The organism is Olsenella sp. An285, assembly GCF_002159625.1.
In the GTDB taxonomy this organism is placed as follows: Bacteria; Actinomycetota; Coriobacteriia; order Coriobacteriales; family Atopobiaceae; genus Thermophilibacter; species Thermophilibacter avicola.
In genome coordinates this window covers 110867-161074 of the sequence record NZ_NFIZ01000006.1, presented here as the reverse complement: position 1 = coordinate 161074, position 50208 = coordinate 110867, and the positions used below count along the sequence as shown (strand labels likewise).

Below are 50208 nucleotides of genomic sequence, written 5' to 3'. Positions count from 1 at the left end.
TTGACATGAAAAACCACCCCGTCCCCTCTGTCGGCAACTGCCCCGCCCCCTTTGTCAGCCCCCGTTGCTATGAGATCACGCGGACGCTCTTGCCGTAGTGGAAGCCGGGTCTAAGGATCACGCTCTCGGGCACCCGCGCCTCCGCCTCGGCATCGGACTCGTTGAGGCGCTTGACCAGGAGGTCGAGCGAGCGCTCGGTGAGCTGCCCGACGTCCTGCTCGACGGCGGTGAGCTTGGGGTTGAAGAGCAGGTTGGCAACGGAGTTGTCGTAGCTCACCACAGAGCGGTCGCGCGGGACCTGGTGGCCGCTGTCGTACATGCGCCTCAGAAGACCCACGGCAATGGCGTCCGAGCTGGCAAAGACGGCGGTCGCGTCGGAGTCTCGCAGCTGGCCGGCCGCACGATACGCCGTCTCGATCTCGTAGTCGCTCTCGATGACGTAGTCGCGATTGAACTCGATGCCCGCCTCGTCAAGGGCGCGGCGATATCCCGCCAGACGGAGCTGGCCGGAACGGGAGTGGACGGAGTTTACGATACAGGCGATCTTCCTGTGGCCGCTGTCGATGAGGTGCTTCGTGGCAAGGTATCCGCCCACCTCGCTGTCGTAGAGGACCTCGTCGCAGGCTATCCCCGCGAGCGTACGGTCCACGAGGACCAGCGGCACGGGAAGGCTCTTGATCTTGTCAATGAGCTCGTGGTTGCGCACGAGGTCGTCGCTCGTCACGAGGAAGATGCCGTCGACTCCCTGGTTGAGAAGAACGTCGACGAGCTTGGGGTCGTTCCCGGCGTTGTTGCTCGAGTTGGTGATGAGCAGCGAGTATCCCAGCTCGCGGCAGAGCACCTCAAAGTGCTTGGCTATGGACGCGAAGTAGGCAACCTCGAGGTCCGGGACTATGAGGCCAAGAGAGTTGGAGCGACGCTTGACGAGGCTGCGCGCGATCTGGTTGGGAATGTAGTGCATGCGTCGCGCGGTGCTCTTGATCTGCTCGCGAACCTCCGTCGAAACGCGGCAGGGCTTGTTGTTGAGCACGTTGGAGACGGCGGTCGTAGACACGCCAACCTCATCGGCAATCTGCCGAAGCGTCACCTTCGTAGCCATTGGTATCTCCCAGGACACTCGCGTATTATCTTGTCTAAAAGTATCAAAGACCAAAGGACAAATAAAGCGAGAAGAACGCCCGTACCCGTCAGCCGCGCTTGAGCCGCAAGGCAGAGGCCCCGCCCCCGGGAGCGGGGCGGGGCCGATGATGGGCCTGAGCTCTATGGTGGTTGGGAGAAATGTAGGAGGAAGGAATAAGCCATAAAGGAATGAGCGCTTAACTCCGGAGAGAGCCCAGACCATCCCAGCGCGCCCCGGCAGATGGGGCACGCTGAATCGCCAGTCTCCGCAGGCCGGCAGATGCCTTAGGAGACGCGATGGCACCTAGTTTTCAAAGTGCTCCCAAGCGGCACCGAGACCATCCACGACGGCTCGGTACGTCTCGTACTTCTTTCGGTACACCTCGGCGTACTCGGGGCGCGGCTCGACCGTCTGCGTGATGGTGACCGTTCGCTCGATTGCCGTGGGGAAGTCGGGGTAGATCCCCGCGGCAATCCCGGCCGCCATCGCCGCCCCCTGCGCGCCGAGCTCCTTGTCCTCGATGACGCTCACGGGAATCTGAAGGACGTCCGCGAACATCTGGACCCACACGCGCGAGTTCGCTGCTCCGCCGGAGAGGCGAACGGTCTTGGGCTTCTCTCGGTTGGCGAGGAGCTTTCGGACGTGAGTCCAGTGGGAGAACACGATTCCCTCGTAGACGGCCCTGAGCATGTGCGCCTTGGTGTGGAACGCGGTCAGGCCGACGAAGGTCCCCTTCGCGAGGGCATCCTCGTTCGAACCGTTGAGGAACGGCAGGAAGATGACGTTGCTGTCCTTGGGGTCGATGTCCTCGACGAGCTTGTTGGTGAGGTCGTAGATCGAGCCGCCAGCGGCCTTTGCCTCGGCCTTCTCGTACGACATGAGGTTGCGAATGAACCACTCCATGTTGCCAGCCGAGGTAGGGCTGCTCTCCTCGACCAGGTAGTAGCCAGGAATGCAGAACATGGAGTTCAGGGCGACGCTGCCATTGGTGACGGGCGTCTTGCGGATGAACTCGTTGATGCTCCAGGTGCCCGCGACCATGCACATCTGCTCCTCATCGGAGAGGCCGGAGGCGATACCGCAGGCGTTCACGTCAAACATGCCGGCCGCAACGGGGATTCCCGCGGGAAGGCCCGTCTCTCGCGAGGCCTCCTCCGTGACGTGTCCGCACACGTCGTAGGAGTGGCGCAGCTCGGGAAGCTTGACGTATGCGTCCTCGAGCCCAAAGAGCGCCATGAGCTCGCGATCGTAGGCATGGGTGGTCAGGTTGACGAGGTTGCCGCCGGAGAAGTCCGTGTAGTCCGCGTACGCCTCGCCGGTGAGGCGGAACCTGATGAAGTCCTTCACCGCGAAGATGTAGCGCGCACGCGCGTAGGCCTCAGGCTCGTTGTCGCGAAGCCACGCGAGGATGCTCACGGGCTGACAGGCAAGAATCTCCTGGAACGTCTTCTCATAGACCTTCCGGGCGGTCCCGTCCTCGTTCCACCTCTTGACGTACGCCCAGGCGCGGGCGTCGGTTGAGATGATGCCGTTGTAGGCGGGCCTTCCCTCCTCGTCCACGAGGTAGAGGCCCTTCCCGTGACCAGAGAAGGAGACGCCCGCGATGTCCTCGGGGCTCACCCCGGACTTCTCGATCGCCTGCCTCACGGCCTGGGCGTTGACGCTCCAGAGCTCGTCCATGTCCCGCTCGGTGTAACCAGAGCGCGGGGTAAGCGTCACGGTGGGCACGCTTGCGACGGAGACCTGTCGCCCGTCCTCGTCAAACAGGGCCGCCTTGGAGAAGGTCCCCCCGTTGTCAATTCCCATCAGGTACTTCATGGAGACTCCTCCCAGACGTTGCGGGCGACCGGCGCCGGGCGCACGGGGCTGACCCGGCGCCGGTCACTCTCGGGGAATTAGGACTTGAACTTGTCGACGGTGTCGACGGTGAAGACGGCCGGATCGCCGAGGATGATCTCGCCGTTCTTGACGACGTGACCCTCGGACGGGTAGGTGGAGACGCCCTCGACCTGGTCGGTGCCGGAGAGGTTGGAGACCCAGTTGCCCTCGGCGAGCTCGTCGTTGCACGCGGCGACGGCGGCGTTGACGGCGAGGTAGCCAAGGTCATAGGCCTGCCACAGGACGACGGTGGTCATGGTGCCGTCCTCGAGGTACTGGGCGCAGTCGGTGGGAACGCCGATACCGTTGAAGATGCAGGTCTCGGTCATGCCCTTCTCCTGGATGGCCTCGTAGACGGCCGCGTCCGCGTTCGTGGTGAGCACGAACAGGGCGTTGGTGTCCGGGTTGGCGGCAAGGGTGTTGCCAACCTGGGTCTTGGAGGTCTGGTAGTCGTCCGCACCGTAGATGATCTCGGTGTCGGGGTCAACCCTGACGTCGAGGTGGGCGTAGGCATCGGCCACGGTATAGCCGCCGGCCTTGGTGTTGGCCTTGGCGGTGTCGAAGTCGATGGAACCGTCATCGTTCATCGGAATCTCGTAGTCGCTGAAGTAGTTCTGCTTGACGTACTCGATCCAGGTGTTCTGGTTCGGCGTGGTCGGGTTGGTGGAGACGAGGTAGACGACTGCCTTCTTGTCGGCGGTGAAGCCCATCTCGGTCATCTTGGCGGCGATGTCGTCAAGGCCGGCGACGGCGATGCCGTTGGGGTCGGCCTGGTTGACGAACCAGTTGCGAGCCTCGGGGCCCGGATCGGAGTCGAAGCCGATGACCTTGATGCCGGCGTCCATGGCCTCCTGCAGGGCGGAGTCGGTGGTGTTGGCGTCGAGGGCAGCGAAGCAGATGGCGTTCTCGCCCTTGGTCGTGGCGGTCTCGATGTAGGTGGCCTGACGCGCGGCAGTGTTGGAGCCGGAGGGGTCGCCCTGGATGGTCAGGTTGACGCCCAGGTCCTCGGCGGCCTTGGTGGCGCCGCTCTCGACGGCGTTCCAGAAGTTCTCCTGGCGGATCTTGCCGATGAAGGTGATGTTGAGGGCGCCCTCGACCGGGGCCTCACCGGTGCCGCCGGTGGTGTCGCCGCCGTTGTCGCAGGCAGCCATGGTCAGAGCCGCAGAGGCAGCCAGACCGGCAGTGATGAAGTTCCTACGCGTGACGTTCATGATCCTTTCCTTTCCCTTCCTTTTGCACGCTAGCGTGCTCCCAGACTGCTTCTGCAGTCCCTTCCGCTAAGAGGTCTTTTCCGGAGCGGAGCTCTCGTTGAGGTTGGCGAGCGCCGCCTCACGGCTTGCCTGGCGCTTCCTGATCTCGCTCTGCGTGAAGGCCACGAGCGCGCACAGGAGAACGACGCCGAGAATGAAGTTGTAGACGTCACCGCTCATGCCCATGAGGGCCAGGCCGCGGCGAAGCACGCCCACGATCAGCGTTGCGACGAAGGTGCCGCGGATGGAGCCCGTGCCGCCTGCGACGCTCGTGCCGCCCAGGACGACGATGGCGATGACCTCGATGTTCATGTTGAGGCCGGTGGTCTGGTTGATCTCCCAGGAGCTGCCGAGGAACATGACGCCGGCAACCGCGCACATGACGCCCATCATGACGAAGATCAGGCACTGGATCATCTTGGCGTCCACGCCGGAGAACATGACGCCGTTCTCGTTGTGGCCGATGGCGTGCAGGTACCTACCCAGGGTGGAGCGGGTGTCCAGCAGGTCGAAGATGATCCAGAACACGATGAGAATGACGAGCTGGATCGGAACGATGCCGAGGACGTCGCCCCTGAGGAAGTCGACGAACGCCTCGCCGGAAGCATAGGAGTGCGTGCCGCCGATGAACCAGGTGATGGCCTGGAAAACGTACATGGTGCTCAGCGTGACGAGCCAGGAGTGAATCTTGGTCTTCGCGACGATGATGCCGTTGATGAAGCCAAAGAGCGCACCGGAGGCAAGTGCGATGAGCACGGACGGAACGAGCGACCCCGTGGCGCCGTACGCGGTGCTGAAGAACATCGCGGAGGCGCACATCAGGAAGCCGACCGAGAGGTCAATGCCCGCGGTGAGGATGATGAACGTCATCGGCAGGGCCATGACGCCAAGGTATGCCACGTCGGTGGTGGTCCCGAGCAGGACATCGGGCCTGAAGAACACGCCCCTGGGGATGATCAGGCCAAATGCCACGATCAGGAGAATCAGGATGACCGTAAGGACAACCGCGTTGGAGATGTTGAGCTTCTTCTTCCCGATTTTCATTTAGTTCGCACCTCCCTCGAGATTGGCGTCCTTCTTCTTGCGGCCTCCAAAGAGAGCTGCGAAGTCAGTAACGGAGCTGTAGACGGCAATCAGGACGACGACGCCGTACGTGAGGTACAGCCAGGCGTTGCCGAGGCCCCAGAGGATGCAGGCGCGCTGCAGCATGGCAATGAGGAACGTGGAGATGAGGATGCCGATGGGACGACCGGTTCCGCCGAGGATGCTCACGCCGGCGACGACGGCGATGGGGATGAAGTACATCTCAAGGCCGTTGGTGCCGGAGGGCTGGACCTGGGATGCCGGGAGCCAGTACATGATGGACGTGATGCCCAGGAGCGCGCCGGACATGACAAACGTGAGGAAGACGACCTTCCCGTTCTTGATGCCGGCGAGCGTGGCGGACGGCTTGCTGCCACCAACGGCGTAGATGGTCTTGCCAAAGCGCGTGTACTTCATGAACCACATGAAGAAGACGAGGATGGCGAGCGAGAAGAACAGCATCACGGGAACGACGCCTATCTTGGCGTTGCCCACGTTGGAAATCTCCATCGGAATGTTGGAGACCCAGCCCGCGTTGGGGAGCAGCGGGAAGATGCCCAGGTGAAGCTTGACCATGGCAAGGGAGACGACCATCGTCGGAACGTGGAACTTCACGTTGATGAAGCCGATGATCGCCGAGTTGACCATGCCGACGAGCATTCCCACGAGAATGACCAGCGGGATGGGAACGCCCATCTTGAGCAGGTTGCCCGTGAAGAAGCCAATGAGGCCAAGGACCGTGCCCGCGGAGATGTCGATCTCGCCGAGCATGACCACGAGCATGAGGGCAAGGCCGCCAACGATCATGTAGGACACGTCCTTCAGGAAGGAGAACATGTCCTGGCCGAGGTTCGACGTCGCAACGAGCACGCCAAAGAAGATGGCCACGAAGATCGCCAGGATGCCCTCGCGAGAAGTGAAGAAGCTGACGACGGGATTCTTTTTGTTCATGGGTTCCCTCCTTCCTACAGTGCCATACCGAGGACCTTCTCCTGCGAGAAGTCCTTGCGCTCGACCTCGCCGACCTTGCGGCCTTCCTTGATGACGACCACGCGGTCGCTCATGCCCAGGAGCTCCGGCATCTCGGAGGAGATCATGATGATGGAGATGCCCTGCTCGGACAGCTGCTTGATGATCTTGTAGATCTCGGCCTTGGCACCGACGTCAACGCCGCGCGTGGGCTCGTCGAGAATGAGGATCTTGGGCTTCGCGCAGAGCGCCTTGGCAAGAAGGACCTTCTGCTGGTTTCCTCCGGAGAGGTTCTCGACCACGAAGTCCTTGTCGGGAGCCTTGACGGAGAGATCCTTCATGTACTTCTCGACAATCTGGTTCTCGGTCTTGAAGTCGATGAAGGTGCCCTTGGAGATCTGGTACAGGATCGACATCGTGAGGTTTTCCTTGACCGACATCGGTACGACGAGGCCGTACTTCTTGCGGTCCTCGGAGAGATAGACGAGGCCGTTGTCGATGGCGTGACGGTAGTTCTTTGCCTTGAACGGCTTGCCAAAGAGCTTGATGTCGGCGGTATAACGTTTCATCAGACCACAGATGCACTCCGCGCTCTCCGTTCGACCAGCTCCGGCGAGGCCGGCAAAGCCGAGGATCTCGCCGCGGCGAAGCGTGAAGTCGATGTTCTCGAGCAGGCCGGGCTTGGTGAGCCCCTTGACCTCGAGCACCGGCTCGCCAATCTCGACGTCGGCCTTGCAGTAGAGCTCGCCGACCATCTCGCGACCGACCATCCAGGCAATGAGCTGCTGCTCGGTGACCTCGCTGGTCTTTGCCGTCTTGATGAACGAGCCGTCGCGGATGACGGTCACGCGATCGGTGATCTCGAAGATCTCCTCCATGCGGTGGGAGATGTAAAGCATGGAGACGCCGCGCTCCTTGAGGCGCTGGATGGTCTCAAAGAGGGAGCGGACCTCCTTCTCGGTGAGGGCGGCGGTGGGCTCGTCGAAGATGAGCACCTCGGCGTCGTAGGTGAGCGCCTTGGCGATCTCGACCATCTGCTTGGCGGCAACGCCGAGGTTGTCGATCTTGTCGTCGAAGCTGATGCCGCTGATGCCGAGGAAGTTGAAGATCTCGGTCGCCTTGGCCTCCTCGGCGGCGTAGTCGATGTTGCTGATGGGGCCGATCTTCTTGACCGGCTCGTGCCCCATGAACATGTTCTCGAGGACCGTGAGGTCCTTGAAGAGGCTCGTCTCCTGGAAGATGATCGCGATGCCCTTGCTGTAGGCATCGTTGGGCTCGTTGACGGTGATCTTCTCGCCGTTGAGGTACATGTTGCCGGAATCGGCCTTGTACACGCCCGTGATGACCTTCATGAGCGTGGACTTGCCCGCACCGTTCTCGCCGCACACCGCGTGAATCTCGCCGCGCTCCAGCTCGATCTGCATGTCGTCAAGCGCCTTGACGCCCGGGAAGCTCTTGTAGATGTGCTCGAGCTTAAGAATCGTGCTCACGTGAACCTCCTTTCCTTGGTTCGTGGCAGCGTCCCCGCTAGATGTCGTAGTCCTCCGCGGTGAACGGAACGTCGAAGGCCTTCATGGCATCCTCGAGCGCCTCGATGTCGCGCGGGCCGTAGAGCGGCGCGCAGGGGAACTTCTGCTGGCCAAAGAAGCCAAGGACCACCTGGGAGACCGTCGCGCCATAGCGCTCCATGAGCTCGACCACGCGCTTGGCGACACGAAGGTTGCCCTCCGTGTAGTACGGGCTGTCCTTGACGGCGTCCTCGCCCTCGGCGACGTAGCGGTGGAAGAAGCCGCTGCAGACGCCCATGAACGGCATGAGGAGGTTTCCGCGGTTCTCGTCGTGATAGGCCTGCATCTCGGCGTCCGCGTACACCATCGTGTCGTCAGCGAGCGGGTTCATGTACTTGTAGCCAAGGTTGAGCAGGGCCTGGTTGGCCACGAAGCCACGGTAGCCCTTGGACTTGGCGTACTCGTCGGCGGCGCGCATGCGCTCGGTGCTCCAGTTGGAGCAGGCGTAGTAGCGCACCTTGCCCTGCTGGTGGAACTCCTCCATCACGTCAACGAGCTGCTCCACGGTCTGGGTCTCGTCGTCGCGGTGGTAGAAGTAGATGTCAATGTGGTCGGTGCGAAGCTGCTTGAGGGAGCTGTCAAGATCAGAGACCATATCGGCCTTGGTCATGCGGCTCTTGTGCGTGTCGGGGTGCTCGCACGCCATGTCGGGGTGGCCGCCCTTGGTGATGAGGACCACCTGGTCGCGCTTTCCGCTGCGCTCGAGCCAGTCGCCCACCACGCGCTCGGCGCGGGCGATCTCGGGCGGCACCCAGTCAGAGTAGACGTGGGCGGTGTCGATCAGCGAGCCGCCATTGTCGAGGAAGGCATCGAAGATCCTGTCCGCCTCCGCCCCGTCCCACAGCAGACCCGCATCCGCGGTTCCCAGGCCAAACGGCAGGAACTCGAGGTCTGTGTCGGGAATCGAGACCATCTTCCTTTCCATGTCCTTCTCCTCTCCTATCCTTGCGCTCCCATCGCACGGGCGGGAGTCGCTCTCCGTCTTACTGGACGATGCCCTTGACCCACTCGCGGCCAGGAACGCCCTCAGTCTCGCAGAAGTAGTCCCAGACGAGGCCGGCCGGCAGCGTCTTGGCCTCCTCGTGAAGGGCGAGGCGCTTGGCGTAGTTGCCCTCGGCCTCGGCCTTCTTGAGCTCCTCAACGGGGTTGAGCAGGGCGAGCATGAGGCACTTGCGGGCATCGCGGGCACCAATGACCGTGGCGGCGATGCGCTCGATGGAGGCGTCGAAGAAGTCGAGGCCGATGTGCACCTTGTCGAGGGCGTCGCACTTGACGATCTCCTCCATGATCTGCTTGGTCTCGTCGTCCACGGAGACCACGTGATCGGAGTCCCAGCGGACGGGACGGCTCACGTGAAGCATCATCTCCTCGCCAAAGGCGATGTAGGAGGAGATCTTCATGGAGACCTGCTCGGTGGGGTGGAAGTGACCGGCGTCCATGCACATGATGCAGTTGTGGTTGCTCATCACGTAGTTGGTGTAGAACTCATGCGAGCCGGGCACGTAGTACTCGGAGCCAAGGCCAAAGAGCTTGCTCTCGACGGAGTCGATGTTGTACGCGCGGTCGATCGGCTCGGCGAAGATCTGGTCGAGGGAGTCCTTGAGGCGCAGGCGCGGACCAAGGGTGTCGGCGGTGTAGTCCTTCATTCCGTCGCCGATCCAGTGGTTGGTGATGCAGGGCTGACCGAGCTCGCGACCGAAGTACTCACCGATCTTGCGGCAGCACTTGCCGTGCTCGATCCAGAAGTCGCGAACCGCCTTGTCGGGGCTGGCAAGCGTCCAGCCGCTGTCCGACATGGGGTGCGAGAAGTACGTGGGGTTCATGTCGAGGCCAATGTTGTGCTCCTTGGCAAAGTCGACCCAGCCCGCAAAGTGCTTGGGCTCGAGCATGTTGCGCTCGGGCTTGTCATCTGTCCACGGATAGATTGCGTGCAGGGCGAGCTTGGTGGCGCCGGGGATGCAGTCGAGGGCCTTCACCAGGTTGGTCATGTACTCCTCGCGGCTGTGGGGCTTGCCCGGGGCGTCGCCGATGGCCTGGATGCCACCGGTGAGCTCGGAGTCGAAGTCCTCGAGACCGGAGAGATCGTTGATCTGCCAGCAGTGCACCGAGATCGGGGTCTTCTTGAGAAGTTCCAGGGCCTTGTCGGTGTCGACGCCAAACTCGGCGTACTGCTCCTTGGCAATCTGATAGTTCTTCTCGGCAGTGCTCATTCCCTTCCTCCTTCTTTGACTCAACTCATATAGAGATTCTTACCGGTGCCGATTGGCTGCGATATTGGCGGGCGCTCCCACTCCACCTCTGATTTGTATGGTTATACGTTTAATCACTGCCAACCAACACAAGTTTTTCTGACTAGCAGATTACCGCTGGATTACGAGCGGTTCACCTGCAAACACATATCTATCGGGGGAACGGTCGCGCATCGTCCGTAAACGGTAGTAGCTCTACCTGCGCAAACTGGTACACCGGGGTTAACTTCCACTTTGGAGCGGGTGGTACTTGGGACATCCGACACCTTTACGAGGCCATTGGCCACATTCGGCGGCGTCACGTGGCCCCATCAGGATGACGATGGGAGCCACGTGACGCTACGCTTCAGGAAGCTAAATCAATTATTTGTTCATTTCCCAGATGCTAGTAGGCAATCTCCGGGTTCTCGCCCACGATTCCGACAAACGCCTCGGGAGCCATGGAGGAGCGGGCCTCCTCGTGAATGAGGACCCACTTGTTGCGCTCGAGCAGCAGGCGGTTCATGCCCTCTTCCCTCTTCACGGGACGCTCGAGCGGAGTGTTGGTGCCCATTGCCTGGATAACCAGCTGACGAACGCCGTCGGGGCCGGCCTGGCAGGGGCTCCAGTGAAGCGTTGTGGCATAGAGCTCAACGCAGGTACCCGCCGGCACGAAGAAGTAGCGCGCCTTGGCGGTGTCAAATCGATCGTCCACGATGTCCGTCAGCTTGCCCAGGATGAGGACAACGTCCTCAAACAGCACGAGAATCTCGCTGCACTTGTGCCACTCGACCGCATTGAGCTTGTGAGCGTGACCGTTGTAGTAGCCAATCTGAGCGGGAGCCTGGCCATAGAGGGTGTCAACGATGTAACCCGTCTCGTCCCCCATGTTCATGAGCTCGTCCGCGCAGGGGATGTAGAACTCGTCCTCCGGCATGGGGGTCGCGCGGACGAACGCCTCCATCTTGGGGACGGACACGCCCTCGTGAACGCAGCCGAACTCGACAAACGAGGGGTCAAAGACAGACATGATGTCATACGCGGGGTTCTTCTCGCGCAGCGTCTCAAGAGACATGTGTCTTCGCTTTCCGAGGACCGAGTGGAGCGCCCCGTCCGCTGGGTACCATCCCCCAACCGCGCGCCCCTGTCAACCGACAAGTCACGGATGGTGCCGCTCTTTCTTGCCAACGGCAGCCACGCACCAGCTGCTTCGACCAGATTTCCCAGAGGGCTTGCGCAATCCACGCCCTTGGGATACAACTTACTTGCTCCCACTCCACCGCTCGCTAGAGAGCGGTGATTTCATCATGAAGTGGTACATCCCCGACTGCTATCTGCACTCCAAGAGCAACGGCGAGTTCGTGAGCCACGAGGCCGTGTGCATCCTCAACACCAGCTGCTCCGACATCGATTTCTCCCTCACCCTCTACTTCGAGGACAAGGACAAGGCAGGCGGGTACTCCGTGACCGTGCCGGCCGAGCGAACGATTCACGTGCGCCTTGACAAGACCGTCAGCGCCGACGGCACGCCCATCCCGAGGGACACCCCCTACGCCATGGTCATCGAGTGCGAGGGCGACCACTCCGAGGACGTCTTCATCCAGTACACGCGCGTCGACAGCTCTCAGCCTGACCTCGCCCTCGCCACCACCATCATCTAAGGGCTCGCAAAACAGACGGCGCGACAGGGGGACAGAAGGGAGACAAAAGGGACAGGGCAGTTTGTCACGCTACGGCGTGACAAACTGCCCTGTCCCTTTTGTCTCCCTTCTGTCCCCCCGTCTGTTTTGCACGTTTCAGGCACGTCCCGTTTTGTGCATTTCAGGGGGTTAGGCAGTTGCCTCCTTGATCATGTTCACGATCTCAGGCTTCTGGCGAAGGCCGGCGGAGCGGGCGACCTCGGCGCCGTCACGAAGCAGCACGAGCGTCGGATAGCCCTTGACGCCAAACTCCTCGACCACGTCTGCGTTCTCGTCAAAGTCGAGCTTGGCGATGGTGACGTCGTCGCCAACCTCCTTGTCGACGTCGGCAAGAATGAACGCGAGCATCTTGCAGGGTCCGCACGTCTTGGAGTAGAAGTCGACGAGCACCACCCCGTTGCCACGAATCTCATTGAACTCAGCGCTGGAAACGTCCTTAATCATCAGATTCTCCTCTCATCTGGCAGTCTTGAGCCAATGCGCGGCAGAACGGGCCGCCACGGCACCGTCCGAGCACGCCGTCACAACCTGCCTCAACTCCTTGGCGATGCAGTCCCCCGCGGCAAAGAGCCCGGGAACCGAGGTCCGCATCCCCTGGTCGGCGATCACATATCCCGCCTCGTCAAGCACGCCGAGGTCACTCACGCAATCGGTCACGGGATCGAGGCCCACGTACTCAAAGGCGTGCTGGCAGGAAATGACCTCCTCCTCGCCTGTCGCGGAGCAGCGGACCCTCGCGGCCTCGAGGCACGAGCCGCCCTCAAAGGAGACGACGCTCCACCCCTCGCGGATCGTCACGTTCTCCCTGGCACGGAGGAGGTCGCAGGAGGCGGGGTCGGCTCGCATGGTCCGGCGGACAAGCACGGTCACGGACCGGGCCACCTCCGAGAGGAAGAGCGCCTCCTCCACGGCGGAGTTGCCGCCACCGACAACGATGACGTCCTGGCCCTTGCAGGCGGCCCCGTCGCACACGGCGCACCAGCTCACCCCGTTGCCCTTGAACCGGCCTTCGCCTTCCACCCCAAGCGTGCGCGGGCTCGTTCCCGTTGCCATGACTACGGCACGCGCGCTCACGGGATCGTCCGGGTACTCCGAGCTCAGGAGGGAGAACCCGTTCTCGGTGCGCTCGACGCTCGTGACCGTGCGATAGTCGAGCGGCACCCCCAGCTCCTGGGTGTGCTCATACATCTTGATGGCGAGCTCAGCGCCGTTGACCGTTCCCATGCCCGGATAGTTCTGAATCTCGTTCGTGTTGATGATCTGCCCGCCCGGCGCAAGTCTGTCGAGAAGGACGACGGAGAGGTTGGCGCGGGCACCATAGATGGCGGCGGTCATTCCCGCCGGGCCGCACCCCACAATCGCCAGATCGTACATGTCTTCTCCTTTCTCAGCAGCCTCGAGCTAGCAGGTGATCTCAATGCCCGTCTCGAACTCCGCGTCGTCCACGACCACGCAGACCTCGTAGGTGCCCGACAGACCCTCCTTGCTCACGCTCATGGAGACGCTGCGCGGGTCGTTCTTGATGAAGGTGCCGCAGCACAGCGCGTTGAACTTGTTCTTTGCCGTGCTGATGAAGTAGCCGTGCCGCTCCTCGCCCTTCTCGAGCATGAGCATCACGAGCTGGCCGCTCTCGAAGATGGCGTCAAAGGTGAAGCGGTCCTGTTCCTCGGTGATGCTCGCCTCGTAGCGCTCCGGCAACATCTCGCCCGTGCGCGGAACGGGGATGAGCGTCTCGAACTCGCTCGTCACTCCAATCGAGCCAAGCCGCTCCGCGGGGCCGAGCGGGGCGTTGTCCTGGTCGTGGTAGAGCGAGAGCTTCTCGGCACGGTAGAAGTTGCCCGTGATGCGCAGGTCGAGCATGATGCGCCCGTCGCGAATCTCCACCGTCTCGCTCTCGGCCCGCACGTTGGGATCGTTCTGCATGAGAGCCGCGGGGGTCTCGGAGGCGTGCTCGCCGTAGTACTGGATGCCACCCGAGTGCACCATGTACCAGTCCCTGCCGTAGAGCTCCACGTTGCCGATGTAGGAGGAGTAGAAGTCCTCCCCGAGCTCCTTGCCGTACTGCCAGACCTGCTCGACGGTCATGTCCTCGCGGTTGATGCGATAGCGCACGCCGCGAGAGAAGTTATCCTTGTTGAGCAGGAACTCCTCGCGGATCTTCGAGCGAAAGCGCCCGTTGTCGAAGCACATGATGTCGCCGTTGGGCGCCACGAGGCAGCCGTGCTGCTCGTAGAACCAGTCGAAGTCGCCGTCCCCCACCTGGCGGAAGAGGTAGCGCTGCTTGTCCTCGGGCCACGTCCTCGGGTCGCCGAGAATCCACTTGAGCTCGCCCGTGTCATAGTCGATGCTCACGATGCAGTCGGTGTGGCGGCCGCTCAGCACGATGGCATTGTCGTTGCGGTCGTACCAGAGGGCGTTGTTGTGGAACCAGTCCTTCTGGGACCAGCTGCCCGACTTGCCCTCGCCGGGGACGAGGCAGTCCTTGAGGTCCCAGCGGCGCAGCTCCTCGCCGGTCTTGCGGTCGAGAAGAACGACCTGGTCCTCCACTGTTGAGAACGTGGGGCTCTCCGTCAGCACGAGGAGGTTTCCGTCGTCCATCTCCCACTGGTCGTGGTGGTAGCCACCGGGGATCGAGTACTCGCGGACGATCTTGCCCGCGAGCGTCATCTCGTAGAGGCCCGTCATGTAGTAGGGCATCTCTATGACGCGCTCGGTGCCAATGAGGACGTTGCCGTTGCGCAGGCGCTTCATGTCAAAGACGAGCGGCTCGTTGAGGTGCCAGCGGATGTCGCCGCGGTAGTCGAAGCCCGTGGCGAGCGCAGCGAGGGAGGGCGTCACAAAGATGAGGTCCTCGCCAAGGTAGGAGGGGGTAGTCTCCATACGAACGAGCTCGGGCGCGTTGTCGCCCAGGGGTTGCGTCTCGATCTCGATGGTGTGCGCAGAACCCTCGTAGGGCGTGAGGTCGACCCTGTTTCTCCTGCCCGGATACAGGCCAAGGACGGGAAGGACGTGCCTTCGCGCCGGCGGGAAGGTGTGGGAGATGTCGCCCTCGGGCTCGATGCCCCTCACGGTGACGCTCACCGCCACCTCCTCCGGCGTCTCAAAGCACACGAGCGCCGCAAGGGGGTTGATCAGATAGGGGTTTACCTTGACGAGGGGGTTCTCGATGTCATACGACCCCCTCTCGAACTCGTCCAGGACCGCGCGCTCGGAAAGCTCCTGCCTTCTGGCGAGCGACTCCTGGAACGCATAGGGAATGTGGTTCGTCATGGTCACGCACTCCGATTCATCTGGATGAGCTTCTCGGCGATCCTGCTGTCCGTAATGAGGCAGTTAATGAGTCCGCCCCTCATGGCGGCGTGTATGGACTGCGTCTTGTCTATTCCTCCCGCAACCGCTATGACGTGCGGAACTCGCCTCAGCTCATCGAACTGGATTCCCACAATCTTCTCGTTGAGCTCGTCGTTGAGCTTCCGACCGTCCCTGTCGATGAAGTAGCCGCAGAGATACCCGACGGCACCCTTTGCCTTAATCTCGCGCCGGCGCTCGTCCGTCAGGTAGCCCGCCCAGGTGTTGCCCGCCATCACGGCGCCCATGTCCGCGATTCCCGTGAGGACGTAGTCGACCGAGCGGATTCGCTCGAGCGTCCTCTTGATGGTCGGCTCCTTCTTGAGCTCGCGCCTGACGATGTTGTTGTTGATGTACATCGGCGCGTAGAGGAGCGAGCAGCTACCGTTGAAGGCGCGTGCGATTCCCTGGGCGATGGCGGAGATCTGACTGCCCGTCACGTAGTCCTCGTTGGGGCTTCCCACCAGCTGATAGACCTGGATGGCGCGAGGTCCCGACGGCTTGAGGTGACGGACCACCTGGTCGATGGTCTTGCCCCAGGAGACCCCGATCCTGTCCCCGTTCTCGAGGACCTCGTCGAGGTACGAGGCTCCCATCTCGCCAATCTGCTTGATGGGGACCTCCGTCGAGTGGTAGCCCTTCATGTCGAGCACCACTCGCGCCTCCTCGAGGCCGTACGCCTTCTTGAGCGCCTCCTCGAGCATTCTCGAGCGTTCGAGCGGGTAGTTGATGGTGAACTCGACAATCTTCTGCTCACGAGCAGTCTTGAGCGCGCGCGAGACGCGCGCCTTGGACATGAAGAGGCTCTCCGCTATCTCCACCTGCGAGAGGCCCTCGATGTAATAGAGCCTCGCGATCTCTGAGATAATCATCATCTCCTCATCGCTGGACCTAGCCATGGGACCCTCGCCTTCTTCTTGTGGGTTGGTCGGTCGGCGGGAGGCGCCGCCGTCGCTCGCGCGGCGCCTCCCGCGTGGGGGGCTAGCTCAGATCGAGCGTCTCGAGCTTCTCCTGAAGCTCCTTCTTGTTCATGATGTTCTTGAGCCCGACGATCTTTGCCCCGCAGCCCGGGTCAAAGCTGTCGACGAAGTTCTCGGCAACGATGACGAGATCGTAGTCGTGGGCCATGGACTTGGCCTCCCCCACGCTCGTGTGCTCGATCTCGTGGTCGATGCCCAGCTTGTCGAGAACCTTGGAGCAGTTCATCTTGAGAAGCTGAGAGCTTCCCATGCCGCAGCCGCAGGCAACCAGTACCTTGATCATCTTTTACTCCTCCATCTGGAAGTACGTGTCCTTGTGGTGACGGTATTGGAGCTGAGGTATGACAAGCATACCCACGATGCACAGAATCGCTCCGGGCACGGCGAGCCAGTTGATGACCGCGCCGATGCCGAGCCACGTGGTGGCCCAGTCGAGGTTGCCCGGGTACCCGCCGAAGGAGGCGAGGGAGAACAACCCGATGGCGGCCGCGCTGCCAAGAACCTGGAGCACGCCGGATGCCACGCAGCAGGTGACGAGCGCGCGCATGCCGCCCTTCATCTCTGCGTAGAGACCGAGCGTGGCGTTGTCGAAGAACAGCGGGACGAAGCCGGGAATGACCATGATCGGGGACTGGAAGATCAGCAGGCCGGCGATCGCGACGATCTGGCCGAGGGCTCCGCAGAGGAAGCCGAGGGTCGACGCGTTGGGGTTGCCAAAGGAGAGCGTGGCGGCGCAGTCGACGGCGGGGATGGAGCCCTTGAGGGCGGAGCTCGAGATTCCGTTGAAGGACTCGACCATCTCGGAGACGAACATGCGGATGCCGGTCTTGAGGATCACGAGGTCGACGGCGAAGGAGGCGCACTTCTGGAAGATGTAGACGCCAAACGCCACGCCGGCGGAGTAGGAGGTGTCGAGCTCCTTCAGGATGTCGGGGCCGATGATGACCATGACGATGCCAAAGAACAGCAGCATGATGAGAGTGGTCGAGACGACGTAGTCATCGAGCACCTTGGCGGCGCCACCGATTTTGATCTCCTTGTCCTTCTCGCCCTCCTTCTTGCTCCTGAAGAGCGGGGCGATCTTGGACACGACCCAGATGCCGAGCATCTGCTGGTGGCCGATGGCAAAGCCGGAGTCGTCCGTCAACTCCTGGGTGGGCTCGACGGTGAGGTTGGAGAAGACCGACCAGTACGTGCCAATGAGAATGCCCGTGAGGACGACACCCCAGACGTTGCGCAGCGGCGGCAGGAGGAAGAGGACGATCCACGTTGCCACCGCGGTCTGCTGGACCATGATGTGGCCCGTGGTGAACAGGGTGCGAATCTTGGAGTACTTCCTCAGGGCCACGAGCACGATGTTCCAGATGAACGCGATGAGAAGCGCGATGGTCGCGAACGACGTGGTGACGCCGATGCTCTCGAGAGCGCTCTGGCCGGCGGCCATGCCGATGTTGGGATCCATCACCGCGGCGGAGATGCCCCACTTCTGCTGGATGCCGTTGAGCAGCGGCGTAATGGTGTTCTTGAGCTGCGACGAGCCCACCTGCAGAATCATGTAGCCCACGACGGTGCGGATGAATCCAGCCCCGACCTCGTACCACTTCTTCTTCATCAGGGCATAGCCGACAACGACGATGAGTCCGATAAAGATCGAGGGCAGCGCGATGACGTTGTTAAAAATCGCGTTCCATATGCCCAGAATTATCTCCATGACAATCGTGACCTCCCCTAGCTATCTCGAGCAACCGATAGAACCATCACGTGCGCACGGCCTAATCATTGGCGAGAAGTGAAATCCCTTCAAGAAACGGGGAGAGAAACGCAACTCGTATCACCCATTCCCTGAAACCCCGTGAATCGAGTTGCATGCGGCGCCGCTCGCCAGCAGGCGAACGGCACGAGTGCACAAAGCGGGGCGCGTGACAAGGGGACGGGGAGACAAAAGGGACGGGGTGACAGAAGGGACAGGGTAGTTTGTCACGCTGTAGCGTGACAAACTACCCTGTCCCTTCTGTCACCCCGTCCCTTTTGTCTCCCCTCTGTCTCCCCCTGTCGCGCCAGCAAAAGACCGCCCGCTCCCGGGAAGGGAGCGGGCGGCCGGATCGTGCAAAAGTAACTGCCTCTTTTACACGTTACTCGTTGTCACCAGCGGTCATCTGCGTGGCGGAGATGTCCTCGCCGGCGTCGGAGGCGTCACGCCACTTCCAGTCGGTGAAGGCGGGGTGGTCGTAGCCGTTGTCGACCGCGAACTGGAACGCGTCGACGCGGAAGCGCTCCCACTCGGCGATCTGCTCGGACCACTTGTCCGCGTCGATCATGCGCAGGGCGTCGGCGGCGAGGGCCCAGCGGTCCATGTCGTTCACGCGGACCATGTCGTACGGCGTGGTCGTGGAGCCCTGCTCCTGATAGCCGTGGACGTTGAAGTTGTCGTGGTTCGGACGGTCCCAGATGAGGCGGCGAATCGTGCCGGGGTACGCGTGGAACGCAAAGAGGACGGGCTTGTCCGCGGTGAAGAGCTCGACGAACTTCTCGTCGGACATGGCGGCGTCGTTCTCGGAGACGTTCTGGATCTTGAGCAGGTCGAGGACGTTCACCAGGCGCACCTTCACGCCGAGCTTGTCGAGCATGTCGAGGGCGGCCATGGCCTCGCCGGTAGGAACGTCGCCGCAGCAGGCGAGCACGATGTCAGGCTCCTCGCCCTCGGCGGTGTTGGACGCCCACGTCCACTCGGCAGCGCCGACCTCGAGCTCCTCGCGGGCCTCGTCGAGGGTGACCCAGGACGGGGCGGGCTGCTTGCCGGCGAAGATGGCGTTCACGCAGTTGGTGGAGGTGTAGGCGCGCTCGGCAACAGCCAGCAGCAGGTTGGCGTCGGCCGGGTAGTAGATGTTCACCACGTGGTCGTTGTTGAAGTTCTTGTTGAGAAGAACGTCAACGAAGCCGGGGTCCTGGTGGGAGAAGCCGTTGTGGTCCTGGCGCCAGACGTGGCTGGAGAGCAGCATGTTGAGGCCGGAGATGGGCTTGCGCCAGTCGATGTGGCGCACGGTGGCCTCGAGCCACTTGCAGTGCTGGTTGACCATGGAGTCGACGATGTGCACGAAGGACTCGTAGGAGCTCCAGAGGCCGTTGCGGCCGGTGAGGATGTAGCCCTCGAGCAGACCCTCGCACTGGTGCTCGGAGAGCTGCTCGATGATGTTGCCCACCGGGGAGAGGTGCTCGTCGTTGGCGGGGTCGTCATAGGTGCCCTCGCCGAACCACTGCTTGTCCGTCACCTGGTAGGACGGCTGCAGGCGGTTGGAGGCCGTCTCGTCCGGGCCAAAGATGCGGAAGGCGTCGCGGTTGTTGTTGATGAGCTCGGCCGTGTACTCGCCCAGGACGCGCGTGGCCTCGACGGAACCGAAGCCGTGGCCCTTCTCGGCAACCGGCACCTCGTACTTGCGGGCGTCGGGAAGCGCGAGCTCGTTGCGGATGACGCCGCCGTTGGCGTTGGGGTTGGCGCCGATGCGCAGGTCGCCCTTGGGCATCCAGTCGTTCACCTCGGGACGGATGGCGCCGGACTCGTCGAAGAGCTCCTCGGGCTTGTAGGACTCCATCCAGCCCTTGAGGACCTGGAAGTGCTCCTCGGTGTCGCGGGCAGAGGCCAGCGGCACCTGGTGCGCGCGCCAGGAGCCCTCGGTCTTCTTGCCGTCGATCTCCTTGGGGCAGGTCCAGCCCTTGGGGGTGCGGAAGACGATCATCGGGTAGAACGGGCGGGACGCCTCGCCGGCGGCCACGCGAGCCTTGATGTCGCAGATCTCGTCGAAGACGGCCTCGAGCAGCGCCGCGAAGCGACGGTGGATGGAGGAGTGGTCCTCGTTGTCAAAGCCGGCGACGAAGTTGTACGGGTGATAGCCCATGCCGCGGAAGAACTCGTCGCGCTCGGCGTCGGAGATGCGGGCGAGGATGGTGGGGTTGGCGATCTTGTAGCCGTTGAGGTGCAGGATCGGCAGGACGATGCCGTCGGTGAGCGGGTCCATGAACTTGTTGGTCTGCCAGGACGTGGCGAGCGGGCCGGTCTCGGCCTCGCCGTCGCCCACCACGGCAACTGCGAGCAGGCTCGGGTTGTCGAGCACGGCGCCATAGGCGTGGGAGAGCGTGTAGCCGAGCTCGCCGCCCTCGTGGATGGAGCCGGGGGTCTCGGGCGCGTAGTGGCTGGGGATGCCGCCGGGGTAGGAGAACTGGCGGAAGAACTTCTGGAGGCCGGCCTCGTCGTCCGTGATGTCCGGGCGGACCTCACGGTAGGTGCCGTCGAGAAGCGACTGCGCGGTGCCGGCAGGGCCGCCGTGGCCGGGGCCCATCAGGAAGATGGCGTTCTGCTGGTGGTCGGCGATGAGGCGGTTGACGTGGCCAAAGAGGAAGTTGATGCCCGGCGTGGTGCCCCAGTGGCCCACGAGGCGGTGCTTGACGTCCTCACGGCTGAACCCTTCCTTCATGAGCGGGTTGGAGCGGAGGTAGATCTGGCCCACGGAGAGGTAGTTCGCGGCGCGCCAGTAGCGGTCGACGCCCTTGAGCTCCTCCTCGGAGACGGGACCGTTGAGCTTCTTCCACGGAGTGCCGATGACGGGGTTTGCCATGCCATGCCCTTTCTCCCGCGCGGGCCCGCCCATCGGGCCCGTCTGTTTCCGTTTGATTGCAGTATATTGGGTAAAACGTTTTACTATCTAGAGAATTTCGTCTTGTTGAACGATTTAGTAGAACGTGAGGCGAATCGGGCTACGCGACGTCCTCGCCGAGCGTCCTCACGCTGCTCTTAATCACCAGACGGGGCATGAGGATGTGCTCCTCGGGGGTGCCGAGCTCCCCCTCCTCGCTCTCCCCCATCCTCCGGAACAGCAGGTCGAGCGCCGCCGCGGCGAGCTCGTCCACGTTCTGCTCGATGGAGGTGAGCGCCGGCTCAAAGAGCACGTCCGCCGCCGAGTTGTCGTAGCTCACCACGGAGTAGTCGCGCGGGACGCGCAGCCCGCGCTCGTACAGGCGCTTGAGCAGGCCAAGGGCGATGTTGTCGCTGCCCGCGAAGACCGCCGTGACGTCCGTGGCCAGCACCCGGGCCACCACCTCGTAGGCCTCCGGGATGTAGTAGGCGCACGGGAAGACCAGTGCCGGGTCGGGCTCTATCCCGCGCTCGCGCAGCGCTCGCTCGTAGCCCACGCGCCGCTCCCGACCGGTGTTCGACGCCGTGTTGAGCAGGCACGCTATGCGCCGGTGCCCCGCGTCCAGGAGGTAGCGGCACGCCAGGTAGCCGCCCGCCTCGTTGTTGAAGGCCACCTTGTCCCCCGTGAGGCCGGGAATCAGGCGGTCCACCATCACGTACGGGACGGGCAGGCCCTCGAGCGTGGACGCAAGGGGGCCGCGCTCCTCCGCCCCCGTGGACGCCACAACAAAGAGGCCGTCCACGCCGCGGTTGGCAAGGAGGCCCACGAGCTCGGAGTCGTTCTCGGAGGACTCGTCGGAGTTGGTGATGAGCAGCACGTAGCCCCGCTCGCGGCAGCCCAGCTCAAGCCGGCGCGCGAGTGACGAGAAGAACCGGCTCTCGATGTTGGGCACCACGAGCCCCACGGTCTGGGAGCGCCTGGTCACGAGGCTTCGCGCGATCTGGTTGGGGATGTAGCGCTTGCGGCGCGCCACCTCCTTGATGCGGCGACGGCTCTCCTCGGAGATCTTGCACGGGCGGTCGTTGAGCACGAGCGAGACCGCGGTGGTGGAGAGTCCCACCTCGCGCGCGATGTCCCTGAGCGTCACCTTGCCGGCCATGCTGCCCCCGTCAGCCGCGCCGATTGGCGCGCCAGAGGTGCCAGAGCCCGCGCAGCGTGAGCGAGTCGTCCACGAGCGCCTCGTGGCGGATGAGGCCTGCCATCGCGGCGGCACCGTCCCCGGTCACCACCACCCGCGGCTCGCACCCCAGCTCGGCCGCGATGGCGTCGAGAAGCCCGTCGATGCGCGCGACCTCGCCCAGGACCACGCCGGACTGCATGGCCGCTCGCGTGTTGCGGCCGATGACCGCGCGCGGGGCGCGAAGCTCGATCACGGGCAGGCGCGCCGCGGCGGCAGAGAGCGAGCGCGCGCCAAGGGCCACGCCCGGCGCGATGATGCCGCCGGCAAAGGCGCCGTCGGCGTCTATGACCTCGAAGTTGGTGGTGGTCCCCAGGTCAACCACGACCACCGGGGCGCCATACGCCTCGCGTGCCGCCACGACGTCCGCCACGCGGTCGGCACCCACCTCGGAGGGGTCGTCGTAGCGCATGCGCACGCCCGTCTTGAGGCCGGGCCCCACCACGAGCGGGCGACCGCCGCAGGTGGCGGTGAGCGCGCGGCTCCAGACGTCCGCGAGCGTGGGCACCACGCAGGCGAGGATGGCGGCCTCCGGGGCAGCCTCCCCCATCATGGGGAGCGCCTGCGCGAGCTGCATGCGCGCCTCGTCCGCGGTGAGGCGCTCGCGCGTGGTGAGCTCCCAGGTGCCAACGAGCTCGCCATCCGCAAAGAGCCCGAGGCGTGTGGTGGTGTTTCCCACGTCAACTGCCAGCAGGTTCTTCTCGCCCGCGCTCTTCTCGGCGTGCGTCATGCGTCCTCCAAATTCTCGACCGCCCCCGTTGGAGGGATCTCTATACTGTACCAGTCCACAGAAACCCGACTCCCCGCCAGGGGGAGCGGATATTCGAAGGAGAACATATGAGCACTGCTGGCTCGCGCGCCTCGTGGCGCGGGCAGCTGAGCCCCGCTGGCATTGCCATCGGGTGCATTGGCTGCGTCATCATCACGGCCTCCTCGGTCTACACCGCCCTCAAGATGGGCGCGCTGCCGTGGCCGACCATCTTCACCTCCATCGTCGCGCTGTTCCTGCTGCGGGCCTTCGGGCGTCGCAGCCTCAACGAGGCCAACGTCACGCAGATCGTGATGTCGGCCGGCTCCATGGTGGCCGGCGGCCTTGCCTTCACCATCCCCGGTATCTGGATGCTCGGCCTCGCCGACGAGGTCAGCTGGGTCGAGATGCTCGTCGTGGCGCTCGCGGGCACGCTGCTGGGCCTCGTGTGCACCGCCGCGATCCGCCGGCGCTTCGTTGACGAGTCCGACCTCGAGTACCCCATCGGCACCGCCGCGGCGGAGACCCTGATGGCCACCCAGACGGGCGGCGTGACCGGACGGCGCCTCTTTGGCTCCATGGGCCTGGCCGGTCTCTGGTGCGTGGCGCGCGACGCGCTGGGCCTCATGCCCACGCTGCTGGCGCAGCTGCCGATTCCGGGCGTGAGCTTTGGCATCTACAACTCCCCGCAGATGCTCGCCGTGGGCTTTCTCGTGGGCGGGTTTGCCGTGGCGTTCTGGTTCCTGGGGGCGCTCGTGGGCAACTTCGGCATCATCGTGGGCGCCCCCGCGGCGGGTCTCTGCGACGTGGCCACCGCACAGGGCATCGTCTCCAGCCTGGGCATGGGTCTCATGATGGGCTCCGGCGTGGGCGTGGTGCTGAAGGACATCCTTCCGCACGCGGCAAGCGTCCTGCGCGGACGCGGCGCGTCTGCCAACGAGAAGAGCGACGATGCGGATGCCGGCCACGGCTGGGGCAGGCTCGAGCGCGGCACCCTTGCCCTCATGGTGGCGGCCGCGGCGCTGCTCGTGTGCATCGGCCTGGGCCTGGGCCCGGTCGTGGCGGTGGCGGTGGTGCTCCTGGCCTTTGTGACCACCATCATGAGCGCGCAGTCCGTGGGCCAGACCGGCATCGACCCGATGGAGATCTTCGGCCTCATCGTGCTGCTGGCCGTGGCGGCGTTCTCCAGCGCGAGCCAGGTGCAGCTCTTCTACGTGGCCGGCGTGGTGGCCGTGGCGTGCGGACTTGCCGGTGACGTTATGAGCGACTTCAAGACCGGCGCGATCATCGGCACGAGCCCGCGCGCCATGTGGGTGGGCCAGGCCATCGGCGCCCTCCTGGGCACCGTGGTTGCCGTGGCCGTGCTGGTCACGCTCTTCTCCGCGTACGGGCCGGGGGCGTTTGGCTCGGGGCAGATGTTCGTCTCTGCCCAGGCGAGCGTGGTGGCCACGATGGTCTCCGGCATCCCGAGCGTCCCCGGCTTTGTAATCGGGCTTCTGGGCGGCATTGCGCTCTACTGGGCGGGACTGCCGGCCATGATGTTTGGCCTCGGCGTCTACCTGCCGTTCTACATGTCCCTGACGGCTGCGATCGGCGCGGGTGTCAAGTGGGTCTACGACCGCGTCTCCGCGCGCGGGGACGACTCCGAGGGCGCGGAGGAGCGAGGCATCATGGTCGCCTCCGGCGTGCTCGGCGGCGAGTCCATCGTGGGCGTGGTTATCGCGCTCGCGAGCGTGGTGAGCGGCCTGGCAGGGTAGCTGCCGGAAGCCGACACGTTGCGCTTTTGGCGGCCGTGGCACGGTTAGTGGACGCGGCGTCGCACTTTTCGTGGCTGTGGCACGGCCGGATACGGGCGACCCGTGCCACAGCCACGTTTATCGAAACAACGGGCGAGAAGAACCTCGATGGTTCTTCTCGCCCTGTGCCATGTCTAGGTTTTTCGCAGCGCCCGGAGACGACCGCCCTGCCCTGGCCCGGTTATCCGCAACGCCCGAGGGCACCCGCCCTGCCCTGGCCCGGCTTTTCGCAGCGCCACGTGGCGCGAGCGGGCGCGATGGTGCCTACTCCTCGCCGCGGTTCTCGTGGTGCACGAGGCGACGGCGGTAGAGCCAGGTCTCGTGCCGGTTGTCCCAGAGCTTGAACGCCTCGGCCACGAGGGTGGGCACCACGGAGAGCGCGAGCGCGCACGCCCAGCTGAAGGGCCCGATGGGAGCCAGGCCAAAGACCGCGCCCACGGGCTCCACCAGCACGAGCGCCGAGAAGGCCGCGATCACCCCGAGCGCGCTCCACACGAGCGGCATGTTGTCGCGCACCGTGCGGCGGAAGACCGAGCCGCGTGTGCGCACCGTGAAGACGTGCAGCACGCTGGTGAACGCCACCACGAGGAAGCACATGGTCTGTCCCGCGGCGAGCGACGGCCCCTCCCCGCCCGGCAGCCACGCGAAGGTGCCCAGCCAGAACGCGAGCAGTCCCACCGCCGCAAACGCCGTGGTCTGCAGCGCGATGACGCGCGTGATGCCAGAGAAGAAGCTCTCCGTGCGGCCGATGGGCCGGCGCGACATGATGCGCTCGTCACTCACGTCATTGGCGAGGTTGAGGCCGGGGATGCCGTCGCCCAGCACGTTGATGAGCAGCAGCATCACGGGAGTGAGCGGCGTGCCCCAGCCCATGAGCTGGGCGCCCAGCATGACGGCGATCTCCGAGAGGTTGCAAGCCAGGAGGAAGTAGACGGTCCGCTTGATGTTGGAGAAGACGTTGCGCCCCTCGCGCACCGCCGAGACGATGGTGGCGAAGTTGTCATCCGTGAGGACCATGTCCGCCGCTGCCTTGGCGACCTCGGTGCCGGAGCGGCCCATGGCAACGCCCACGTCCGCCGCCTTGAGGGCCGGGGCGTCGTTCACGCCGTCGCCCGTCATGGCCACGACCTCGCCCTGTTCCTGCCACGCCTCCACGATGCGGATCTTGTCCTCCGGGGAGACGCGAGCGTAGACGGAGTACGAGCGCACGTTCTCCACGAGCTCCTCGTCCGTCATCGCCGCGAGCTGACGACCCGTGACCACGGGGGCGCCGGCGCGAATGAGCCCCAGCTGCTGCGCGATGGCGCCGGCCGTGGCGGCGTGGTCTCCCGTGATCATGACGGTGCGCACGCCCGCGCGCCGCGCGAGCGCGATGGCCTCGGCTGCCTCCGGGCGCGGCGGGTCTATGAGACCCACGATGCCCTCGAAGGAGAGGTCGTGCTCCAGGGCCTCGAGGTCGCCGTCTGACGGGAGGTCGTCCACCACGCGGCTGCCCAGGGCGATCACGCGCAGCGCGTCGTGGGCGAAGGAGTCGTGCGCCGCCTGGCGCTCCGCGAGCTCCTCGGCACCGGCCGCCGCAAAGGGCAGCCGGTCGAAGGCTCCCTTGGTGAGCACGAGAAAGCGGCCGTCCGGCAGCGCGTGCACGCTCGTCATCATCTTGCGGGCAGACGAGAAGGGAACCTCGCCCGCGCGCGGGAGCTCGGCAAGCAGCGCCTCGCGCGTCTCGCCGGAGGCGGAGAGCAGACGCACGATGGCGGTCTCCGTGGCGTCGCCCACGATCTTCTCGCCACCCTCGCCGTCCGGCTCCACGGTGGCGTTGCTGGCAAGGGCAAGGCGGCGGAGAAGAACTAGCGCCCGCGGGTCCTCCGTGCGCTCCCCCACCTCGACGGCAGGCGCACCCGGCACCCAGGTGCGGCGCACGCTCATGCGATTCTGCGTGAGCGTGCCCGTCTTGTCCGAGCAGATGACCGAGGTCGAGCCCAGCGTCTCCACCGCAGGGAGCTTGCGGATGAGGGCGTGCCTCTGTGCCATGTTGCGCACGCCGCGCGTGAGCGTGAGGGTGACGATGAGCTGCAGAGTCTCCGGCACGGCCGCCACAGCCAGGGAGACCGCGGCGAGCATCATGGCCCAGAACTCCTCGCCCTGCTGAAGGCCCGTTGCAAGCAGCGCCACGGCAGCGAGCACGGCCACCGCGCTCACCCCATGCACCACGCGCGCGAGCCTGCGCTGCAGCGGCGTCTGAATCTTCTGGGCATCGTTCAGGAACGACGCGATGCGCCCCATCTCGGTCTGCATGCCCGTGGCGGTGACCACGGCGCGCGCGTTGCCCGCCGTGACGAGACAACCTGAGAAGACCATGTTCACGCGGTCGCCCACGGGGGCGTCCTCCTCGGTGAGGACGTCTGCGTCCTTCTCCGCCGGTTCGGACTCGCCGGTGAGCGAGGACTCGTCCACCGCAAGGCCTGTCGCCTCGATGAGGCGCGCATCCGCCGGCACGAGGTCGCCGGTCTTGAGAAGAACGACGTCGCCGGGCACCACGGCCGAGGTCTCCACCTCCGTGCGCGCGCCGTCGCGCAGCACGAGGCAGGTGGGGCTGTTGAGGTCGCGCAGGGCCTCGAGGGCGCGCTCGGCGCCGCGCTCCTGCGTCACGGCCAGGATGACGTTCATGGCGATGACCGCCAGGATGACGATGGGCTCCACGTAGCCGTGGCCCTCGCGCACCGCCAGCGCGAGCGAGAGCCCGGCGGCGAGAAGGAGTATGAGGTTGGCGACGTCCTTGAACTGCCTGAGCACCATGGAGGGCAGCGACTCTGGCTTTGACTGCTGGTACTCGTTGGGTCCGTGCGCAGCGATGAGGTCGCTCACCTGCTGCTTGTTGAGCCCATAGTCTGGATTTGAGGAGAGTTCTTCGATGGTTCTAGCGGCGGAGATGCTCCAATACTTCATGTCCCTCGTTTCGTGTTCGGGGGGCGGCTACCTTTAATGTAAATACCATCTGTTTGGTGGCATTATTCGCGGCCTGCAGCCGGAACCAGAACCTCTCCACAGGTCGCACGATGGGTATGAGCTGCGGCGCGTTGGCTAAACTGAGGCAAGGGCACGCGCGGGCACGGCGGGCGTTGCGGGAATCGGAGCCAGGGCACGCACGGGCGCGGCGGGCGTTGCGGGTTGTGGAGCCAGGGCACGCGGGCCAGCATCGGCGTTGAATTAATCGGAGCCAGGGCACGCGGGCCGCCCGCCAAAGTGGCAAAACGCAGGGCAAGGGCATCCGGGGGGAACAGCCCGGACCGTCCTTCTCTGCCCTGGCTCGAATACTCGCAATGCGCCTGTCGCCACGCATACCCCGGCCCTCCAAAGCGCAACGCCTCGGCGCACTCCGGCGCCAGACGGGGCGAGACCGGACCGCGGGAGAAAGGCGCGACCCGGTCTCTACGGAAGGGAAGGAATAACCCGAAGTCCTCAGTCCTGCTTCCAGTGGCCCGGGTGCTGAATGCGGCCCAATCAACCACGGCTTTGACATGCACTCCATGAGGCTCATCGCGGAGCGCTACGGAGGTTCCCTGCACGCCGGTATGGAGAATGATGTGTTCTACCTCAACGTTCTTCTCGCCATGTCGGAGTAGCGGGTAACAGCCAGGTCCCGCCGCTCACCGACAAGGCCGTGACAACGCCGACGGCATCATCTGTTATGTAGTCAGCCTGCCATCCGACGAAGGGAGACCCCATGCTCGACCACCTGATCATCCGCGTGTCCGACCCCGAGGTCATGGTCCCCTACTACGAGCGCGTGATGGCAACGCTCGGCTACCACAAGGGCGTCGAGTACCCCGGCGGCACGCAGTTTGCCAACGACGAGGACGGCGACTCCGTCTGGATCTCCCCCGCCAAGGAGGGCGTGGCCCCGTCGCCGAGCCACTACGCCTGGCGAGCCAAGACCACGGCCGACGTTCAGGCGTTCTACGAGGCCGCCCTTGACGGCGGTACGGACAACGGCGTCCCCGGCCCGCGCGACTACCACCCCGGCTACTACGCATGCTTCGTGCTGGATCCCGAGGGCAACAACATCGAGGCCGTGCTCCACGACTACGAGGGATAGCGCCACCCGAGAGGCATGGCGCGCCCCTGACGCCCCGCACCCGCAATCACCATGTTTCTGCGGACAAAATCGGCTGCTTTGGAGCCGGACCGTGTCCGCAGAAACATGGTGATTGCAGCTACAGCCGCACCGAGACGGGAGGGTGCACGAGTTTGCCATCAGAGCCGAACCTCGCCAACTTGGCGTATGATGGGTGGCATCGTTCTCACACCCCTGGGGAGGTTCCCATGGACATCGTGTCCATCGTTCTTGGCGTCGTTGCCCTTGCCACTGCATTCACGCCGTTCATCTGGCTACAGGTCATCGGGGGCTTTGTGGGTATTGCGGGCATCGTACTCGCGCGGAAGGCCAAGAAGGCGGACTATCGAAAGAGTCTCACCACGGCCATCGGCATGCTCTGCTCCGTCACCGGCACGCTTTTGTGCTTCCTCACGCCGGTGCTCTCGCTCCTGAGCAACGTTGTGCTCTTCTTCATGACGCGATAGAGAGCCCCGTCGCGCGGAGCGGTGATAGCCGAGCTCGTCCTGCCCGGCTCTTTCTGCAAAAGTGCCGTTCGGGCCAGTGACTTTATAGTCCAAATGCAAAACTGGCCTTCGGGCCGGTGGTTTTTCGCTTGTTGATTAAGGGCGGAACGCCGTTATCCCAGTTGGAAATATAAAAGACTTTACTGATTTCTGTCGATTTGTCCGAATGCGGCGGATTTCCACCGACCCGAAGGCAAGTTTTGCATCCATCACTCGGAACCACAGGCCCGAAGGCAGTTTTTGCATCCCCATACCTCTCTCGAGACCCGCGCTGCCCCAGCGGCGATACGAGGCTCGTCCTCTCTGTAATACTTTGGTGACGATTTGTTATTTATTTAGCTCGAGAGAATCGAGGAGCTACACTAACGATACGAATCTGATTGCCAACCAAAAGGAGCCCACCATGAGCAAGCTTGTCGCGTACTTCTCCGCCACCGGGACCACGGCTCGTGTTGCAGACGAGCTGGCCAGGGCAATTGGCGCCGACCTCTTCGAAATCATGCCCGAGCAGCCCTACACTGCCGCGGACCTGGACTGGCGTGACAAGGACAGCCGCAGCTCGCACGAGATGGACGACGAGTCGTGCCGCCCCGCCGTCGTAGGAAGCGTGGAGAACATGGCGGCCTACGACACCGTCTTCGTGGGCTTTCCCATCTGGTGGTACGTAGAGCCGCGCATCGTGGACACCTTCCTCGAGGCGTACGACTTCTCCGGCAAGACCATCATTCCGTTTGCCACGAGCGGCAGCAGCGGCCTTGGTAAGGCGCCGCAGCGCATGGCAACGCTCGCACCGGGTGCCACGGTCCTCGAGGGCAGGATGCTCAACGGCAACCCCGGCGCAGAGGAGCTTCGCGCCTGGGCGGAGAGCATCTGTTAATTGGGGACTGTCCCCAATTAACAGAGCTACCAGATGCCGAGGACGTGCTGCATGCCCAGGCTCACACATGCGATGGCGACCCAGCAGCAGAGGCCCATGAGGATGGGCTTGCCGCCCGTACGCACGAGCTTGACGATGTTGGTGTTGAAGCCGATCGCCGCCATGGCCATGACGATGAAGAACTTGGAGAGCTCCTTGATGGGGGCGGTCACGGCAGCAGGCAGCGCAAAGACAGTGGTCACGACGCTCGCCAGCACAAAGAACACGATGAAGAACGGAAAGGCGCGACGCAGGCTGAAGGTGCTCTTGGCCTCCCCGCCCGCGCGGCGGGCCTGACGCACCTGCCAGAACGCCAGCGCCAACGTGATGGGGATGATGGCCAGCGTGCGCGTGAGCTTCACGATGGTGGCGGAGTCGAGCGTGTTGGCGCCGGGGTGCATGCCGTCCCAGGCGGCAGCGGCGGCGGTGACGGAGGAGGTGTCGTTCACCGCGGTGCCCGCAAAGAGCCCGAAGCCCTCGTTCGTGAGCCCCAGCGCCCCGCCGAGCGTGGGGAACACGAGCGCGGCGATCACGTTGAAGAGGAAGATCACGCTGATGGCCTGGGCGATCTCCTCGTCGTCCGCCTCGATCACGGGCGCCGTGGCCGCGATGGCCGACCCACCGCAGATGGAGGATCCCACGCCAATGAGCGTGGAGATCTTTCCCGGGATGTTGAGTGCCCGGCACAGCACGAAGGACACCACGAGCGAGGTGGCGATGGTGGAGACGATGATGGGCAGCGACGTCATGCCCACCTGCGCGATCTGCGCCAGGTTGAGGCCAAAGCCCAGCAGAATGACGGCGTACTGAAGCACCTTCTTGGACGTGAACTTGATGCCGGCGGCAAGCGGCTCGCCCTTCTCGGCCGGCACCAGCAAGGCGAGCACCATGCCCAGGAGGATGGCGAAGACCGGGCCTCCCACGACCTCGAACTGCTTGCCCAGAAGCCATGCCGGCACGGCGATGACCAGCGCAAACAGCACGCCCCTCCACGTCTTTCCAAAGTCCTTGATAAGCTCCATGCGCAGACGTCCTCTCCTCGCTTGTTTCGACGAGATATAGCCTACTTCCAGCGGTTATAATTGATTCCCACCTATTGCTTATGTCTTCATAAGCAATTCTTTGCTTTAGGAGGCCGTATGCTGGACTATCGCGCGCACACGTTTCTTGCCGTGGTCCGCGCCGGCAGCTTCACGAGAGCGGCGGAGGAGCTGCACGTCACCCAGCCCGCAGTGTCGCAGCACATCAGACAGCTCGAGGCGCACTACGGCTGCACCCTCTTCTCCAAGACCGGCCGCGGCGTGGAGCCCACCGATGCCGGGCGTCTGCTCTACCAGGCGCTCGACGCAGAGAGAAACGACGAGGCGCGGCTGCGCGCCGAGCTCGACTCCCTGCGGGGCGAGAAGGACGCGCGCCCGCCCCTGCGCCTCGGCTGCACGAGAACCATCGCGGACTACGTGGCGCCGCGGCTGCTGGCTCGCCATCTCGTGCGGCACCCGGGCGAGCACGTCCTCATGCGGACGGGCAACACGGCCGAGCTGGTTGCGCTCATAGATGCCGGGGAGATTGACTTCGCCCTGGTGGAGGGCTATTTCGACCGTGGGGCCTTCGAGAGCGCGATCTTCTCGCGCGAGCCATACCTGGCAGTCGCCGCCTCCGGAGAGCAGACCGCGAGCATCACCTACCTTCTCGACCAGCGGCTCGTTCTTCGCGAGCCGGGCTCGGGCACGCGCGAGATCCTGGAGCGACACCTTGCGGCGCGCGACCTCTCAGTCGACGACTTCGCCGGCGCCATCGAGCTCGCGAGCATCCCCACGATCAAGGCGTGCGTTGCCGCCGGCGCGGGCGTGAGCTTCATGTACCGCGTCGCGGCGGAGGCGGAGCTTGCGCGCGGAGCGCTGGCAGACGTCACGCCGGCAGACTTTGCCGTCGAGCACGACTTCAGCCTCATCTGGCAGCGCGGCAGCCGCTATGCCGATCGCTATCGCTCCCTCCTCCGCGAATGGATAACATGACAAAGGGACAGTCCCTTTGTCATGTTACGGAGAGTCATGTCGCACAAGCTGATCAAGGTGGCGTCGCTGGCGCTCGGCAACCTGCTCGTGGCGCTTGCCGTCACCTGCTTCATCGTTCCGCACGGGCTCGTGCTCGGAGGGTCGACCGGCATCGCGCTGATAGTCACGCACGCCGCTCCCCTGCCCCTGTCGCTCGTGGTGTTTGTCATCAACGTCGCGCTCTTCCTGCTGGGCGCGGCCTTCCTGGGACGCTCGTTCGCGGCGTCGACCATCTTCAGCACGATCGCCTACCCGCTTGCCATGTCCGTCCTCGAGACGCTCCCCCTCGACCAGCTCACCCAGGAACCCATGCTCGCCGCCGTCTGCGCCGGAGCTCTCATGGGCGCGGGCGCCGGGCTCATCCTGCGCGCGGGCGGCTCGACGGGCGGCAGCGACGTCATCGCCCTTGTTGCGCACAAATACCTGCACGCCAGCGTCTCGGCGCTGCTCTGGTCGATCGACGCCTGCGTCATAGCGGGGCAGATCCCCTTCTCCAACTTCGAGCAAACGCTCCTGGGCGTGCTCTCCCTCACGCTGCTCACCATCGTGATGAACCGGGTCATGGTCATGGGCCGCTCGCAGGTCCAGCTGCTCATTTTCTCCTCCGAGCACGAAAGGATTCGCGAGAAGATCATGGGCGAGCAGGATGCGGGCGTCACCGTGATACCCGTCGAGCAGGGCTACACGCGCCAGGAAGGCCGGGCGCTGCTCAGCGTGATACCCCGACGCAAGCTCTGGGCCATCCGCGAGATGATTACCGACGTGGACCCTGCGGCATTCTGGGTCATCTCCGAGGTGAGCGAGATGCGCGAGCGCGACCTCAAGCGCCGAGCGTAGCGCTGACGGGGTAGGCCGACAAAGGGGACGGGTAGTTTGTCAGCCTACCCCATCCCCCTGTCACGTCCAGCCTAGCGGCGGCGACCGCCGAAGAGGTTGCGGGTGATCTGGCGCGTGGCCTCGCGGCCAAAGGTGCCAAAGATCTGGCCGGCGATCTTGCCGAGGCCCTTCATCATCTGCTCCTGCTGCTTCTCTCGCGCGCGGGCCTCACGCTCGGCTGCCTTCTCCGCCTCTCGCTCGGCCTTGGCGGCCTCCTTCGCCCTCAGCTTCTCGAGCTCGGCGCGCTCCTTCTCGAGGGCGGCACGCTCCTCGGCAAGGCGCTCAGCCTCCTCGTCCTTCTCGGCCTCCTCCTCCAGCTGCTCGAAGGCGCTCTCACGATCGACAGCATCGCCGTACTTGGCCATGAGGTCTGCCTGGGCGTCAAGCGCGGCCTTGAGGTCGGACTCCGGCGCCGCGGCCATGAGGCACTGCGGCGGCAGGATCTTGGCGCGCTCCACAACCTCGGGTTGGCCGTCCTCGTTGAGGAAGCTCACCAGCGCCTCGCCGGTGCCCAGCTCCAGGATGACGTCCTCGCTCTTGAACGCGGGGTTCTCGCGGAAGGACTCGGCCGCGGCGCGCACGGCCTTCTGCTCGGCCGGCGTGTAGGCGCGCAGGCCGTGCTGCACGCGGTTGGAGAGCTGGGCGAGCACCTCGTCAGGGATGTCGCTCGGGCTCTGCGTGATGAAGTAGACGCCCACGCCCTTGGAGCGGATGAGCTTCACGACCTGCACGATCTTGTCGAGCAGCTCGCCCGGCATGTCGTTGAAGAGCAGGTGCGCCTCGTCAAAGAAGAAGGCGAACTTGGGCTTGTCCAGGTCGCCGGCCTCGGGCAGGGTGTCAAAGAGCTCGGAGAGCATCCAGAGCAGGAACATCGCGTAGATTTGCGGGCTCTGGATGAGCTTGGCGGCGTTGAGGACGTTCACGTAGCCCTGGCCGTTGGGCGCACACGCGAACCACTCGGAGAGGTCGAGCGCCGGCTCGCCAAAGAAGACGTCGCCGCCCTCGTCCTCGATGGAGATGAGCTTGCGCAGGATGGCGCCCACGGACTGGCCGGAGACCTTGCCGTAGGTGGTCTCGTACTCCCTGGCGTTCTCCGCCACGTAGTTGAGCATCGAGCGCAGGTCCTTGAGGCCAATGAGCAGGAGGTTCTTGTCGTCCGCAATACGAAAGACGATGTCGAGCACGCCCTCCTGGACCTCGGTGAGCCCGAGCAGGCGCGAGAGGAGCGAGGGGCCCATGCCAGAGATCGTGATGCGCACGGGAATGCCCTGACCACCGAGCATGTCCCACAGGCGCACGGGGCAGCCCTCGTAGGTGAAGCCCTCGAGGCCGAACTTCTTGATGCGCTTCTGCATGTCCTCGGTGTCCTCGCCGGGGGCGCACATACCGGTGATGTCGCCCTTAACGTCGGCCATGAAGACGGGGACGCCCGCCTTGGAGAAGCCCTCCGCCATGACCTTGAGCGTCACAGTCTTGCCCGTGCCGGATGCGCCGGCGATGAGGCCGTGGCGGTTGGCCTGGTCGAGCAGAAGGCTTACGGGCTTGTTCTCGGGCTCGGCGCCCACGCCCATCCAGATGGCGTTGTCCTTGAGCATTGGTCCCCCTTGCGCGGCGTTGACAGGGTGAATATCCGCAGCTAAGCATAGCAGCCGAGAAGAACGTGCGCCCTCAACGCCAATTTGACGACAAGAGGGTTGCCTAAAAAGGGACGTGCCTGAAACGTGCAACTTTCTGCACGTTTCAGGCACGTCCCGTTTTGTGCAGGCGGCGGACGGTGTAGTGCTGCGGGCAGTCACCCGTCTCCCCCGGCAGGTCGAAGAAACCCTCGCGAAGGACGGTCCAACCAGTGCGCCCCAGGTAGGCGAGCCACTCGCCGTTGTCGGACATGTGCACGAGCGTCACGGGGCGAGCCGCCTCACGCTCGAGCCTGTCAAGGAAGGCCTCGAGCACCGGAGTGTCAAAGGGGTTGAAGAGGTAGACGTGCGTGTATCCCGCGAGCGGCAGGTCGAGCGCGCTGCCCGCCACCACGTTCACGCGCTCGTAGCGCGCGGACCATGCGGCAGCGTCCGCCGCGAGCCAAGCGTCCAGCTCAACGCCCGTCACGCGCCCGGGCAGCCCGGCTTCCACAAAGTACGCGAGCACGCGCCCGGCGCCGCAGCCGACGTCCAGCAGATGCGAGCCCTCGGAGAGGCCCACCGCGCCGAGGAGGTCCTCCAGCACGAAGTACGGCGTCGCCGTAGGGTCATGCGCGCCGGCCGCGGTATGTCGGCTCTTCTCGGCGCGCTCGAGGGAGCGCCCGGCAACCGCGACGTCTCGCCGGACATCCGCGTCACTCATCGAACCAGAGCCCCTCGGCCGCCTTGCCGTGGTCGTACGAGCGGTCGTCCTTCTCGTCAATCGCGCGCAGGATGCGGCACGGGTTCCCGGCTGCCACCACCACGGCGGGAACGTCGCGCGTGACCACGCTTCCGGCGCCCACAACCGAACCCTCGCCCACGGTCACGCCCGGGAGCAGCACGCACCCGGCGCCAATCCATGCGCCCGCGCAGATGCGCACGGGCTTGTTGTACTGCGCCTGCATCGCCCTCAGACGCGGCGAGACGGGATGCGTCCCCGTGCAGATGGTCACGTTGGGACCAATCATCACATCGTCCCCGATATAGATGGCGGCGTCGTCCACGAGCGTGAGCCCCATGTTGGCGTACACGCGATTGCCCAGGTGCAGGTTTGCCCCGCCCCAGTTGGCGCGGAGCGGGGGCTCGATCATGCAGCCCTCGCCCGCCTCGGCAACCATCCGCGCGAGCAGCTCGTCTCGCTCTGCCATGCTGCCGAACGGTAGGCGGTTGTAGACATCCAGAAGATCGCGGCATCGTGCCTGCTCCTCAAAGAGCTCCGGGATGTTGCAGGCATAGAGGCGCCCGTCGGTCATTCGACGTCTGACTTCCTCGAGGTCCATCGGTTCTCCCGTCTGTCTTGCTCGGCCTCACTTCGCGCGAGCTTCTCCTTTGTTCCGGTGCGGGGCAGAGCGTCATGAGATCGGCAGCTGGGGCACAAAGTCCTCGGAGAGCGTCGTCGTATTATCGGCCAGGGCACGGAATCTGCTCGACGCGCGTGCCCGTACCCCCTCAATGGCGAGAAGAACCACAGGTCGCCCACGCTGCCGACCAGCTTTCCCCGTTAGCGACTCCGCCATGGGCAGCTCTTCGCATGCCACGAGCCCCAAAACCGCAACGCGCCTTCCAGAATCCGCGCCCTGGCCGCAATACCCGCGACGCGACTTCATCCGGAGGGCGCGCGGCGGTCCGATTGGCCGAACGAGGGGCTCCGTCTCAGCTGAACGGAGCCCCCAAAATAAAACGTATTCTAGAGATTATTTATGTTCTATAATGTATCTTTCTATTAAAAGTTACTCCCACTCGATGGTACCGACGGGCTTGGGCGTGAGGTCGTAGGTCACGCGGCAGATGCCCGGCACCTCGGCGAGGATTCGGTCGGTGATCTTCTTGAGAAGCGCCCAGTCGAGCTCGGGGACCGTGGCGGTCATCGCGTCGACGGTGTTGACGGCGCGGATGATGGCCGGCCAGTCATAGGCGCGCTTGCCGTCGCGCACGCCGGTGGCGCGCATGTCCGGCACCACGACGAAGTACTGCCAGACCTTGCCGGCAAGGCCCGCCTCCGCAAACTCCTCGCGCAGGATGGCGTCGGCCTCGCGCAGCGCCTCCAGGCGGTCGCGGGTGATGGCGCCGAGGCAGCGCACGCCGAGGCCCGGGCCGGGGAACGGCTGGCGCTCGACCATGCCCTCGGGCAGGCCCAGGGCGCGACCCACCACGCGAACCTCGTCCTTGAAGAGCAGCCGAACGGGCTCGACGAGCTCGAACTGCAGGTCATCGGGCAGGCCGCCCACGTTGTGGTGGGCCTTCACGCCGTCAGACTCCACGATGTCCGGGTAGATGGTGCCCTGCGCGAGGAAGTCGACGTCGTCGGCGACCTTGCGGGCCTCCTCCTCGAAGACGCGGATGAACTCGGCGCCGATGATCTTGCGCTTGCGCTCGGGCTCGGCCACGCCGGCCAGCAGGTCGAGGAAGCGGTCGGTGGCGTCGACGTAGACGAGGTTGGCGTCCATCTGGTTCTTGAAGACGTCGACGACCTGCTCGGACTCGCCCTTGCGCATGAGGCCGTGGTTGACGTGCACGCAGATGAGCTGCTTGCCGATGGCCTTGATCAGCAGGGCCGCAACCACGGAGGAGTCCACGCCGCCGGAGAGGGCGAGAAGCACCTTCTTGTTGCCGACCTGCGCGCGAACGGCCTCGACCTGCTCGTCGATGAAGGCCTGCGCCAGCTCGGGGGTGGTGATGCGCGCCATGTCGTCCGGGCGCTTGTTGGGAAGGTCCATGCGAGACTCCTTTGCTCGGGGCTTCAGGTAAGACGATTGTACCGCGGCCGCATAACGAGAACTTCGTGACAAACGCAGAGGTCACGCGCGCTCCGGCGAAACCTCATCCGCAAGACGGCGCCGTCGGAGAGGCCCTCACATGTGTAGGGTATTTCCTGGGCGCCCCGTCAAGTATCACCTGAGGAGTAGCAATTGATCTAGCTGCGGAATTCTCAGAATTCATAAGCAGTGTATTTGGGAATCCCCTGACGAAGTACCCTACAAACGAGACTCCCTGCCAGAGAGGGTGCCCGACGGCGTCAGTCGCGCGACGGAACCAAGACGTCGTAGCGCACGGCCTTGCCGGAGACCTGGTAACTGGGCCTGGCCCCCGCGAGCAGCGGCCCCTTGGGCGGCCGTTTGATCACGACCTTGCGCGGGCGGGCGGCGAGCGCGGCCTCCACGAGCTCCTCCTCGTTGTCGCACGGCCTTTCCAGATGGTGCAGGAGCTGGAACTTCTTCTTCACCGCGGCGCTCTTGGTCCGCTCGGGGAACATGGGGTCAAGAAACACGACGTCGGGCGAGAAGCCCAGGTAGCGCAGGCCCGCAACGGAGTCGCCCTCCACGAGCGTCATGCGCTTCGCGACGGGCGCAAGCTCCGGCACCCGCGCCGCGCGCTCCAGGGCGTCGCGCAGAATCGCGGCGATCACCGGGTCCTTCTCGAACATCGTGACCACGAAGCCGGCCGCCGCAAGGAGCAGCGCGTCTTCCCCCAGCCCGGCCGTGGCGTCCACCGCGCTCGGCGCCTCGACGCCACGCACGCGCGCGGCGCGGACGAGCAGCTCCCTGCCCAGGCGGTCCGGCCTCAGGCGAGGAAGAAGCCGCACGAAGTCCGCGCGCAGCACCATGCCGTCGCCCACGAGCGCGAGGCCCTCGGCGTCACGCCGCAGCTCGAGGTTCTTCTCGCCCTCCGCCCGCTCGCCAGTGCCCATTGTGTTTCCCTCCCGCAAACTGTGCCGCCGCGCACGCGATTTGCTCTAGCATGACACGCGATCGGGACGGAGTCGAGCGGAGAGTGACATGGGAGAGACAGCGGCGATCGAGCAGGCGGGAAAGACGAAGGTGCCCGTGAGGCTGGGCCTCACGGTCATCTGCGCGGGCGGGTTCATGGACGCGTACTCGTACCTGCTGCACGATCACGTCTTTGCCACGGGGCAGACCGGAAACATCGTTCTTCTGTGCATGAACCTCGCAGAGGGGCAGTGGATTGGCGTGGCGCACTATCTTGTCTCGATCCTTGCCTTTGTCCTGGGAATCATGCTCTCGCGTCACGTCCTCGTACGCGTCCACGGCCGCGCGACCCACCGCATGCAGCGATGGGTCGCGGTCTTTGAGGCAGTTGCGTTTGCCGCGATGGCCGTTCTGCCCGCCTGGGTCCCTGACCTCCTGGTGAACAGCGCCATCGCCTTCTGCGCCGCCGTCTCCTACGAGAACTTCCGGCAGTTTGGGACCAAGTCCGCGTACGCGAGCGTCTTCTGCACCGGCAACCTGCGCTCCTTTGGAGAGACCCTCTATGACGGACTCTTCGAGAAGGACCGTCACGAGCTGCACCGCTCTGCCCGCTATGCGGGGCTCGTGGCGTCCTTCTGCGTGGGCGCGGTCGCGTGCAAGTTCCTCATCGACGCCACGGGGCAGCTCGCCTGCCTGGCGATAAGCGCGCTCTTCCTGCTCTCGCTACGCTTCATCGCGGACCCGGAGGCCTGACGGGGGCGAAGCGCGTCGCTGCCCCGCCCCCGCAGCCGCGCCTCGTCACGCCGCGGCATGGCCTCCCTTCTCGAACGTCGTGATCAGGGGCGTGGTGGCAAGGCCGAGCAGGACGATGACGCCGCCCACGGCATACGCCACGCGCGTCGAGTCAAAGCGCGCCTGGGCATCGATCTTGACGAGCTTCTCCCTGTCTGCGGAGGACATGGGGATGTCCTTGATCTGCTGCTCGAACTCCTCGTTGCTGCCGAGGTTGACGCTCATACTGGAGACGGCCTCGTGCACCTCGGGCGAGAGCGAGAGGTCTGCCGCGACGCCGGACCTCACCGTGTTGGTGATGCCAAAGAGCAGCACTGCCCCCAGCAGCGCCACGCCCACGGCCTGGCCCACGTTGCGCATGGTGCTCTGGATGCCGCCGGACTGAGAGGCGTCACGCTCGGGCAGGGCGGCCGCTACGACGTTGCTGGCATGAGAGGCAACCGTTCCCGCGCCCACGCCGGCGAGGAACGCGCCGAGGTAGACGCCCGCCGTGTTGGCGCCGTCGAGCGTGACGGAGAGCGCCATCACGCCGAGGGCGAGCGCCATCGCCACGTACCCCGCCTGGATGACGTGACGCGGGTTGGCGTGCGGAGCGAGCTTGGGGATGCCCAGCGAGAGGGCAAAGGTGGGGATGCCGGTGACGATGGAAATCGTGCCCACGTCGATGGGCGACCATCCGGCAACGAGCTGCAGGTAGGGTGCCATGAGGATGGACTGGGCGCCCATGAAGAAGAACATGAGGGCGTTGGCGGTGAGGCCGGCAAGAACCTGGGGAGTCTTGAGGAAGGAGCTGGGGAGAAGGGCGATGCCGTTCTTCTCCTCCACGCCCCGCTCCACGCGCACGAGCACGACGAGCACCACGATGCCGCACGCCACGGCGGGCAGCGCCGGGGAGATGCCAAAGACCGTGAAGGGGCATCCCTCGAAGGGCTCGACGAGGCCCCAGCTGGAGATGCTCGAGAGGCCAACGAGCACGAGGAAGAGCCCAAGGGCCGCAAGCGCCACGCCCACGCCGTCAAAGGGGAGCTTCTCCCTGGTGTTGGCGGTGTGCGGGAGGCGCAGCGAGAGCGCTGCCACCACGAAGAAGTACGCCCCGAGCACGAGGAAGGTCGGGCGCATGCCCGCGGCCTCCATCACCACGCCCAGGATGAGCGGCAGCACGGCGGAGAGTCCCGAGGCAGCACCGATGCAGCCAAAGGCGACCATTCGGTTATGCCCCTGATAGAGCAGCGGAATCATGCCGAGAACCGAGGGGACGAGCAGACTCGCGCCCAGACCAACGAGCACGCGGCCGACCCAGATGAAGACCACCATGTTGGGCGAGAAGGCAAGGACCGCCTCGCCCAGGGCGCAGACGAGGGCTCCCGTTCGGAACGTGCGCGCCCACCCAAAGATGGTGCCGAGAAGACCGCCCGCGATCATGAACGCCCCGCCCACGAGCGGGTAGATCATGTTGGCGAGCTGGATGTCAGAGGTCGTGGCGCCCAGGTCCGTGGTGAGCGCGGACGCGGCGAGCGAGAGGGCGCCGTTGTCGCCCGTCGTTCCCATCTGGGCGAGGATCAGTATGACTATGGGCAGGACCAGGAAGCGCTCTCTCGACGCAGACGCTCCCACGGGCCCCACGCTGACGGAAGGGCTGTGCATGGTTACTCCTAGTTTGTCTGAGGGCGGGCCAAGGGGGAGCGCCCCTCTTGGCCCCTATCGACCGATTACGCGGCGGGCTCCACGACTACCGGGACGGATCCGTTCATGTTGCACGAGGCAAGCGGGTACGCCTTGATCTCCAGGTCGTCATAGGCGGCGTGATAGTAGGTGAGGCTCGCGGCGGAGAAGCAGCTCGTGTAGAGCGTCCGCTCAAAGGAGCCGTCCGCCATCTGGGCGCACCCGTCCGGAACCGCAACGGACCCCAGCGTGCGGAAGAGACGCGTCACGTTCTGTCGCTCGTCCTCCTGGTCGGGGTAGTGAGCGTTGACGAAGGCCGCCTTCACAAAGCGAGAGGGACCGCTGTAGTCCCCGGGAATCCCGTGCATGCCCATGCCGGAGCCAAATGCGGGGAGCTGGGCGCGACCCCACGATGCGGGCGCGGGCTCGCCGTCGCTGAGCGTGAGGTAGTTGCGCAGGTTGGTGCGCTGCCAGCCAAAGTCGGGCTCGTTCGTGAGGACGTCGACGTCGTTCTCCCACATGCGCAGGCCCTCCTCCAGGCACTCCACGACCACGCTGCCCGTGGCGTCGCCGATGATCCAGTGGAGATTGGCAACGGGAAGCTGCTCGCTCACCGGCTTCGCCACGATGACGACGCGCTTCAGCGCCTCGCGCACCTCTTCGAGCGACGAGAAGTTCCGGGCGACCCAGAACGGGAACTCGTAGGCGGCGACGTTGATGGCGCCGTGCACGTGCTCGCTCGCGTAGCGCGCGCTCTGCGGGAAGTTGAGCCCCGCCACGGCCAGGCCCGCCTCGTTCCCACAGTCAAAGTAGAGCGGCACGCCCTCCGCGACGATGCCCATCCCTATGACGGCATAGCCGCGCTCGAGATCCTCCAGGCGCTCGAAGGCGGACGGCACCTTCGCGGCAGGTGGCGTCATCACCACGCGCTCGCCGTATCCCTGAGTCCAGTCAAGGTTGCGGCCGAAGTACATAGCTCCGGAGGTACTGGTAAAGCGGATGCCCGTGCACATGGGGCGACCCCTTCCCTGCCCCGTCGGCGGCGCCGGCCGGGCACGTTGGATGTAGATAGCCCTCTCCTACCCGCTTTTACCAGCCAAAATCATGTTAGCTTTCTCTAATTCTTTCAGCTTTGTGCGTATGTAAATTGGGGGCTGTCCCCAATTTACATACGGAGCTCGAAGAAGGTGGCGCTCTCGGCGGGCATGCGCAGGACGCCGTCTGTGAGCTCGCACCTCTCGCCCAGCGCGTAGAGCTCGCGGGCGGGCTCGAAGCCGCACGGAACCTCGACGGGGCGACCGGACGGGTTGAGCGCGCAGAGCACGCGCTGACCGCCCTCGCCGCGCTCCGCGCGCAGGTAGATGAGCGGATACGCGTTCTTCTCGACATAGACGAAGTCGACCGAGGCGTTCACGCCCAGCGCCGGCACCTCCCGGCGCAGCGTGGCCAGCCGCTGGACCTCGTGCCAGAGCGAGGAGTCGTCGGCCATCTGCGCGGCGACCGTCGGGGCGTCGTCACCGAGATCCTGGGGGATGTAGAGCTCGTCGGCCTGCGCGTCGGAGAAGCCGAAGTTGGGCTCCGCCGCGTCCCACTGCATGGGCGAGCGCGCGCCCGTGCGCTGGTAACCACCCTCGACGGAGGTCACGTCCAGATGACGCATGCCGATCTCGTCGCCAGCGTAGACGAAGGGGCACCCGGGCATGGACATGATGAAGGCAAACGCCATCTTCATCTCCTCCGGGTCCAGGAACTTGCGCATGCGGTCCATGTCGTGGTTACCGGACGGGATGCACATGAGGCCACGCCCGTCCGTGAGCTCCATGTTGCGCCGGTAGGTCGCCACGAACTCGCTCGCGTTGCCCGCGCCCTCGCGCGCGAACCACGGGTGCTCGCAGCGGAAGAGGTCCATGTAGTGCGAGGTGCCAAACTGGAGCAGGAAGTCCATGTGGAACCCGGCGCGGATGGTCTTGTCCGGCTCGCCCCACTCGGAGATGAGGACGGCATCGGGGTACGTGGCGTCGAGGAACGCGCGCATGTCCTGCCAGAGGGCGATCGTGCCCTCCTGCTGCGGGTCGTTCTTCACGAGCGAGCCGGCCATGTCCACGCGGAAGCCGTCGCAGCCACGCTCGAGCCAGAAGGCCATGACGTCCTTCATGGCCTGGCGCGTGGCGAGGGCCTCGGGCGAGTCCATCGCGCTCTGCCAGGGCTCGGTCACGTTGTAGAAGCCGTAGTTGAGCGCCGGCTGGAAGGCGAAGAAGTTCACGGCCACGGCACCGTTGCGCTCGGCGATGCCGCGCAGGACGCCGTTCACGCCCGGCACGTCTCCCACGGGCGTCCAGACGTCGTCGGTCCAGACGTAGCGGCCGGAGTACTCGTTCTTCTGGGCGCGACAGGACTCCTTGAACCACGGGTGCTCAATCGAGGTGTGGCCGGGCACCAGGTCGAGAAGAACGTGCATGCCACGGGCGTGGGCCTCGGAAAAGAGGCGCTCGAGGTCCTCGTTGGTGCCGTAGCGCGGGGCCACCCGGCAGTAGTCCGCCACGTCGTAGCCCGCGTCACCGAAGGGCGAGACGAAGCAGGGGTTGAGCCAGAGGGCGTTGCAGCCGAGCTCGCGCACGTAGTCGAGCTTCTCGATGATGCCCTGGAGGTCACCGATGCCGTCGGCGTTGGTGTCGTTGAAGCTCTGCGGGTAGATCTCGTAGAAGACGGCGTCGTCAAGCCAGCTGCCCATGCGGCTCCCCTCTCCCGTTTCCAGAATTGGAAACGTTTCCAATTTGTCGCTGTTTTTATTATCTCACGCGACTTTCTCTCTGTCCACAAGACTTTTTGTCCGTCCGATTTGCATGCTTTGCACGCTTTGGGACGTGCCTGAAACGTGCAAAAACTTGCACGTTTCAGGCACGTCCCAAAGCGTGCAAAGCATGCGAGCCTCATTTACAGAAGCAGGTAGGACTCCTGGCGGGCGGCGCAGCGCACGGCAAACGCGGCACGAGCCGCGGCGAGGGCGGCTCCCCCGCCTATCTTGCGCGCGCCCGCCGGACACGCCGCCACGCAGCGCATGCAGGAGACGCAGAGCTCCGCGTTGGTCTCGCGCGGGTTCGCCGCGACGATGGCGCCCGTGGGGCACTGCGCCGCGCACGTGCCGCAGGACGTGCAGGCGGCGGGGTCCGCCTCGGGACGGAAGGGCACGCCACCAAAGTCGCGGTACGGGCGGTTGCCGGGAACGTCCGCGAGCTCCGCCGCTCGGACGTCCGCGGCAGCGAACAGCTTTGCCATGACCTCGTGCGCGAGCGAGTCCACGACGCCCAGGTCCTTCTCGTCCGGGCGCCCCTCCGCAACGTTGACCATGAGGGAGTGGTGCGCCACAACGGCGCCTGCCGCCACCGGGACAAAGCCCCGCTTGCGCACGAGGTCCGCCAGCTCGAGGAACGTGTCGTCCACGGCGCGGTTTCCGTACGTGACAAGAAGGACGGCCGGCGTGTCGCCCCCCACGCAGCGCGAGATGCGCTCGACCATGGGCGCGGGTACGCGCCCGCCGTACGACGGAACGGCAAAGACGGCCAGGTCACCCGGCTCGAACATGGGGACCTGCGCCCCCTGCGGCGTGACGTCTACCACCTCGTGCGGCACGCCGCACCCACACGCGAACCGTTCCGCCACCGCACGCGTCGTCCCGGCACCGCTGAACACGAACGCCCTCACCCCGGACACGTCCATCCCGTCTCCCCTCTCCTACATAACATGACAAAGGGACTGTCCCCTTGTCATGTTACTTGCCGGGAACCATGGTGAGCGAGATCTTTCCGCGGTCGCGGTCCACGCGCTCGACCCACACCTTGACGGTGTCGCCCACCGCCACAACGTCGCTCGGGTGCTTGACAAAGCGCCGCGCCAGCTTGGAGATGTGCACGAGGCCGTCCTGGTGCACGCCCACGTCCACGAACGCGCCAAAGTCCACGACGTTGCGCACGGTGCCCGTGAGTTCCATGCCGGGCTGAAGGTCGTCGATCGAGAGCGCTGCGCGGCTGAAGACCACCTCGGGAGCGTCGTCGCGCGGGTCGCGCCCGGGCTTCTCCAGCTCGGAGACAATGTCGAGGAGGGTCATGATGCCGCAGTCGAGCTCCCCGGCAAGCACGCCCACGCTGCCCAGGCGCTGCTGGATGTCGGGGATGCCGCCGCGCGCGAGGTCCTTCTCGGTCACGCCGGCCCGCTCGAGCACCGCCGTCGCCACCGCATAGCTCTCCGGATGCACCGCCGTGGCGTCCAGCGGGTTCTTGCCCCCGTTGATGCGGAGGAAGCCGGCGCACTGCTCGTAGGCCTTGGGACCGAGCTTTGAGACCTTCTTGAGCTGGCGACGGTCCGTGAAGGGGCCGTTCTCCTCGCGGTAGGCCACGATGTTTCTCGCCACGGCGCTCGTGATGCCGGAGACGTAGGAGAGCAGGCTCGCGCTCGCGGTGTTGACGTCCACGCCCACGCGGTTGACCACGTCCTCCACCACGTAACCCAGCGTGCGCGCAAGCTCCGTCTGGTCGAGGTCGTGCTGGTACTGGCCCACGCCAATGGACTGGGGCGGAATCTTCACGAGCTCGGCGAGCGGATCCTGCAGGCGCCTGCCCAGGCTCATGGCGCCGCGCGTGGTGACGTCGAGGTCGGGGTACTCCTGGCTCGCGAGCTCGGAGGCGGAGTAGACCGAGGCACCGGCCTCGTTGACGATGGTGTAGCGCAGCTCCGGTGCGGACTCGGCGATGAAGTCGGAGACGACCTCCTCGGTCTCGCGGCTGGCGGTGCCGTTGCCTATGACGATGGTGTTGATGCCGTACTTGGCCGTGAGGCGCGCGAGCTCGCGCTTGGTGCCCGCCACGTCGCGGCGCGGCACCGTGGGGTAGACCACGCCGTGGTCGAGCAGGGTGCCGTACTCGTCAAGCACCGCCACCTTGCAGCCCGTTCGGAAGCCTGGATCGAGCGCGATCACGCGCGCGCCGCGCACCGGTCGCGCGGAGAGGAGGCTCTCGACGTTCTTAGCAAAGACGCTGATGGCGTCCGTCTGGGCGCGCACCGTGAGGCGGGCGCGGACCTCGCGCTCGAGCGAGGGAGCCATGAGGCGCTTGTAGCCGTCCGCGATGGCGGCGTCCAGCACCGGGGCAAAGACGCCCTGGCGGCGCGGCCAGCGGCTCCCCAGACGCGCCACGGCCGCCTCGGCGTCTACGCGAACGCGAACGCGCAGCTTCTCCTCGCGCTCGCCGCGGTCGATCGCGAGCACGCGGTGGTTGGGGATCTTGTGCGCGGGCTCGGCGAAGTCGTAGTAGGGCTCGTAGGGGGTCTTCTCGTCGGGGTTCACGGCAACGGACACGATGTCGGCCGTGTTCTCGGTGAAGGCGCGAAGGTCGGCGACGTTCTCGGCGTCCTCGGCCACCGTCTCGGCCACGATGTCGGCTGCGCCTGCAAGCGCCTTCTCGGGCGTGTCGAATCCGGCCTCCGCCGCCTCGGGCGTCACGAAGGGCGCCGCGGCGTCGAGTGCCGAGCCCTTGGTTGCGACCTGCATGAAGATCATGTTGGCGAGCGGCTCGAGGCCGGCCTCGCGCGCCTTCTGCGCGCGCGTCATGCGCTTCTTGCGGAAGGGCTTGTAGAGGTCCTCCACGCGCTGGAGCTGCGTGGCGGAGCGGATCTGCTCCTCGAGCTCGGGCGTGAGCTTGCCCTGGGCACCAATGAGGAGAAGGACGTCCTCCTTGCGCTGCTCGAGGTTGCGCAGGTACGCGAGGCGCTCGTCGAGCGTGCGCAGGGCGATGTCGTCCATGCCGCCCGTTGCCTCCTTGCGGTAGCGGGCGATGAAGGGGATGGTGTTGCCCTCGTCGATGAGCTTGACGGCGGCCTCGACCGCCTCTGGCCTGAGGCCAAGCTCCTCAGCTAGCGTGGCGATGATGTCCATGTGTGGCTCCCTCGGTCGGGTGCGTGGGTGCGATAGTGCAAGGTTCCCTAGGATACCCGAAGCAGCCCGCTCAGTGAGAAGCACGCCGCTCCTTGCAAAGGGGACAGTCACTTTTGCACGTACAAAGCGTGCAAAAGTGACTGCCCCCTTTGCACGGCCCCCTCGCTCCGGAGGCACCTCCCCTCCCGGGCTCAGGCGCCCTGTCGTTCGTGCCAGGCAGCGCTTGAGGCGTGACACCCCGCGGTATCCCCTCTGCAAGGAGAAGGGGGGCTGCCATGAAGTCGTTTGTCATAGGGCACGAATGCTCGAGAAGAACCGTCGCGCTCGTCACGGCCGTCTCCGCGCTTGCAGCCGCGGCGGCAGCCTGGGGCGGCACGGGCTTTCAGAGCAGGCCTCCTTTCGACGCGCTCCCCCTCGACCCGTGGATGCGCGGCATCGCGGGCGCGCTCGTCTGCCTCGCGCTCGGGGCGCTCGCGCTCCAGCAGGTCGTGCTGGGCTCGGAGCGCTGGGAGCTCACCAAGAAGAGCCTGCGCTATCGCTCCGTCACCCAGCGCGCGGGCTTCCTGCGCTACGCGGGCAGCCTGCTTGCCGGACGCGAGCCGGAGCCCGACGTTCTTCTTGCAATCGCGGCGATCCGGCGCGTCGAGCTGCGCTGGCGGCGCCAGGTCGTGAGCTTCGCCGCGGCGGGAGGCCTGCCCTCGCTCTCCTACCCCGTGACCGTACGCATGACCCTGGACGACGGCACGACCGTCGAGTTTTCCGGCCTCGAGCGCGACCCCGCCACACTGGGCGCGGCGCTTGCGTGGCTAAAAGGGCTGTCCAACGTTGTGCTCGTCGATCCCGACCGTCTGCTCGATGAGATGCTCGACCCCTCCCAAAGCCTCTACGACCACCTCGCGCGACTCGACGCCACCCGGGACGAGAGGTGAGCGCCATGACCACGACGAACCCCGCCGAGCGCGGCATCACCGTCCAGGCGGGCCGCTCCCTCGCCCGCATCCCGCTCGAGAGCGTGCTCTACCTTGAGGCCCGGCTGCACTACGTGGTCATCCACGCGCGCTGCAGCACGTTCCGCGTGCGCGGCAGAATCTCCGACTTCGAGCAAGAGCTCGCAGGGGCGGGCTTCACGCGCATCCACCGGGGCATCGTGGTAAACGATGCCGCCGTGGCGCAGCGATCGTCGCACGCGGTTGACCTCATAACCGGCGAGCAGCTTCCCGTTGGGCGCACGCACCGCCCCTAGCTGGGAGGGCTCGGCTCGTCCCGTGCTACGGGGTGATGACGACCTTGAGGCAGCCGTCCTCGCGGGCCTCGAAGGCGCGGTAAGCCTCCAGGATGTCGCTCAGCGGGTAGCGCCTCGAGATAAGCAGGCTCGTGTCGAGTCTGCCCGCGGCGATGAGCTCCATCACCTCGCCCAGGCCGCACGCGTCCACGCCGCCCGTCTTGAACGTGAGGTTCTTGCCGTACATCTGCGGCAGCGGCAGCACCTGGTCTCGCTCGTACATGGCCGAGAGCACCACGACGGCGTTGGGACGGGCGATGCGCCAGGCCATCTCGAAGGTGTCCTCCCCGCCCGCAGCCTCGATCACGGCGTCCGCGCCGCGGCCGGAGGTCACCTCCCGCACAATGGCCTCCACCTCGTCGAGGTTCTTCTCGGCAGGGTTGATGACGACGTCCGCAAGTCCGCGCTCCCGCGCGAGCGCCAGGCGCGACTCGTCCACGTCGAGCGCAATGACGCGCCCCGGTCCTGCCAGACGCGCGCACATCATGGTGGTGAGGCCCACCGGCCCGGCGCCGATCACCGCGACGGCCGATCCGGGCTCGACCTCCGCGAGACGCGCTCCCCACCAGCCGGTGGCCAGGATGTCGCCCACGAAGAGCGCGTCCTCGTCCGAGACGCCGTCCGGGATGCGCGTGAGCGCGTTTTCCGCGTACGGCACGCGCACGTACTCCGCCTGGCAGCCGTCGATGGTGCAGCCCAGAAGCCAGCCTCCGTGCTCGCAGTTGTTGACCCAGCCGCGCCGGCAGAAGAAGCACTCGCCGCAGAAGGTCTCGCAACTCACGGCCACGCGATCTCCGGGCGAGAAGGACGTGACACCCAGGCCCGCCTCCTCGACCACGCCTACGAACTCGTGGCCGAGCACCGTGTCCGGGAGCGCCCGCGGCACCGCCCCGCGCAGGATGTGCAGGTCGCTCGTGCAGATGGTCGAGCGCGTCACGCGCACGATGGCGTCGCCGGGCTCGACGAGCCGCGGGCGGGGCCGGTCGACAAGCGCGATGGTGCCGTATCCGTCGTGCACGAGTGCCTTCATGGGAGCTCCTTGGATGCGCGGGTCATTGGGGGCATCGTAGCACGGTGCCGTCGGGCCCGCCCGGCTTCAAGCGTTCGGGGGGGCGTGGGATCGATCGGTTGAGTTACCCCAGTCGGCCCCTACACGCTCAGGTCACGGCGAGAGAAGGCGGCGGCCCCCAAGGCGACGAGCGCCACGCCCGTGGCCGCGAGCACGGCAGCGCCGGCAACGGAATCGGCATCCCCCGAGGCGACCCCGAGGGGGTCGAGAAGCGAGAGGGGCGTGACGTCGGCAAGCCAGGCAAGCTCGTCTCCCATCCCCGAGAGCATCTGGGCGAGGACGAAGAGCGTGCAAACGGCAACGCCCACCCACCTCGCGGCAGAGACGTTCGGGAGGACACAGGCCCCCACCCAGCACATGCCGGAGAGGAACAGCCACAGGCAGAACGTGGCCACGTTGACGGCGACGAGGTCGGAGGCGACAAGCTCGCCGGGGAACATGGCCTGGGCCGCAGCCAGCTCGAACGCCGTGAGCGCCACCACGAGAAGAACGAGGCAGAGAGCGAGGACGCCCGCCTGCGAGAGCACGAGCCGCGTGCGCCCCACGGGCTGCGCGAGCAGGTAGGCGATACTGCCGCGCTCGACGTGACGGACCACGAGCCGGCTGGTGAGCACCGCCACGAGAACGAGGGGAAACACCACGAGCAAAAAGCCGTGCAGGTAGTTGACGACGAACTCCAAAAGCGTCGTTCCCTGATCGGACATGCCGAAGGCGGCAAAGAGCTCGGGCATGGCGTCGCGCATGAGGGCAAGCGACTCGCCGAGCCGAGGATCGTACATGCCGATGATGACGCAGGCATAGAGAATCACCACCGCGGCGATGATTGCGGTCGGAAGCAGGCAGGAGCGCAACTCGTGCCTGAAAAGAGGAAGGATCATCGGAACCCCCTAGCTTTGCCGCGAGGGCTCGGCGCCCTCGTACAGGTGCAAGAACAGCTCCTCGAGCGTCTGCTCGCGGGACGTAACCGAGGCCACGTCGTAGGAGGAGAGCTCGCGGATGAGTGCGTTCACGTCGCGCACGTCGCGAAGCTCGACCCCGCGGGCCTCCCCCTCCGCTGGCTCGGCGCCGTGGGCGAGCTCCCAACGCGAGCGCTCC

At 65.3% G+C, this 50208-nt stretch carries 44 protein-coding genes (1 of these 44 running past the window's edge); 11 read left to right on the top strand and 33 right to left on the bottom strand.

What is annotated here, in order from left to right; genetic code table 11:
- Positions 1 to 67: 67 nt before the first annotated feature.
- From B5F79_RS05970 to B5F79_RS05930, 9 genes are all read right to left on the bottom strand, one after another.
- Entirely contained in the window at positions 68 to 1099 is a 1032-nt protein-coding gene (locus tag B5F79_RS05970) for a LacI family DNA-binding transcriptional regulator (protein ID WP_087218787.1), read from the bottom strand.
- Between the two features lie 324 nt (positions 1100 to 1423).
- Entirely contained in the window at positions 1424 to 2938 is a 1515-nt protein-coding gene (locus B5F79_RS05965; protein WP_087218784.1) for an FGGY-family carbohydrate kinase, read from the bottom strand.
- 77 nt (positions 2939 to 3015) lie between these two features.
- Entirely contained in the window at positions 3016 to 4209 is a 1194-nt protein-coding gene (locus B5F79_RS05960) for an autoinducer 2 ABC transporter substrate-binding protein (RefSeq protein WP_087218781.1), read from the bottom strand.
- A 66-nt stretch (positions 4210 to 4275) separates the two neighbouring features.
- Positions 4276 to 5292 (bottom strand): ABC transporter permease, encoded by a 1017-nt coding sequence (locus B5F79_RS05955; RefSeq protein WP_087218778.1) that lies wholly within the window; start codon positions 5290 to 5292, stop codon positions 4276 to 4278.
- The gene (locus tag B5F79_RS05950; protein WP_087218774.1) at positions 5293 to 6282 is read right to left on the bottom strand and encodes an ABC transporter permease; all 990 of its coding nucleotides are present in this window, start codon (positions 6280 to 6282) and stop codon (positions 5293 to 5295) included.
- 14 nt (positions 6283 to 6296) lie between these two features.
- Positions 6297 to 7790, bottom strand: coding sequence for a sugar ABC transporter ATP-binding protein (locus tag B5F79_RS05945; RefSeq protein WP_087218772.1), 1494 nt, complete (start codon positions 7788 to 7790; stop codon positions 6297 to 6299).
- Positions 7791 to 7827: 37 nt separating this feature from the next.
- Positions 7828 to 8793, bottom strand: coding sequence for an aldo/keto reductase (locus B5F79_RS05940; RefSeq protein WP_087218769.1), 966 nt, complete (start codon positions 8791 to 8793; stop codon positions 7828 to 7830).
- Between the two features lie 58 nt (positions 8794 to 8851).
- Complete coding sequence (locus B5F79_RS05935; RefSeq protein WP_087218766.1) at positions 8852 to 10078, bottom strand: L-rhamnose isomerase; 1227 nt, start codon at positions 10076 to 10078, stop codon at positions 8852 to 8854.
- Between the two features lie 424 nt (positions 10079 to 10502).
- Entirely contained in the window at positions 10503 to 11171 is a 669-nt protein-coding gene (locus B5F79_RS05930; protein WP_087218763.1) for a DUF4867 family protein, read from the bottom strand.
- Between the two features lie 232 nt (positions 11172 to 11403).
- On the opposite strand from B5F79_RS05930, the gene B5F79_RS10995 reads away from it, so the two are divergent.
- Positions 11404 to 11757, top strand: coding sequence for a sensory rhodopsin transducer (locus B5F79_RS10995; RefSeq protein WP_158094850.1), 354 nt, complete (start codon positions 11404 to 11406; stop codon positions 11755 to 11757).
- A 168-nt stretch (positions 11758 to 11925) separates the two neighbouring features.
- On the opposite strand, the gene B5F79_RS05920 is transcribed toward B5F79_RS10995, so the two are convergent.
- The 9 genes from B5F79_RS05920 to B5F79_RS05880 form a co-directional block, all read right to left on the bottom strand.
- Complete coding sequence (locus tag B5F79_RS05920; RefSeq protein ID WP_087218761.1) at positions 11926 to 12240, bottom strand: thioredoxin family protein; 315 nt, start codon at positions 12238 to 12240, stop codon at positions 11926 to 11928.
- A gap of 12 nt (positions 12241 to 12252) precedes the next feature.
- Positions 12253 to 13170 (bottom strand): NAD(P)/FAD-dependent oxidoreductase, encoded by a 918-nt coding sequence (locus B5F79_RS05915; protein WP_087218758.1) that lies wholly within the window; start codon positions 13168 to 13170, stop codon positions 12253 to 12255.
- A gap of 27 nt (positions 13171 to 13197) precedes the next feature.
- Positions 13198 to 15066 (bottom strand): aryl-sulfate sulfotransferase, encoded by a 1869-nt coding sequence (locus B5F79_RS05910; RefSeq protein WP_087218755.1) that lies wholly within the window; start codon positions 15064 to 15066, stop codon positions 13198 to 13200.
- Positions 15067 to 15068: 2 nt separating this feature from the next.
- Positions 15069 to 16043, bottom strand: a complete 975-nt coding sequence (locus B5F79_RS05905; protein ID WP_087218752.1) for a sugar-binding transcriptional regulator — start codon at positions 16041 to 16043, stop codon at positions 15069 to 15071.
- Between the two features lie 82 nt (positions 16044 to 16125).
- Entirely contained in the window at positions 16126 to 16407 is a 282-nt protein-coding gene (locus B5F79_RS05900; RefSeq protein ID WP_087218749.1) for a PTS sugar transporter subunit IIB, read from the bottom strand.
- Positions 16408 to 16410: 3 nt separating this feature from the next.
- Positions 16411 to 17835: a PTS ascorbate transporter subunit IIC gene (locus B5F79_RS05895; protein ID WP_087218746.1), complete on the bottom strand. Its 1425-nt coding sequence runs from the start codon at positions 17833 to 17835 to the stop codon at positions 16411 to 16413.
- Between the two features lie 421 nt (positions 17836 to 18256).
- Entirely contained in the window at positions 18257 to 20734 is a 2478-nt protein-coding gene (locus B5F79_RS05890; protein WP_087218743.1) for a phosphoketolase, read from the bottom strand.
- A gap of 139 nt (positions 20735 to 20873) precedes the next feature.
- Positions 20874 to 21911: a LacI family DNA-binding transcriptional regulator gene (locus B5F79_RS05885; RefSeq protein ID WP_087218740.1), complete on the bottom strand. Its 1038-nt coding sequence runs from the start codon at positions 21909 to 21911 to the stop codon at positions 20874 to 20876.
- 10 nt (positions 21912 to 21921) lie between these two features.
- On the bottom strand, positions 21922 to 22719 hold the full coding sequence (locus B5F79_RS05880) for a type III pantothenate kinase (protein WP_087218737.1): 798 nt from the start codon (positions 22717 to 22719) through the stop codon (positions 21922 to 21924).
- Positions 22720 to 22826: 107 nt separating this feature from the next.
- On the opposite strand from B5F79_RS05880, the gene B5F79_RS05875 reads away from it, so the two are divergent.
- Positions 22827 to 24494: an OPT/YSL family transporter gene (locus B5F79_RS05875; RefSeq protein WP_087218735.1), complete on the top strand. Its 1668-nt coding sequence runs from the start codon at positions 22827 to 22829 to the stop codon at positions 24492 to 24494.
- 303 nt (positions 24495 to 24797) lie between these two features.
- On the opposite strand, the gene B5F79_RS05870 is transcribed toward B5F79_RS05875, so the two are convergent.
- Positions 24798 to 27479, bottom strand: a complete 2682-nt coding sequence (locus tag B5F79_RS05870) for a cation-translocating P-type ATPase (protein ID WP_087218732.1) — start codon at positions 27477 to 27479, stop codon at positions 24798 to 24800.
- A gap of 572 nt (positions 27480 to 28051) precedes the next feature.
- On the opposite strand from B5F79_RS05870, the gene B5F79_RS11275 reads away from it, so the two are divergent.
- From B5F79_RS11275 to B5F79_RS05855, 4 genes are all read left to right on the top strand, one after another.
- On the top strand, positions 28052 to 28156 hold the full coding sequence (locus tag B5F79_RS11275; RefSeq protein WP_143786251.1) for an ATP-binding protein: 105 nt from the start codon (positions 28052 to 28054) through the stop codon (positions 28154 to 28156).
- Positions 28157 to 28257: 101 nt separating this feature from the next.
- Positions 28258 to 28629: a VOC family protein gene (locus B5F79_RS05865; protein WP_087218730.1), complete on the top strand. Its 372-nt coding sequence runs from the start codon at positions 28258 to 28260 to the stop codon at positions 28627 to 28629.
- Between the two features lie 227 nt (positions 28630 to 28856).
- A complete protein-coding gene (locus B5F79_RS05860) occupies positions 28857 to 29114 on the top strand; it encodes a hypothetical protein (protein ID WP_087218727.1) in 258 nt (85 codons plus the stop codon).
- 442 nt (positions 29115 to 29556) lie between these two features.
- Positions 29557 to 30030, top strand: coding sequence for a flavodoxin (locus B5F79_RS05855; protein ID WP_087218724.1), 474 nt, complete (start codon positions 29557 to 29559; stop codon positions 30028 to 30030).
- Positions 30031 to 30056: 26 nt separating this feature from the next.
- Here the strand turns inward: B5F79_RS05855 and B5F79_RS05850 are convergent, their stop codons facing one another.
- The gene (locus B5F79_RS05850; RefSeq protein WP_087218721.1) at positions 30057 to 31091 is read right to left on the bottom strand and encodes a YeiH family protein; all 1035 of its coding nucleotides are present in this window, start codon (positions 31089 to 31091) and stop codon (positions 30057 to 30059) included.
- 117 nt (positions 31092 to 31208) lie between these two features.
- Here B5F79_RS05850 and B5F79_RS05845 point away from each other — a divergent pair, with 117 nt between their 5' ends.
- Both B5F79_RS05845 and B5F79_RS05840 read left to right on the top strand, forming a co-directional pair.
- Positions 31209 to 32084, top strand: a complete 876-nt coding sequence (locus B5F79_RS05845) for a LysR family transcriptional regulator (RefSeq protein ID WP_087218719.1) — start codon at positions 31209 to 31211, stop codon at positions 32082 to 32084.
- Between the two features lie 36 nt (positions 32085 to 32120).
- Positions 32121 to 32960, top strand: coding sequence for a YitT family protein (locus tag B5F79_RS05840; protein WP_158094849.1), 840 nt, complete (start codon positions 32121 to 32123; stop codon positions 32958 to 32960).
- A 71-nt stretch (positions 32961 to 33031) separates the two neighbouring features.
- On the opposite strand, the gene B5F79_RS05835 is transcribed toward B5F79_RS05840, so the two are convergent.
- From B5F79_RS05835 to B5F79_RS05815, 5 genes are all read right to left on the bottom strand, one after another.
- The gene (locus tag B5F79_RS05835; protein WP_087218713.1) at positions 33032 to 34594 is read right to left on the bottom strand and encodes a helicase HerA-like domain-containing protein; all 1563 of its coding nucleotides are present in this window, start codon (positions 34592 to 34594) and stop codon (positions 33032 to 33034) included.
- Between the two features lie 145 nt (positions 34595 to 34739).
- Positions 34740 to 35336, bottom strand: coding sequence for a class I SAM-dependent methyltransferase (locus tag B5F79_RS05830; protein ID WP_087218710.1), 597 nt, complete (start codon positions 35334 to 35336; stop codon positions 34740 to 34742).
- A complete protein-coding gene (locus B5F79_RS05825) occupies positions 35329 to 35955 on the bottom strand; it encodes a sugar O-acetyltransferase (RefSeq protein WP_087218707.1) in 627 nt (208 codons plus the stop codon). The genes B5F79_RS05830 and B5F79_RS05825 overlap by 8 nt, the downstream gene beginning before the upstream one ends.
- A gap of 450 nt (positions 35956 to 36405) precedes the next feature.
- On the bottom strand, positions 36406 to 37392 hold the full coding sequence (gene guaA / locus B5F79_RS05820) for a glutamine-hydrolyzing GMP synthase (RefSeq protein ID WP_087218704.1): 987 nt from the start codon (positions 37390 to 37392) through the stop codon (positions 36406 to 36408).
- Positions 37393 to 37691: 299 nt separating this feature from the next.
- Positions 37692 to 38363: a class I SAM-dependent methyltransferase gene (locus tag B5F79_RS05815; RefSeq protein ID WP_087218701.1), complete on the bottom strand. Its 672-nt coding sequence runs from the start codon at positions 38361 to 38363 to the stop codon at positions 37692 to 37694.
- Between the two features lie 88 nt (positions 38364 to 38451).
- On the opposite strand from B5F79_RS05815, the gene B5F79_RS05810 reads away from it, so the two are divergent.
- On the top strand, positions 38452 to 39135 hold the full coding sequence (locus B5F79_RS05810) for a YoaK family protein (RefSeq protein ID WP_087218698.1): 684 nt from the start codon (positions 38452 to 38454) through the stop codon (positions 39133 to 39135).
- 45 nt (positions 39136 to 39180) lie between these two features.
- Here the strand turns inward: B5F79_RS05810 and B5F79_RS05805 are convergent, their stop codons facing one another.
- From B5F79_RS05805 to B5F79_RS05785, 5 genes are all read right to left on the bottom strand, one after another.
- Complete coding sequence (locus B5F79_RS05805; RefSeq protein ID WP_087218695.1) at positions 39181 to 40818, bottom strand: MFS transporter; 1638 nt, start codon at positions 40816 to 40818, stop codon at positions 39181 to 39183.
- Between the two features lie 65 nt (positions 40819 to 40883).
- Positions 40884 to 41849 carry a choloylglycine hydrolase gene (gene bsh, locus B5F79_RS05800; RefSeq protein WP_087218692.1) on the bottom strand — a complete coding sequence of 322 codons (966 nt, stop codon included), beginning with the start codon at positions 41847 to 41849 and terminating at the stop codon, positions 40884 to 40886.
- A 152-nt stretch (positions 41850 to 42001) separates the two neighbouring features.
- Complete coding sequence (locus B5F79_RS05795) at positions 42002 to 43567, bottom strand: alpha-amylase family glycosyl hydrolase (RefSeq protein WP_087218690.1); 1566 nt, start codon at positions 43565 to 43567, stop codon at positions 42002 to 42004.
- A 203-nt stretch (positions 43568 to 43770) separates the two neighbouring features.
- Positions 43771 to 44553 (bottom strand): 4Fe-4S binding protein, encoded by a 783-nt coding sequence (locus B5F79_RS05790; RefSeq protein WP_087218688.1) that lies wholly within the window; start codon positions 44551 to 44553, stop codon positions 43771 to 43773.
- Positions 44554 to 44605: 52 nt separating this feature from the next.
- Positions 44606 to 46762 carry a Tex family protein gene (locus B5F79_RS05785; RefSeq protein WP_087218686.1) on the bottom strand — a complete coding sequence of 719 codons (2157 nt, stop codon included), beginning with the start codon at positions 46760 to 46762 and terminating at the stop codon, positions 44606 to 44608.
- Positions 46763 to 47037: 275 nt separating this feature from the next.
- Between B5F79_RS05785 and B5F79_RS05780 the strand changes: the two genes are divergently transcribed.
- Positions 47038 to 47691 carry a hypothetical protein gene (locus tag B5F79_RS05780; RefSeq protein ID WP_087218683.1) on the top strand — a complete coding sequence of 218 codons (654 nt, stop codon included), beginning with the start codon at positions 47038 to 47040 and terminating at the stop codon, positions 47689 to 47691.
- A 5-nt stretch (positions 47692 to 47696) separates the two neighbouring features.
- Positions 47697 to 48005: a LytR/AlgR family response regulator transcription factor gene (locus B5F79_RS05775; protein ID WP_087218680.1), complete on the top strand. Its 309-nt coding sequence runs from the start codon at positions 47697 to 47699 to the stop codon at positions 48003 to 48005.
- Between the two features lie 25 nt (positions 48006 to 48030).
- On the opposite strand, the gene B5F79_RS05770 is transcribed toward B5F79_RS05775, so the two are convergent.
- The 3 genes from B5F79_RS05770 to B5F79_RS05760 form a co-directional block, all read right to left on the bottom strand.
- Positions 48031 to 49074 carry an alcohol dehydrogenase gene (locus B5F79_RS05770; protein WP_087218676.1) on the bottom strand — a complete coding sequence of 348 codons (1044 nt, stop codon included), beginning with the start codon at positions 49072 to 49074 and terminating at the stop codon, positions 48031 to 48033.
- A 119-nt stretch (positions 49075 to 49193) separates the two neighbouring features.
- Positions 49194 to 49991 carry an ABC transporter permease subunit gene (locus B5F79_RS05765; protein ID WP_087218673.1) on the bottom strand — a complete coding sequence of 266 codons (798 nt, stop codon included), beginning with the start codon at positions 49989 to 49991 and terminating at the stop codon, positions 49194 to 49196.
- A 9-nt stretch (positions 49992 to 50000) separates the two neighbouring features.
- Positions 50001 to 50208 carry the 3' portion of an ABC transporter ATP-binding protein gene (locus tag B5F79_RS05760; RefSeq protein WP_087218671.1) on the bottom strand. Its footprint extends 713 nt past the window's final position, so only the last 208 of its 921 coding nucleotides appear in the window; its start codon lies beyond the right edge, outside the window; it ends in the stop codon at positions 50001 to 50003.

Excerpts from the sequence above, each read along its gene's own strand:
- B5F79_RS05770 (WP_087218676.1), bottom strand. The coding sequence starts at position 49,074 with ATGAAGGCACTCGTGCACGACGGATACGGCACCATCGCGCTTGTCGAC.
- guaA (WP_087218704.1), bottom strand. The coding sequence starts at position 37,392 with ATGGACCTTCCCAACAAGCGCCCGGACGACATGGCGCGCATCACCACC.
- B5F79_RS05780 (WP_087218683.1), top strand. The coding sequence starts at position 47,038 with ATGAAGTCGTTTGTCATAGGGCACGAATGCTCGAGAAGAACCGTCGCG.
- B5F79_RS05860 (WP_087218727.1), top strand. The coding sequence starts at position 28,857 with ATGGACATCGTGTCCATCGTTCTTGGCGTCGTTGCCCTTGCCACTGCA.
- B5F79_RS11275 (WP_143786251.1), top strand. The coding sequence starts at position 28,052 with ATGCACTCCATGAGGCTCATCGCGGAGCGCTACGGAGGTTCCCTGCAC.
- B5F79_RS05825 (WP_087218707.1), bottom strand. The coding sequence starts at position 35,955 with ATGGACCTCGAGGAAGTCAGACGTCGAATGACCGACGGGCGCCTCTAT.
- B5F79_RS05785 (WP_087218686.1), bottom strand. The coding sequence starts at position 46,762 with ATGGACATCATCGCCACGCTAGCTGAGGAGCTTGGCCTCAGGCCAGAG.
- B5F79_RS05960 (WP_087218781.1), bottom strand. The coding sequence starts at position 4,209 with ATGAACGTCACGCGTAGGAACTTCATCACTGCCGGTCTGGCTGCCTCT.
- B5F79_RS05885 (WP_087218740.1), bottom strand. The coding sequence starts at position 21,911 with ATGGCCGGCAAGGTGACGCTCAGGGACATCGCGCGCGAGGTGGGACTC.
- B5F79_RS05935 (WP_087218766.1), bottom strand. The coding sequence starts at position 10,078 with ATGAGCACTGCCGAGAAGAACTATCAGATTGCCAAGGAGCAGTACGCC.
- B5F79_RS05875 (WP_087218735.1), top strand. The coding sequence starts at position 22,827 with ATGAGCACTGCTGGCTCGCGCGCCTCGTGGCGCGGGCAGCTGAGCCCC.
- B5F79_RS05830 (WP_087218710.1), bottom strand. The coding sequence starts at position 35,336 with ATGAGTGACGCGGATGTCCGGCGAGACGTCGCGGTTGCCGGGCGCTCC.
- bsh (WP_087218692.1), bottom strand. The coding sequence starts at position 41,849 with ATGTGCACGGGCATCCGCTTTACCAGTACCTCCGGAGCTATGTACTTC.
- B5F79_RS05815 (WP_087218701.1), bottom strand. The coding sequence starts at position 38,363 with ATGGGCACTGGCGAGCGGGCGGAGGGCGAGAAGAACCTCGAGCTGCGG.
- B5F79_RS05855 (WP_087218724.1), top strand. The coding sequence starts at position 29,557 with ATGAGCAAGCTTGTCGCGTACTTCTCCGCCACCGGGACCACGGCTCGT.
- B5F79_RS05840 (WP_158094849.1), top strand. The coding sequence starts at position 32,121 with ATGTCGCACAAGCTGATCAAGGTGGCGTCGCTGGCGCTCGGCAACCTG.
- B5F79_RS10995 (WP_158094850.1), top strand. The coding sequence starts at position 11,404 with ATGAAGTGGTACATCCCCGACTGCTATCTGCACTCCAAGAGCAACGGC.
- B5F79_RS05850 (WP_087218721.1), bottom strand. The coding sequence starts at position 31,091 with ATGGAGCTTATCAAGGACTTTGGAAAGACGTGGAGGGGCGTGCTGTTT.
- B5F79_RS05920 (WP_087218761.1), bottom strand. The coding sequence starts at position 12,240 with ATGATTAAGGACGTTTCCAGCGCTGAGTTCAATGAGATTCGTGGCAAC.
- B5F79_RS05965 (WP_087218784.1), bottom strand. The coding sequence starts at position 2,938 with ATGAAGTACCTGATGGGAATTGACAACGGGGGGACCTTCTCCAAGGCG.
- B5F79_RS05775 (WP_087218680.1), top strand. The coding sequence starts at position 47,697 with ATGACCACGACGAACCCCGCCGAGCGCGGCATCACCGTCCAGGCGGGC.
- B5F79_RS05810 (WP_087218698.1), top strand. The coding sequence starts at position 38,452 with ATGGGAGAGACAGCGGCGATCGAGCAGGCGGGAAAGACGAAGGTGCCC.
- B5F79_RS05950 (WP_087218774.1), bottom strand. The coding sequence starts at position 6,282 with ATGAACAAAAAGAATCCCGTCGTCAGCTTCTTCACTTCTCGCGAGGGC.
- B5F79_RS05930 (WP_087218763.1), bottom strand. The coding sequence starts at position 11,171 with ATGTCTCTTGAGACGCTGCGCGAGAAGAACCCCGCGTATGACATCATG.
- B5F79_RS05845 (WP_087218719.1), top strand. The coding sequence starts at position 31,209 with ATGCTGGACTATCGCGCGCACACGTTTCTTGCCGTGGTCCGCGCCGGC.
- B5F79_RS05915 (WP_087218758.1), bottom strand. The coding sequence starts at position 13,170 with ATGTACGATCTGGCGATTGTGGGGTGCGGCCCGGCGGGAATGACCGCC.
- B5F79_RS05895 (WP_087218746.1), bottom strand. The coding sequence starts at position 17,835 with ATGGAGATAATTCTGGGCATATGGAACGCGATTTTTAACAACGTCATC.
- B5F79_RS05955 (WP_087218778.1), bottom strand. The coding sequence starts at position 5,292 with ATGAAAATCGGGAAGAAGAAGCTCAACATCTCCAACGCGGTTGTCCTT.
- B5F79_RS05795 (WP_087218690.1), bottom strand. The coding sequence starts at position 43,567 with ATGGGCAGCTGGCTTGACGACGCCGTCTTCTACGAGATCTACCCGCAG.
- B5F79_RS05865 (WP_087218730.1), top strand. The coding sequence starts at position 28,258 with ATGCTCGACCACCTGATCATCCGCGTGTCCGACCCCGAGGTCATGGTC.
- B5F79_RS05790 (WP_087218688.1), bottom strand. The coding sequence starts at position 44,553 with ATGGACGTGTCCGGGGTGAGGGCGTTCGTGTTCAGCGGTGCCGGGACG.
- B5F79_RS05970 (WP_087218787.1), bottom strand. The coding sequence starts at position 1,099 with ATGGCTACGAAGGTGACGCTTCGGCAGATTGCCGATGAGGTTGGCGTG.
- B5F79_RS05940 (WP_087218769.1), bottom strand. The coding sequence starts at position 8,793 with ATGGAAAGGAAGATGGTCTCGATTCCCGACACAGACCTCGAGTTCCTG.
- B5F79_RS05900 (WP_087218749.1), bottom strand. The coding sequence starts at position 16,407 with ATGATCAAGGTACTGGTTGCCTGCGGCTGCGGCATGGGAAGCTCTCAG.
- B5F79_RS05835 (WP_087218713.1), bottom strand. The coding sequence starts at position 34,594 with ATGCTCAAGGACAACGCCATCTGGATGGGCGTGGGCGCCGAGCCCGAG.
- B5F79_RS05765 (WP_087218673.1), bottom strand. The coding sequence starts at position 49,991 with ATGATCCTTCCTCTTTTCAGGCACGAGTTGCGCTCCTGCCTGCTTCCG.
- B5F79_RS05880 (WP_087218737.1), bottom strand. The coding sequence starts at position 22,719 with ATGACGCACGCCGAGAAGAGCGCGGGCGAGAAGAACCTGCTGGCAGTT.
- B5F79_RS05870 (WP_087218732.1), bottom strand. The coding sequence starts at position 27,479 with ATGAAGTATTGGAGCATCTCCGCCGCTAGAACCATCGAAGAACTCTCC.
- B5F79_RS05890 (WP_087218743.1), bottom strand. The coding sequence starts at position 20,734 with ATGGCAAACCCCGTCATCGGCACTCCGTGGAAGAAGCTCAACGGTCCC.
- B5F79_RS05805 (WP_087218695.1), bottom strand. The coding sequence starts at position 40,818 with ATGCACAGCCCTTCCGTCAGCGTGGGGCCCGTGGGAGCGTCTGCGTCG.
- B5F79_RS05910 (WP_087218755.1), bottom strand. The coding sequence starts at position 15,066 with ATGACGAACCACATTCCCTATGCGTTCCAGGAGTCGCTCGCCAGAAGG.
- B5F79_RS05905 (WP_087218752.1), bottom strand. The coding sequence starts at position 16,043 with ATGGCTAGGTCCAGCGATGAGGAGATGATGATTATCTCAGAGATCGCG.